At 48.7% G+C, this 56,640-nt stretch carries 55 protein-coding genes and 1 tRNA gene (1 of these 56 only partly in view); 27 read left to right on the top strand and 29 right to left on the bottom strand.

All coding sequences use genetic code 11. The features are described 5' to 3' along the window. Positions 1-3,096, bottom strand: partial view of a DUF1553 domain-containing protein gene (locus VGN67_RS07970; RefSeq protein ID WP_327486272.1) — the 5' portion only. The gene continues 105 nt to the left of window position 1, outside the view; only the first 3,096 of its 3,201 coding nucleotides appear in the window; its start codon is at positions 3,094-3,096; the stop codon falls past the left edge of the window. A gap of 402 nt (positions 3,097-3,498) precedes the next feature. On the opposite strand from VGN67_RS07970, the gene VGN67_RS07965 reads away from it, so the two are divergent. The 5 genes from VGN67_RS07965 (at position 3,499) to VGN67_RS07945 (ending at position 8,894) form a co-directional block, all read left to right on the top strand. Next, positions 3,499-3,939, top strand: coding sequence for a hypothetical protein (locus tag VGN67_RS07965; protein ID WP_327486271.1), 441 nt, complete (start codon positions 3,499-3,501; stop codon positions 3,937-3,939). A gap of 135 nt (positions 3,940-4,074) precedes the next feature. Next, positions 4,075-4,419 carry a hypothetical protein gene (locus VGN67_RS07960; RefSeq protein WP_327486270.1) on the top strand — a complete coding sequence of 115 codons (345 nt, stop codon included), beginning with the start codon at positions 4,075-4,077 and terminating at the stop codon, positions 4,417-4,419. Continuing rightward, positions 4,355-5,041, top strand: a complete 687-nt coding sequence (locus VGN67_RS07955; protein ID WP_327486269.1) for a hypothetical protein — start codon at positions 4,355-4,357, stop codon at positions 5,039-5,041. Before VGN67_RS07960 ends, VGN67_RS07955 begins: the two co-directional genes overlap by 65 nt. A 308-nt stretch (positions 5,042-5,349) precedes the next feature. Continuing rightward, a complete protein-coding gene (locus tag VGN67_RS07950; RefSeq protein ID WP_327486268.1) occupies positions 5,350-7,917 on the top strand; it encodes a TonB-dependent receptor in 2,568 nt (855 codons plus the stop codon). 221 nt (positions 7,918-8,138) lie between these two features. Next, positions 8,139-8,894, top strand: coding sequence for a DUF2490 domain-containing protein (locus tag VGN67_RS07945; protein ID WP_327486267.1), 756 nt, complete (start codon positions 8,139-8,141; stop codon positions 8,892-8,894). Positions 8,895-9,149: 255 nt separating this feature from the next. On the opposite strand, the gene VGN67_RS07940 is transcribed toward VGN67_RS07945, so the two are convergent. Together VGN67_RS07940 and VGN67_RS07935 are read right to left on the bottom strand one after the other, a co-directional pair. Continuing rightward, positions 9,150-9,782, bottom strand: a complete 633-nt coding sequence (locus VGN67_RS07940) for a tetratricopeptide repeat protein (protein ID WP_327486266.1) — start codon at positions 9,780-9,782, stop codon at positions 9,150-9,152. 373 nt (positions 9,783-10,155) lie between these two features. Beyond that, a complete protein-coding gene (locus tag VGN67_RS07935) occupies positions 10,156-11,472 on the bottom strand; it encodes an ATP-binding protein (protein ID WP_327486265.1) in 1,317 nt (438 codons plus the stop codon). A 227-nt stretch (positions 11,473-11,699) separates the two neighbouring features. Here VGN67_RS07935 and VGN67_RS07930 point away from each other — a divergent pair, with 227 nt between their 5' ends. The 3 genes from VGN67_RS07930 to VGN67_RS07920 all read left to right on the top strand — a co-directional run bounded on the left by VGN67_RS07930 (position 11,700) and on the right by VGN67_RS07920 (position 14,432). Then, positions 11,700-11,840 (top strand): hypothetical protein, encoded by a 141-nt coding sequence (locus VGN67_RS07930; protein WP_327486264.1) that lies wholly within the window; start codon positions 11,700-11,702, stop codon positions 11,838-11,840. A gap of 95 nt (positions 11,841-11,935) precedes the next feature. Then, positions 11,936-13,099 carry a methionine aminotransferase gene (locus VGN67_RS07925; protein ID WP_327486263.1) on the top strand — a complete coding sequence of 388 codons (1,164 nt, stop codon included), beginning with the start codon at positions 11,936-11,938 and terminating at the stop codon, positions 13,097-13,099. 304 nt (positions 13,100-13,403) lie between these two features. After that, positions 13,404-14,432 carry an MBL fold metallo-hydrolase gene (locus VGN67_RS07920; RefSeq protein ID WP_327486262.1) on the top strand — a complete coding sequence of 343 codons (1,029 nt, stop codon included), beginning with the start codon at positions 13,404-13,406 and terminating at the stop codon, positions 14,430-14,432. A gap of 111 nt (positions 14,433-14,543) precedes the next feature. Here the strand turns inward: VGN67_RS07920 and VGN67_RS07915 are convergent, their stop codons facing one another. The 3 genes from VGN67_RS07915 to VGN67_RS07905 form a co-directional block, all read right to left on the bottom strand. After that, the gene (locus tag VGN67_RS07915; RefSeq protein ID WP_327486261.1) at positions 14,544-14,987 is read right to left on the bottom strand and encodes a DUF4920 domain-containing protein; all 444 of its coding nucleotides are present in this window, start codon (positions 14,985-14,987) and stop codon (positions 14,544-14,546) included. 114 nt (positions 14,988-15,101) lie between these two features. Beyond that, on the bottom strand, positions 15,102-18,794 hold the full coding sequence (locus tag VGN67_RS07910) for a gliding motility-associated C-terminal domain-containing protein (protein WP_327486260.1): 3,693 nt from the start codon (positions 18,792-18,794) through the stop codon (positions 15,102-15,104). Between the two features lie 72 nt (positions 18,795-18,866). Then, positions 18,867-19,493: an ABC transporter ATP-binding protein gene (locus VGN67_RS07905; RefSeq protein WP_327486259.1), complete on the bottom strand. Its 627-nt coding sequence runs from the start codon at positions 19,491-19,493 to the stop codon at positions 18,867-18,869. Between the two features lie 101 nt (positions 19,494-19,594). Between VGN67_RS07905 and VGN67_RS07900 the strand changes: the two genes are divergently transcribed. Next, complete coding sequence (locus tag VGN67_RS07900) at positions 19,595-21,028, top strand: amidohydrolase (protein WP_327486258.1); 1,434 nt, start codon at positions 19,595-19,597, stop codon at positions 21,026-21,028. Positions 21,029-21,285: 257 nt separating this feature from the next. On the opposite strand, the gene lpxA is transcribed toward VGN67_RS07900, so the two are convergent. From lpxA to VGN67_RS07880, 4 genes are all read right to left on the bottom strand, one after another. Continuing rightward, a complete protein-coding gene (lpxA, locus tag VGN67_RS07895) occupies positions 21,286-22,089 on the bottom strand; it encodes an acyl-ACP--UDP-N-acetylglucosamine O-acyltransferase (RefSeq protein ID WP_327486257.1) in 804 nt (267 codons plus the stop codon). Then, on the bottom strand, positions 22,086-23,477 hold the full coding sequence (locus VGN67_RS07890; RefSeq protein ID WP_327486256.1) for a bifunctional UDP-3-O-[3-hydroxymyristoyl] N-acetylglucosamine deacetylase/3-hydroxyacyl-ACP dehydratase: 1,392 nt from the start codon (positions 23,475-23,477) through the stop codon (positions 22,086-22,088). The genes lpxA and VGN67_RS07890 overlap by 4 nt, the downstream gene beginning before the upstream one ends. A 50-nt stretch (positions 23,478-23,527) precedes the next feature. Next, the gene (gene lpxD / locus VGN67_RS07885) at positions 23,528-24,565 is read right to left on the bottom strand and encodes a UDP-3-O-(3-hydroxymyristoyl)glucosamine N-acyltransferase (RefSeq protein WP_327486255.1); all 1,038 of its coding nucleotides are present in this window, start codon (positions 24,563-24,565) and stop codon (positions 23,528-23,530) included. A 95-nt stretch (positions 24,566-24,660) separates the two neighbouring features. Beyond that, on the bottom strand, positions 24,661-25,893 hold the full coding sequence (locus VGN67_RS07880; RefSeq protein WP_327486254.1) for an HD domain-containing protein: 1,233 nt from the start codon (positions 25,891-25,893) through the stop codon (positions 24,661-24,663). A gap of 116 nt (positions 25,894-26,009) precedes the next feature. On the opposite strand from VGN67_RS07880, the gene VGN67_RS07875 reads away from it, so the two are divergent. The 5 genes from VGN67_RS07875 to VGN67_RS07855 all read left to right on the top strand — a co-directional run bounded on the left by VGN67_RS07875 (position 26,010) and on the right by VGN67_RS07855 (position 28,489). Beyond that, positions 26,010-26,083, top strand: a tRNA-Ile gene (locus VGN67_RS07875). 60 nt (positions 26,084-26,143) lie between these two features. Further along, the gene (locus VGN67_RS07870; protein WP_327486253.1) at positions 26,144-27,037 is read left to right on the top strand and encodes a DNA/RNA non-specific endonuclease; all 894 of its coding nucleotides are present in this window, start codon (positions 26,144-26,146) and stop codon (positions 27,035-27,037) included. 248 nt (positions 27,038-27,285) lie between these two features. Continuing rightward, entirely contained in the window at positions 27,286-27,621 is a 336-nt protein-coding gene (locus tag VGN67_RS07865; RefSeq protein WP_327486252.1) for a hypothetical protein, read from the top strand. Beyond that, complete coding sequence (locus VGN67_RS07860; RefSeq protein WP_327486251.1) at positions 27,618-28,193, top strand: hypothetical protein; 576 nt, start codon at positions 27,618-27,620, stop codon at positions 28,191-28,193. The genes VGN67_RS07865 and VGN67_RS07860 overlap by 4 nt, the downstream gene beginning before the upstream one ends. 35 nt (positions 28,194-28,228) lie before the next feature. After that, on the top strand, positions 28,229-28,489 hold the full coding sequence (locus VGN67_RS07855) for a hypothetical protein (protein WP_327486250.1): 261 nt from the start codon (positions 28,229-28,231) through the stop codon (positions 28,487-28,489). Positions 28,490-28,519: 30 nt separating this feature from the next. On the opposite strand, the gene VGN67_RS07850 is transcribed toward VGN67_RS07855, so the two are convergent. Then, positions 28,520-29,068, bottom strand: coding sequence for a hypothetical protein (locus tag VGN67_RS07850; RefSeq protein ID WP_327486249.1), 549 nt, complete (start codon positions 29,066-29,068; stop codon positions 28,520-28,522). Positions 29,069-29,073: 5 nt separating this feature from the next. After that, positions 29,074-29,325: a hypothetical protein gene (locus VGN67_RS07845; protein WP_327486248.1), complete on the bottom strand. Its 252-nt coding sequence runs from the start codon at positions 29,323-29,325 to the stop codon at positions 29,074-29,076. Positions 29,326-29,487: 162 nt separating this feature from the next. Between VGN67_RS07845 and VGN67_RS07840 the strand changes: the two genes are divergently transcribed. Continuing rightward, positions 29,488-32,034, top strand: a complete 2,547-nt coding sequence (locus tag VGN67_RS07840) for a hypothetical protein (protein WP_327486247.1) — start codon at positions 29,488-29,490, stop codon at positions 32,032-32,034. Between the two features lie 313 nt (positions 32,035-32,347). Here the strand turns inward: VGN67_RS07840 and VGN67_RS07835 are convergent, their stop codons facing one another. Together VGN67_RS07835 and VGN67_RS07830 are read right to left on the bottom strand one after the other, a co-directional pair. Beyond that, on the bottom strand, positions 32,348-33,709 hold the full coding sequence (locus tag VGN67_RS07835) for a hypothetical protein (RefSeq protein WP_327486246.1): 1,362 nt from the start codon (positions 33,707-33,709) through the stop codon (positions 32,348-32,350). Positions 33,710-33,736: 27 nt separating this feature from the next. Then, positions 33,737-34,027, bottom strand: coding sequence for a hypothetical protein (locus tag VGN67_RS07830; protein ID WP_327486245.1), 291 nt, complete (start codon positions 34,025-34,027; stop codon positions 33,737-33,739). 436 nt (positions 34,028-34,463) lie between these two features. On the opposite strand from VGN67_RS07830, the gene VGN67_RS07825 reads away from it, so the two are divergent. The 3 genes from VGN67_RS07825 to VGN67_RS07815 all read left to right on the top strand — a co-directional run bounded on the left by VGN67_RS07825 (position 34,464) and on the right by VGN67_RS07815 (position 36,952). After that, positions 34,464-34,973 carry a hypothetical protein gene (locus tag VGN67_RS07825; RefSeq protein ID WP_327486244.1) on the top strand — a complete coding sequence of 170 codons (510 nt, stop codon included), beginning with the start codon at positions 34,464-34,466 and terminating at the stop codon, positions 34,971-34,973. 153 nt (positions 34,974-35,126) lie between these two features. After that, positions 35,127-35,441, top strand: a complete 315-nt coding sequence (locus tag VGN67_RS07820; protein ID WP_327486243.1) for a hypothetical protein — start codon at positions 35,127-35,129, stop codon at positions 35,439-35,441. Between the two features lie 398 nt (positions 35,442-35,839). Then, a complete protein-coding gene (locus tag VGN67_RS07815; RefSeq protein WP_327486242.1) occupies positions 35,840-36,952 on the top strand; it encodes a type I restriction endonuclease in 1,113 nt (370 codons plus the stop codon). A 105-nt stretch (positions 36,953-37,057) separates the two neighbouring features. Here the strand turns inward: VGN67_RS07815 and VGN67_RS07810 are convergent, their stop codons facing one another. The 8 genes from VGN67_RS07810 to VGN67_RS07775 form a co-directional block, all read right to left on the bottom strand. Next, complete coding sequence (locus VGN67_RS07810; protein WP_327486241.1) at positions 37,058-38,236, bottom strand: DUF6371 domain-containing protein; 1,179 nt, start codon at positions 38,234-38,236, stop codon at positions 37,058-37,060. Positions 38,237-38,294: 58 nt separating this feature from the next. Continuing rightward, complete coding sequence (locus VGN67_RS07805) at positions 38,295-38,498, bottom strand: hypothetical protein (protein WP_327486240.1); 204 nt, start codon at positions 38,496-38,498, stop codon at positions 38,295-38,297. Positions 38,499-38,586: 88 nt separating this feature from the next. Next, positions 38,587-40,185, bottom strand: a complete 1,599-nt coding sequence (locus VGN67_RS07800) for a phage/plasmid primase, P4 family (protein WP_327486239.1) — start codon at positions 40,183-40,185, stop codon at positions 38,587-38,589. A 300-nt stretch (positions 40,186-40,485) separates the two neighbouring features. Continuing rightward, positions 40,486-40,791 (bottom strand): helix-turn-helix domain-containing protein, encoded by a 306-nt coding sequence (locus VGN67_RS07795; protein WP_327486238.1) that lies wholly within the window; start codon positions 40,789-40,791, stop codon positions 40,486-40,488. A 96-nt stretch (positions 40,792-40,887) separates the two neighbouring features. Next, positions 40,888-41,814, bottom strand: coding sequence for a hypothetical protein (locus tag VGN67_RS07790; RefSeq protein WP_327486237.1), 927 nt, complete (start codon positions 41,812-41,814; stop codon positions 40,888-40,890). 52 nt (positions 41,815-41,866) lie between these two features. Further along, the gene (locus VGN67_RS07785; protein WP_327486236.1) at positions 41,867-43,273 is read right to left on the bottom strand and encodes a tyrosine-type recombinase/integrase; all 1,407 of its coding nucleotides are present in this window, start codon (positions 43,271-43,273) and stop codon (positions 41,867-41,869) included. A 346-nt stretch (positions 43,274-43,619) separates the two neighbouring features. Beyond that, positions 43,620-43,838: a hypothetical protein gene (locus tag VGN67_RS07780; protein ID WP_327486235.1), complete on the bottom strand. Its 219-nt coding sequence runs from the start codon at positions 43,836-43,838 to the stop codon at positions 43,620-43,622. 237 nt (positions 43,839-44,075) lie between these two features. Beyond that, entirely contained in the window at positions 44,076-44,207 is a 132-nt protein-coding gene (locus tag VGN67_RS07775; protein WP_327486234.1) for a hypothetical protein, read from the bottom strand. A 318-nt stretch (positions 44,208-44,525) separates the two neighbouring features. On the opposite strand from VGN67_RS07775, the gene VGN67_RS07770 reads away from it, so the two are divergent. From VGN67_RS07770 to VGN67_RS07755, 4 genes are all read left to right on the top strand, one after another. Next, positions 44,526-45,326, top strand: coding sequence for a glycosyltransferase family 2 protein (locus VGN67_RS07770; RefSeq protein ID WP_327486233.1), 801 nt, complete (start codon positions 44,526-44,528; stop codon positions 45,324-45,326). Continuing rightward, positions 45,298-46,032, top strand: coding sequence for a polysaccharide deacetylase family protein (locus VGN67_RS07765; protein ID WP_327486232.1), 735 nt, complete (start codon positions 45,298-45,300; stop codon positions 46,030-46,032). The genes VGN67_RS07770 and VGN67_RS07765 overlap by 29 nt, the downstream gene beginning before the upstream one ends. A 63-nt stretch (positions 46,033-46,095) precedes the next feature. Continuing rightward, entirely contained in the window at positions 46,096-46,689 is a 594-nt protein-coding gene (locus VGN67_RS07760; protein ID WP_327486231.1) for a class I SAM-dependent methyltransferase, read from the top strand. Between the two features lie 167 nt (positions 46,690-46,856). Next, positions 46,857-47,189: an SH3 beta-barrel fold-containing protein gene (locus tag VGN67_RS07755; protein WP_327486230.1), complete on the top strand. Its 333-nt coding sequence runs from the start codon at positions 46,857-46,859 to the stop codon at positions 47,187-47,189. A gap of 144 nt (positions 47,190-47,333) precedes the next feature. Here the strand turns inward: VGN67_RS07755 and VGN67_RS07750 are convergent, their stop codons facing one another. Further along, complete coding sequence (locus VGN67_RS07750) at positions 47,334-47,657, bottom strand: hypothetical protein (protein ID WP_327486229.1); 324 nt, start codon at positions 47,655-47,657, stop codon at positions 47,334-47,336. A gap of 213 nt (positions 47,658-47,870) precedes the next feature. Between VGN67_RS07750 and VGN67_RS07745 the strand changes: the two genes are divergently transcribed. Continuing rightward, complete coding sequence (locus VGN67_RS07745) at positions 47,871-48,992, top strand: sensor histidine kinase (protein ID WP_327486228.1); 1,122 nt, start codon at positions 47,871-47,873, stop codon at positions 48,990-48,992. Beyond that, positions 48,979-49,710 carry a LytTR family DNA-binding domain-containing protein gene (locus VGN67_RS07740; protein ID WP_327486227.1) on the top strand — a complete coding sequence of 244 codons (732 nt, stop codon included), beginning with the start codon at positions 48,979-48,981 and terminating at the stop codon, positions 49,708-49,710. Before VGN67_RS07745 ends, VGN67_RS07740 begins: the two co-directional genes overlap by 14 nt. Positions 49,711-49,807: 97 nt before the next feature. Here VGN67_RS07740 and VGN67_RS07735 read toward each other — a convergent pair whose 3' ends face one another. The 6 genes from VGN67_RS07735 to VGN67_RS07710 all read right to left on the bottom strand — a co-directional run bounded on the left by VGN67_RS07735 (position 49,808) and on the right by VGN67_RS07710 (position 54,229). After that, on the bottom strand, positions 49,808-50,254 hold the full coding sequence (locus VGN67_RS07735) for a DinB family protein (protein WP_327486226.1): 447 nt from the start codon (positions 50,252-50,254) through the stop codon (positions 49,808-49,810). 335 nt (positions 50,255-50,589) lie between these two features. Continuing rightward, the gene (locus VGN67_RS07730; RefSeq protein ID WP_327486225.1) at positions 50,590-52,227 is read right to left on the bottom strand and encodes a S41 family peptidase; all 1,638 of its coding nucleotides are present in this window, start codon (positions 52,225-52,227) and stop codon (positions 50,590-50,592) included. A 21-nt stretch (positions 52,228-52,248) separates the two neighbouring features. After that, complete coding sequence (locus tag VGN67_RS07725; protein ID WP_327486224.1) at positions 52,249-52,680, bottom strand: hypothetical protein; 432 nt, start codon at positions 52,678-52,680, stop codon at positions 52,249-52,251. A gap of 63 nt (positions 52,681-52,743) precedes the next feature. Continuing rightward, on the bottom strand, positions 52,744-53,193 hold the full coding sequence (locus VGN67_RS07720) for a hypothetical protein (RefSeq protein ID WP_327486223.1): 450 nt from the start codon (positions 53,191-53,193) through the stop codon (positions 52,744-52,746). Beyond that, complete coding sequence (locus VGN67_RS07715; protein ID WP_327486222.1) at positions 53,190-53,801, bottom strand: RNA polymerase sigma factor; 612 nt, start codon at positions 53,799-53,801, stop codon at positions 53,190-53,192. The genes VGN67_RS07720 and VGN67_RS07715 overlap by 4 nt, the downstream gene beginning before the upstream one ends. Then, positions 53,756-54,229 carry a hypothetical protein gene (locus VGN67_RS07710; protein ID WP_327486221.1) on the bottom strand — a complete coding sequence of 158 codons (474 nt, stop codon included), beginning with the start codon at positions 54,227-54,229 and terminating at the stop codon, positions 53,756-53,758. Before VGN67_RS07710 ends, VGN67_RS07715 begins: the two co-directional genes overlap by 46 nt. 195 nt (positions 54,230-54,424) lie before the next feature. Between VGN67_RS07710 and VGN67_RS24620 the strand changes: the two genes are divergently transcribed. The 3 genes from VGN67_RS24620 (at position 54,425) to VGN67_RS07705 (ending at position 56,273) form a co-directional block, all read left to right on the top strand. Then, the gene (locus VGN67_RS24620; protein WP_422664346.1) at positions 54,425-54,703 is read left to right on the top strand and encodes an IS1/IS1595 family N-terminal zinc-binding domain-containing protein; all 279 of its coding nucleotides are present in this window, start codon (positions 54,425-54,427) and stop codon (positions 54,701-54,703) included. Between the two features lie 57 nt (positions 54,704-54,760). After that, on the top strand, positions 54,761-55,120 hold the full coding sequence (locus VGN67_RS24510; protein ID WP_414717302.1) for an IS1 family transposase: 360 nt from the start codon (positions 54,761-54,763) through the stop codon (positions 55,118-55,120). A 331-nt stretch (positions 55,121-55,451) separates the two neighbouring features. After that, complete coding sequence (locus tag VGN67_RS07705) at positions 55,452-56,273, top strand: oxidoreductase (RefSeq protein WP_327486220.1); 822 nt, start codon at positions 55,452-55,454, stop codon at positions 56,271-56,273. The last annotated feature ends 367 nt before the right edge of the window (positions 56,274-56,640 follow it).

Below are 56,640 nucleotides of genomic sequence, written 5' to 3'. Positions count from 1 at the left end.
CACTGCCAATTCCTGAAGTACCTTTTGCGGATTTTTGTTCAGTACCTCGTACTCTGCCTGGTACATCCGGTTGAGTACCTGTAGTTCTCTGACGTTGGGCACGCGGCCCGTTAATAATCGATAGCCGTGGCGCAAGCGTTCGTCGAGCGTGGGGCTACATTCCTGCTGCATCCGCAGCGCTACGAACCGCGCGGCCTCCACAAACTGCGGGTCGTTCAGCAGCACCAGCGCCTGCAGGGGCGAACTGGACCGGACGCGCTTCACGGTACAGAAGTTGCGGTCGGGCGCGTCAAAAATGAGCATGGAGGGCGGCGGCGAGGTACGTTTCCAGACGGTATAGATACTGCGACGGTACAGGCCTTCCCCCGGCGCCTCAAAGTACTGGTACCGCCAAGCTTTGTCACTGAGCGCATCCCAGAGGCCCGCGGGCTGGTAGGGATAGGTACTTTTACCACCAATTTTTTTGACCAGCAGTCCACTGGCGGCCAGCGCCTGGTCCCGGATCATCTCGGCCGGCATCCGGTACCGCGCCGCCCGGGCCAGCCACCTGTTCTGCGGGTCTTTGGTTAGGTGTTCGGGGGTGATGCGCGAGCTTTGCCGGTACGTAGCCGACAGCAGTATCTTTTTCTGCAGGGCTTTCATATCCCAGGCGGGTGAAGTACCTGAACCCTGTATAAATGAGACAGCGAGGTAGTCCAGTAGCTCCGGATGCGTGGGCAACTCGCCCTGATTACCAAAATCATCCGTCGTATTGACCAGCCCCCTTCCAAAATAAAACTCCCAGAAACGGTTCACCGCCACGCGGGCCGTCAGCGGGTGCTCGGGCAGGAAGAGCCATTGAGCCAGTCCCAGCCGGTTTTGGGGCAGGTTTTTGGGGAAGGGCAGGAGGGTAGCGGGGGTAGCCGGATTGACCCGTTCGCCGTAGCTGTCGTATACACCCCGCTTTAGCACATGGGTAGGCCGGGGCTGGGGCAGGTCACCCATCACCATCACTTCGGGGATAGAATCCAGTTCCGTAGCCAACTGCTGCCTTAGGGTAAATAATGGGGTTTCGCGTGCTTCGGCGTACTTCTTCCGTTGGGCGGGCGGGAGCGGTTTAGGCTCCATTTTGGCAAACAGGTACTCTACCTCCTGCGCCGATAGCTCCCCATCAAACAGCATAAATTCGTCCACTTCACCGCCGGGCAGGGAGCGATTCAGTTCGCGGTAGCCCATGCGCAGGCCATTGAACCGGCTCGATTTCTGAACGTGGGCCGTCTGACGGATATTCTTAACCAGGTGGTCGTACTCGGTGGTGGTTGCTGCTTTTTTTCCGTTGAGGTACAGGCTCATGCCCGCGGCCCGGCTCGATCCGTCGTAGCTGGCGGCTACGTGGTACCAGCGGTCGGGTTGCAGGGCCGTAGTACTGATGACACTGATGGCGTCGTGCGGGAAAGCGTGCATGAGCCGGAAGTTGACTTTATTGTCCTTCAGGATCATGTCATACCCTTGATTCCCATAGCGCCAGGTGTCGGTATGGTAAAAGAGCGTGGCCTTGTCGTATCGTTGAGGTACTTTCACCCAAAAAGAAACCGCGAAGGGTTCATACCGCTCAAAGTACCCTACTTTATTAGGCGGCAGATTCAGGCGGGTTTCGGCGTTTAGCTTAAACGATTTTCCCAGTACACCCTCTCCGGCTTCCATGAAACTGGCCTCAGCCGGAGTAGCCAGATCAGCCAGGTTCACAAACTGCTGTACTTCTTTGGTTTTGCCGTCCTTGCTAACCTTTTTCTGTACCAGCTGATCAAACGGGAGGTAGGCCACCAGCTTCTGGGCGAGGGTTGCCTCCGGCCGGGGTGTTTCTGGTTTTGGAGTACCTGAAAGTACCTTCTCTTCCCGGGCTATCAGGGCTTTCAGCTGCGCAATCCTGTGGTCGTTCTCCGGCTTCGTGAGCAGCAGGGTAGGGCCGGGTACTATATCATCGCCGCCGTAGTTGGAGCTACCGCTCTCGAAGGTACTGTTAAAAAACGCGAACAGCGAGTAGTAGTCTTTCTGGCTGATGGGGTCGTACTTGTGGTCGTGGCAGCGGGCGCACTCGACCGTCATACCCAGAAAAGCTTTGCCGAGGGTGTTGGTGCGGTCGGTGACGTATTCCACGCGGTACTCTTCCTCAATGATCCCCGCTTCCGTATTCTGCTTCTGATTCCGGTTAAAGCCCGTCGCCAGTACCTGCTCCTGCGTCGCGTTCGGCAACAGGTCGCCGGCCAGCTGCCAGCTAACGAATTTATCAAAGGGGAGGTTGCGGTTGAAGGCCGAGATCACCCAGTCGCGCCAGGGCGACATATTGCGGTGCTTGTCATCGAGATAGCCGTGGCTGTCGGCAAAGCGGGCCAGGTCCAGCCAGTAGGCGGCCATGCGTTCGCCGTAGTGGGGCGAAGCCAGGTACTTATCTACCATGCGCTCGTAGGCTTTGGGTGAGCGGTCCCGCACAAAAGCATCAATATCTTTAAGCGTAGGCGGCAGGCCCGTCAGGTCAAAGCTGACGCGACGGATAAGGGTTTCGCGATCGGCCTCGGGCGAAGGTTGCAATCCTTCCTTTTCCAGCCGGTTCAGCACAAAGTAGTCAATTTCATTCTTTGCCCACTCCTTGTTCTTTACCTTGGGTACCTCCGGCTTTTGGGGCGCCACAAACGCCCAGTGCGGCTTGTATTCGGCACCCTGCTCGATCCATTTTATGAGCGTAGCTTTTTCAACGGGAGTAAGCGTCAGGTGCGATTCGGGAGAGGGCATCAGCAACTCCGGATCGGTACTCAGGATGCGGTAGACCAGTTCGCTTCCAGCGGCTTTTCCGGGACTAATGGCCCTGCGGCCGCTTTCGGACCTTTTTTCGTAGGCAAAGTGGGCCGCATCCAGACGCAGGTCGCCTTTCTGCTTTTTCTGGTCGGGGCCGTGGCAGGCAAAGCACTTGTCCGACAGGATCGGCTTTACGTGCAGGTTGTAGTCTACCTCTTCGGGTGCTTCGACCATGGCCTGCTCTACCTCCGCGGGAAGATCCAGCGAGGAGCAGGCCGCCATCCAAAGGGCTATACTTACACCAAGTAAGGTACGTAACAGCATAGATTAAAATTTTTGGGCAGCGTCTCCGCTCCCTCCTCACAACCTGACGCACTTTTTTAATATAGATACGTAAAGCGGTGATTTCTACTCACGAAGCGAGCACTATATCCATCAGGTAAGTCTGCTTTGCAAACCACCAGTACCTTGCAGAACGGTGGAGTAGGCGACCAGGCAATATCTTCTTCCGGTGCTGAGGAGTTAACTGGATTGAGGCGCTCAATTGGGGCATGAAAGGTCTGTACAAATTCCTGTATTGCCCCTTATTTCGCCGCCTATTTCAAATTTAATCATCTTTTAATCCTTTTCTAACGTACTTCTAATATACTATATTGAACTTTGCTGTTACAAATCATTGTAGTAGTAGAGGTAGTATTTCAAATACCTTATTATTAAATGGTGAAGATGAAACGAAGAATTGGAATTAGTAAGGTAAGCATTTTAGGTTTAATGTTCCTTGTTTTGGGGCTTTCAGTACCGGCTACCGAGGCGGCCACTTCCGTTGACAATCTGGTAGGAGTATGGTACTTTCCCTACAAAAAGGCTTATATTGAAATCAGCCGGGGGCCTTCTTCGCAGTACACGGGCCGTATTATTGGCGTGACTGATAAAAGGTATATACCCTATCTTAATCAGGTAGTGATGGATGGGGTTCAGTACCAGAAAGGCAATTGGGAAGGAACTTTTGTACATCCCACCCAGCGTACCCGTTTTGAATTGTCCCTGAATATGGCAAAAAACGGTCAGATAGAAGCACTTATTTATAAAGGGCACCGCCTGATTGGAAAGACATTTGATATGCAGCGTAAAGATTTGCCCAAGGACATTTTCGTAATAAATCGTTGATTGGGCAGCCGATAAACGCCGATTACAACCAATATAATAGACTTTAATACCGTAAAACCTCCCCTAATCGTAAGGTACACTCTGGAACGTAAAGTTTTTGGGGTGTACCCTTTTTTTTTGCCCGGTCCTGGCTTCATGAAGAACTGTAAAAGCAACCTGGTGGTGCTGCTGCTCCTGCTCACGGGAGAAGTAACGGCCGAAGTACCTGATTCCACCATTCGCCGGGTGTTTCATCTGGACACCCGCATTTCATTTTCAGGAAAAGCCATTACACTCCCCCTTTCATGCCAGGAAAGGCGCTGCCCCCGCAGAACCCTCACCCTCCGAATAAACCAGCAGGAGCAGCCCCAGGCAGGCAGCCCCAAGCAAACATTTCCTGTTACCTACGGGTTAGATACGTCTACTAACCCGGAAAATGGTTCCCTTTACGTCCATACTTGTAAGTTTCCTGATTGCTGGTATCACTCAGGTACCAGCTGACTCCCTGAGAAAGGATACTTCCGGTAGATGGGCCGCACACCTGGATAACCGGTATTTGCTCGTCGGGCCGGACATAATCAATGCCTGGGGGGGAAGCATAGGCCGGATATGGGGGCCGAAGAAGCATGAGGTGACGCTGGGGTACTACTTCTTTAGTCCCAGGGGTATCCGCCATTACAACTACGGAATACGGGAGCAGGCCCTCCTGACCGGACAGACTACCTATTCCTATACCTATCCCCGTTATATCATAGCCGGGTACTGGCATAGTCTCATCAATGCTCGTCAGTGGAAAGTAAGCATTCCCATTGAGCTGGGAGTGGGGCAGGCGGTGATCCGGCAGTTTGCGCTGGATGCAAGTACTGCTAAGCTCCCGGATAGTCGCTATACGCTTTTGCCGGTGCGGGCAGGAGGCTATGTTGAATGGAAGGTTACCCGTTGGGTGGGACTCGGCCTGCAGACCGGCTACCATTGGGAGCTAAGGAAGCATCAGGCTGTACGCAATCTGGATGGTGTCTACTACCGCGTCCGGGTGTTGATCTATCCCGCTTTTTACTTCGAAGCCCGTGACTCTATCTTCAAAGGCAAGCGTCTGCGTTCGCCGTTCTGGCCCATAAAGTAGCTGTCCGGCTGCTTTGGTGGTACTTCAAAAAGACTTTCTGGTACCTGAATATGAATTTTTAAATTTCTTGAAATTTAATACTCTATAAATTTGGTAGATTTTATAGAGTAACTACATTTGTCCCATCATTTCTTACCATCTGAAATCAGCGTATGATCCCGGTTAAGTTGTTCCTAAGCCCCTGCTGTTGCTGCTGTCCATGAAGCCAGGCAAGTCAACGGACCAGAGAATCTCTCCTGACAGGCGAGTTTTCAGGCAAGAAGCGAAATGCAAATAATTCTATTCGGGCCATACAACAAGTCAATTATATGAAACTCATTACAACTCTTTCTATATTTTTGGGAACCCTCTTCATTCCCTTTTTTGCATCCGCCCAGGGTACCCCAATCATTAACGCCACGGTTTCGGGCAAAGTAGTGGATGCCCGCACCAGCGAAGCCCTGATGGGGGCCACCGTAGCTATTAAAGGTACCACCAACGGCGCTACCACCAATGTCAACGGGGAGTTTGCCCTGATTACCGGACAAAAGCTACCCTTTACGCTGGTTGTAACCTACGTTGGGTACCTAAAGAAGGAAGTAGTGATCAACGATAGCAAGGTAGAAATCAAACTGGACGAAAATACCAGCCAGCTCTCGGACGTAGTGATTACGTCGCGGCGGCGGCAGGAGTCGGCCCAGGACGTACCTATCCCGATTTCGGTGATACGCGGGGTCACGGCCGAAGACGCTGGCGCGTTCAATGTCAACCGCCTGAAGGAACTGGTACCTACGGTGCAGCTATACTCGTCCAATCCGCGCAATACGACCCTTAACATTCGGGGCCTGGGCTCCACCTTCGGCCTGACCAACGACGGAATTGATCCGGGTGTGGGTTTCTACGTAGACGGCGTGTACTTTGCCCGCCCCGCCGCCGCCGCCCTCGACTTCGTCGACATTGAGCAGGTGGAGGTACTGCGCGGACCACAAGGTACCCTCTTCGGAAAGAATACGACGGCCGGGGCTTTTAACATTACCACCCGCGCCCCGAGCTTTGATCCGGGGGCCAGCTTTGAGATCAGCTACGGTAATTTCGGGTACATACAGGCCAAGGCCTCCCTGACCGGACCTATCAGTAAGAAACTGGCCGCCCGGGCCTCTTTCTCCGGTACCCAGCGCGACGGCTTATTGTACAACGTCCGCACCCAGAACCACGTGAACGACCTGAACAACCTCGGCTTCCGGGGCCAGCTGCTGTATAACCCAACGGATTACATCAAAGTAACACTGATTGGCGATGCGTCGAGCCAGAAGCCTAACGGCTACGCCCAGGTAATTGCCGGGGTAGTACCTACCAAACGGGTCGCTTACCGGCAGTTCAATGCGATCACAGCTGACCTGGGCTATACGTTGCCGAGTTCCAATCCCTTCGATCGTATCATTGACCACGACACGCCCTGGCGGTCCAATAACCAGCTGGGCGGACTTTCCCTCAACGCCGAGATAAAACTGGGCTCGGGTACCCTGACCTCCACCTCGGCCTGGCGGTACTGGAACTGGGACCCTTCCAACGACCGCGACTACACCAGCTTACCGGTACTGAAGCTTTCCCAGGCTCCTTCGCGGCACGAGCAGTGGACGCAGGAGATTCGGTACGCGGGTCTCTTTTCCTCACGCCTTAGCGGGGTAGCAGGGATGTTTGCTATCGGTCAGGACCTCAAAACTGCTCCGTACCATACCGAGGAAGCGGGCGCGGCTCAGTGGCGGTTTGCGCAAAGTTCGACGAGCCCGCTCTGGCAGACACCGGGGCTGCTGGACGGCTACGGCATCCGGACTACCTCCCGGCTGCAGTCTTTCGGAGGGGCGGTATTTGGTCAATTGGACTGGGCCCTTACCGACAAACTTCACCTGCTGCCGGGTATACGCTTCAACTACGACCAGAAGGATGTGGATTACAAACGCGAAACCTACGGTGGCCTGCCAACCACCGATCCGGCCCTGCTGGCTATCAAGAACGCGGTGTATACCAACCAGGCTTTTAATGCCAACGTGAGGGAAAACAACTTCTCGGGCCAGTTGACCGTAGCCTACAAAGCTTCCGGTCAGTTCAATACCTTCGCCACCTACTCCAACAGCTACAAGCCGGTGGGGGTAAATCTGGGCGGACTGCCAACGGCCAACGGACAGGTACTAACAGACCTGGCGCGGGTCAAACCTGAGTACGTAACACACTTTGAGGCCGGTATCAAGACCCGCCCCTCGGCCCAGTCTACCCTGAACCTGGTGGTACACAACACGGATATAAAGGATTACCAGACGCAGGTGCAAACCGCCGAGGTGGGCGTTAACCGGGGGTACCTGGCCAACGCCGAGCGGGTGCGGGTACTTGGGGTGGAGCTGGACGGAAACATCCGGGTCAATTCTAATTTCTCCTTCAACGGAGCGCTGGCCTACACCGACGGCAAGTACCTCTCCTTCACCAACGCGCCGGTCCCTCTCGAGGAAGTGGGGGGCGAATCAGCCTACAAGGATATTTCGGGTAGCGCCCTGCCCGGTATTTCCAAATGGGCCGGTTCCCTGGGGGGTGAGGTGTCGGGAGCCGGAAAAATGATTAGCCTGAAAGGCCGGTACTTCCTGGCGCTGGATACCTACTACCGCTCCTCGTTTTCGTCGAGCGCCTCACCGTCCAAGTACCTGAACATAGACGGTTACGCGCTGGTGAACGGTCGGGTGGGGTTCCGGGCCTCCAATGGGGTGTCTATTCTGCTGTGGTCCCGTAATCTGCTGAATCAGGATTATTTTGAACAGCTCCTGCCGGCGGCCGGTAGTGCGGGTCACTACGCGGCGGTACTGGGCGACCAGCGGACCTTCGGTACTACCCTGCGGTACAATTTCTAACCCATTACCTACAAATTGTGACCAGGTACCTTTCTGACTCGGGTACTTACAGACTCTCCAACCGGGTGGCTGAGTGGCGAGGCGCAGGTCCGCAAGACTTGTCAGGAGGATTCGGGTCCCTCCCCTCTCCGGTCCCTATTTGGAAATAGCAGTAAAGTACCGCTAATTTGTCAGGTACTTAGCGGAAAGTAATCCGCGAAACCACGTAAAAACTAGATTTTATGAAGAAACAAGCACTTACTATCCTGTCCCTGCTACTTTTTTCGGTGGCCGTAATGGCCCAACCCGTAAAGCAAATCAACGAAAGCACCCAGCTCTGGACCGCGTACCTGGCCCAGGCCCGCCTCTCGGACCAGTGGGGACTCTGGACGGATGTACACCTGCGGACCAAAGAGGACCTGGTCAGTGGTCTATCGAGCAGCATTGTGCGGGTTGGGCTGATGTACTACCTCAACGACCACACCAAACTCACGGCGGGCTACGCCTTTATCAACCATTTTCCGGCCGAAGGCCACGCCCACATTTCCCAGCCCGAGCACCGGCCCTGGCAGCAGATCCAGTGGCACAACAACGGCCCCAAAAGCCGCCTCACGCAGTGGATTAGGCTAGAAGAACGCTACCGCCGTCGCATCCTGAACGACAGCGAACTGGCCGACGGCTATACCTACGGTACCCGCGTCCGCTACAACCTGCTGGCGGCTTTTCCCCTTACCAAAAAAGGCTTTACCCCCGGCGGCCTGTCGCTGGTACTCAACGACGAGGTCCACCTCAACATTGGCCGCAAGGTCGTCTACAACTACTTCGACCAGAACCGCTTCTTTGTCGGGCTGGGTTACCAGCTGGGGCGCCACACTACGCTACAGACGGGCTACATGAATGTATTTCAGCAGCTCTCCGCCGGTAACCGGTACCGCAACCTGCACACGGCGCGGGTGTTTCTGTTGCAGAATCTTGATTGGCGGAAGCCAAAGGGGTGAGGTACTTCGGACGCTGTGGTGGTGGTAAGAGAGGCGTTAGGGAAAATAGATGCCTATAACGTTAGGTATTTGCGATGGCAGGGGCTTCCGAGTTCCGTCCGCCGAAACAAATGCCGATTGAAAAACTAATGTACAAAATATGTTCAATAGCCAAATAGATTAAGTCCAGCCCGGATATGTGGCACAACAGCGAACGGCAGCCGAAGTTTACAACTTTCCGCCCTGCTATTGCAAATACCCTTGTTGGCAGTAGTTTTAGTCACCCTGAACTTGTTTGTCCAACCAATTGTCACGGTCTTTCACTACCCCCAAATACTTGTGGTATCGAAGTCCTGAAGTCTCGACATTTGCACTGTGTTCTGCTAAGTCAGCTAAACGCTTTGCTTCGTCGGAATTGTTTTTGTGCTTGCAAATGATTGATAGAAGCGAGTTCACTTTGTATTTCTCTATTGGAAACATTAGCCCTTCTTGTCGCTGTCGCAATATTTGTTCAACTTCATCAAATGATGCTATGTCACCCGTTTTGACGATTAACTCCGAATAGTTCAAGAAAGCTTGAGTTATCACGTTCGGATAAAATTTCTCAAAATCTACTGCTTGCTTATAGTAATCAATTGCCTTTTTATAATTGTCACGAAGCTTGTAAATGTCCCCCAAAGTATGCAGGGCGGAACCTTTATTGAAGTTGTCCTCGGGATATTCGGTCAACATTTTATTCAATAAATCTTCCGCAACTTTCAAAAGGTCTTTGTCTTCGGTTTGAACTAATTCAATAGCCTGGACTTTTAAGTATTGGGCTCGACCATCTTTCCTTGCCCTATTAAGTTTTTTGAAGAATTCTTCTTGGTCAGTTTGTGTCCATGATTTACGTCTATACCAATCTGTCATGAGGTTTGTGTCTATACTTTGAATTGGAAACGGCGTCACCAAAAAATTACTGCCAACTCATAAATATACGCAAGTTTTGCAGTAGTTTTTGTATTTATTTGAACTTTTACAATTAATTGTTGCACTTTTTATGTTATACTTTCTGCATAAATAAATTAGGTAAAAAGATGCTTGGGCTTTAAACAGGCATCATTTTCTTAAAGATCTGAACTCCCACAAGTAAGTACCAGCATTTTCTGGTTATCTTCAAACTGGCGGCGGATACAAGGGCGCTTGACCTTTCGCAGGGCTATCCTAGCTTCGACTGCTCGCCCGAGTTAGGTTGCTCTTTTGTGACCCCATTATGGCGCAATTGGCGCAATTATGGCGCAATTCAAAATTCATAAAAGGCACCTGCTCCTTTTATTTTAGGATGTTTGAAAACACCTTTTTCGACTAACTCTTTTAAATCCCTTGTTGCAGTACTTCTACCGACATCGAATAACCTCTGAAATTCAGCATTAGTAATCTTCTGATTCTCCTTTACAAACTGCACTGCCTTTATTTGCCGCTCATTCAAGCCGAGCTTTTTTAGTTGTTCCTCATTGAGGTGGTCCTTGTAAAGCGACACCAGCACACCCCCATCCATGGGTTGTATTGCGGGCTCGGGTAGACCTGCTTCCTTACAGGAGTTATAAATCTTTAGGGTACCCCGGCCCCATGTGTCAATATAACCCGCTTTGAAGCATGCATCGGCAATGATGAGGTTGCGGGGACGGGAGCTGTGGGTTCTTTTTAGGGCCTCAGCGTCCAGGCCTTCGGGCAGGCTGCCTTCATTCCAGAGGGTAAGCTTGTGGTCATATACACGTAGCTGAACGGAGCTTCCCATGTAGTTGCGGTGGACCAGCGCATTGAGTAACATCTCCCGAATGGCTGCTACCGGATATTCTCCCCGTTCGACGCGCTGCAAGCCCATAAAGTCAATCTGTCTGGTGAGAAACTTTCGGTTGAGCTGCTCCGGAATAGTCCGGAATAGCTGGATTAAGTTGCCTTCTTCGACTTCCTGAAACGTCAGATCTTCATCCTTGCCCGTGAAGCGGCCTATCTTGACCAGTACATTTGGGTAGAACCTATTCGGATCTTTGCCAAAGAGTATAATTGCTGCTCGTTTAATCTTATCGCCCTGGACAAGCCGCAGCTTATCCAGTATTTCCAAAGTTGATAAGCCGCTCACATCCGGCATCCGGCCACTTGTTCCGGCATCGTAAAGGAATTGTCTGATACTCGTTTCATCAATATCCGCCAGGGTGGCACTTTCTTCCACTACATCATCCCAGGTTTTGCCCGTTTTTCGGAGCAGGAAATCATTAAGTTCGTTTCCTGTCAACTCTACCTTAGTACTTCCGGAACGGTAGTAGTACCGGCCCCTCAGTGAGACCGGGACGGAATACGGTTTGGTAATGATTTCAATAAAATTCAATCCATTCTCACTTTGCAGGTTTACATCACAAACTATGCCCAGCACATCCCTGATCTTTGTAGGCAGGGTTTCCAAAAGTTCTCTTGCGTCAGGTAGGCCTACGGTCTGTCCCTCATCATTTTTACCGATATAGATCGTACCACCATGAGCATTGGCAAAGCCACATATCCATTTCAGGTAGTCATTGTGCCAGGAGCTCTTCCATTCGACGTTCTGGCTTTCTGCGGTCATTGTATGCTAGTTTGGGGGTAAGTACGGCCTAATTCAAGAGGTAAGATAGCAGTTTGGTTTTTCATAATAAATGCCTCCCACCAAAAATGTAATCTTGAGTATCTTTGCAGACTGACCAGGTACGAGCGGAGCTAAAGTGGCCTCAGGCTCTTCGGAGTAAAACAACCCCTGGTAGTACCTGCTTAAGCTATTATCAGCAAAGGCGTATACGCAACCCATGGTGTTTCATGAAAGTACTTTTAGTGGAAGACGAAGAGCGGATGGTATCTTTTATCCGCAAAGGGATATCGGCCGAGGGGTACGAAGTCGACTTCGCCTTTGATGGGCGCACCGGTCTGTTGCTGTTTCGGAAAGAGCCTTATCAATAAATCATGCTGTATTTGGTGGTGGATGGAGTAATCAATAATTGACTTTACTTTTCCCTATCTTCGCTTTCCGTACAAGTACCTTAATCAACCCGAACATGCCAACTCAGTCCGCGCTCCGGCTCCAGTCCAAACTCCCTAATGTAGGTACCACTATCTTTACGGTCATGTCCAAACTGGCGGCGGATGTGGGGGCGCTGAATCTATCACAGGGCTTTCCGAGCTTTGACTGCTCGCCGGAGCTGGTGGAGCTGGTGAACCAATACATGAAAAAGGGTTTCAACCAGTACGCGCCCATGAGCGGGGTACCGGCGTTGCGGGAGTCGCTGGCGCAGAAAACCTACGACCACTACGGCCTGGCCTACCACCCCGAGCAGGAGGTGACCATTGTGTCGGGGGCGACGGAGGCGATCTACGCGGCGGTGACGGCGGTGGTGCGGCCGGGCGACGAAGTACTAGTATTTGAACCGGCCTACGACAGCTACGTGCCGGCCATTGAGCTGAGCGGCGGCGTACCGGTATATATTACCCTCACGCCCGCCAATGGGTACCAGATCGACTGGGAGGAGGTACGGCAGAAAGTGACTGATAAGACCCGGTTGATCATGATTAATACGCCCCACAACCCCATCGGAAAGGTACTGACGCGGGAGGATTTGGACCAGTTGGAGGCCCTGGTGCGGGGAACGGATATACTGCTGGTGAGCGATGAGGTGTACGAGCATATTGTGTTTGACGGGCAGCGGCACCAGTCGCTCCTATCGCATCCGGTACTGCAGGAGCGGACGTTTATCTGCGGCTCGTTTGGCAAGACCTACCACGTGACGGGCTGGAAAATCGGGTACTGTCTGGCACCGAAGGAACTGTCGGCAGAGTTTCGGAAAATACACCAGTTCGTGACATTCAGTACCATGACGCCCATGCAGTACGCCCTGGCCGATTTTCTGAAAAAGCCGGAGTACTACCTCGAACTTTCCGATTTTTACCAGCGCAAGCGTGACCTTTTTCTGGAAGCCATCAAGGATTCCCGATTCCAGTTTACGCCTTCACAGGGTACCTTCTTCCAGACGGTATACTACGGCGATATGACGCAGGAATATGATTACGATCTGGCGGTGCGGTGGACGAAGGAGATTGGTGTAGCGTCCATACCGGTGTCGGTATTCTATAACCAGAAGAACGACTATAAGGTACTTCGTTTCTGTTTTGCCAAGGATGATGAAACGTTAAAGCGGGCGGGGGAGTTATTGAGTAGGTTGTAGGGAGCAAATAGGTGTTAGCTGTAAGCCGTTAGCTTTTAGCTTTCCTTTACTGTAGGCCTATGTTCCTTACCATGGCTAGTGTCCCCACGAGCCTTTGCTAGTAAAGGGCTTGGCGCCTATATACTAAGGCCATAGATGAGCTTAATTAAGTTAAGAGTAAGAGCAAAGGGGAGTACTCCGTTCATGTAATTCTATAAGCCTCTGTGGTTATAATTTATTAACCTTATCAATGCGTTTACTTATAAAAATTGTAGCAGGCCTTTTGGGCACTGCTCTTGTACTCACACTAGTTGTCCTCCTTTTCATGCAGCAGAAACAATTTGGAAAAGCGCCTTCCGGCGCGCGCCTCGAACGCATTCAAAAATCTCCCAACTACCGCGACGGCGCCTTCCAGAACCAAAGCCCCACGCCCGACCTGGCCGAAGGCGTTACTTACTGGGACATCCTGAAAAGCTACATGAAGAAAGTGGAGGGAAAAGAGCCGCTGGATTCACTACCCTCGGTTAGTACAAATCTAAAAAACATAGAGTCTGAGCAGCCGACAGTGGTGTGGCTGGGGCACTCGTCCTACTTTATCCGGCTGGCTGGTAAGAATATCCTGGTAGATCCGGTACTGAGCGGCTACGCTTCGCCGGTCCAATTCTTCGGCAAAAACTACCCCGGCAGCAATGTGTACTCGGTGGAAGACTTTCCGGACATAGACCTGCTGCTGCTGACCCACGACCACTATGACCACCTCGACCACTCTACACTAGTGAAGCTACTGTCTAAGGTAAAACAGGTAGTAACGGGACTGGGCGTGGGGGCGCACCTGGAGCACTGGGGGTACCCGGCTGAAAAACTAACCGAGCTGGACTGGAACGAGGAAAAGCAGCTGGATGATTCGCTATGGATTATTTCGGCACCAGCGCGGCACTTCTCCGGCCGAAAATTCAAGCGGAATCAAACGCTTTGGTCCTCCTTCATTCTGGAAGCTCCGCAGCATAAAATCTACGTCGGCGGCGACTCGGGCTATGATAAGCACTTTAAAGAGATAGGGGAGAAGCACGGTCCCTTTGACCTGGCCATCCTGGAAAACGGTCAGTACAACGCTTATTGGAAGTACATCCACATGATGCCCGAAGAAACGGTACAAGCCGCGCAGGAGCTACGGGCCAAGGTACTGCTACCGGTACACTGGGGGAAATTCACGCTGGCCCTGCACCCCTGGACGGAGCCCATTGAGCGGGTGACGAAGCGGGCGCATGAAGTAGGGCTCCCCATAGCTACTCCGCAGATTGGCGAACCGGTAGTACTGGGGCAGCCACTGCCGGATAAGGCGTGGTGGAGGTAACCTCATCCCCCGGCCCCTTCTCCTCAAAGGAGAAGGGGAGCCTGTACTTCTCTTATAGCCCTTCTCCTTGAAGGAGAAGGGTTGGGACGGTCCGCCGCCGCGATGAGGTAGTTACTTCACAATCACCCCATCGGCCACAAAAGCCAGTTCATTTTTGGGCTCGGTGATCTTGGCAATTTCTTCCTTGCTCTTGCCGGCGTCTTCGGCGTAGTGGCGTAGCTCCGAAACCGGCGTTACGCTCTTTTTGGCTTCTCCTTCAAATACCACTGTTTTACCAGCAATGTCTTTGGGTACAAAAAAACCGTAGTCTTTAAAGGTCACGCGCATGCTTTCGCCGTTGTCCATCTTTACCTTCATCCAGCAGCCCTTGGCCTGGCATACCGACTCAACAGTACCCGTTACTTTCGTTTTCATTGCTTCTTTAGTACCCATTTTAGTGGGTAAAGCAGCGGCCGTAACGGCTCCGCTGTCGCTGATTTTCTTGCCAAAGTGCTCCTGCGCCTGGGCGTAGCCGACCAGGGAGAGGCAGAGAAGTAGGGTAAGCAGGTTTTTCATAGGTATTAGCTGTTAGGTTGTTAGCTACTAGTTTGAAGCTATTTATTTTCAATAACACATATAATAGGAAAATAGCCCACGCAGCGGCGCAAAATTTTGCGTCTCTGCAAATAATTACTCAAGTACCTGTACCCAGCCCTTGCAACGGCTTCCCCCTGGGGTGGTGATTTCGTACAGGTAGGTACCATTGGTCACGTTGGCACCCCAGTCATTTTTATAGTCTTCCGAGCGCAGCAGGCGCTTGCCCCAGCGGTTATAGATTTCCAGCGCCGAGTTAGCCACCGGTACCACAAAGGTATCGTTTTTACCGTCGCCGTTGGGCGTAATGACGTTGGGTAAAATCAGCGGCGGCTCGGCCACCAGGTTTTTGGAAACGGACAAGGCGCAACCCGCCTTGTTATATACCGTCAGGGTGACGGTATAGGTACCAGCGGGGTCATACACCAGGCTCTCCACGTTTTGGGAATTGAAGCCGGTGCCGGTACCCACGTTCCACTCATAACGCTCGGCGTTGCTGGTCTGGTTCAGGAACTGGTAGGTGACAGGCTCGTTACAGGCCGCTCCCGAGCGACTGATCTCAAAGGCAGGTTCGTGGGTCCGGTCTACCTGTATGGTCACCATTTTTTTAGGATGGCAGCCGTCGGCGTATTCACCTTCAACGAGGTAGGTGGTCGTCTTGGTAGGATTTACGGTAATTGAGGAGCCCGGAGTAGGGGCGGAGGCATTCTCAACGAACCAGTTGTACTTCACGGCCTTACCTGACGCCTTTAGTACTACCGCCTGCCCCGCGCAAACCAGCGTATCGGGCGACACCGCGAAGTCAGGTTTGTCATCGTTGATGGTGACGGTAATCTTTTTCTGGGGACGGCAGCCGTCGGCGTACTGGCCTTCGACGGTATAGGTAACCGTTTGCCCCGGTTTGGCCGTAACCCGGGTACCTACGGTGTCGCTCAGGGTAGCGGGAGGCGACCAGCGGTACTTCTGGGCAGAGCCACCCACATTCAGTACTACCAACTGTCCGGCGCAGATGGTGGTATCCTGGCTGGCGGTAAAGTCGGACTTGCTGTCGTCGATGGTAACGGTAACCTTTTTGGTGACCACGCAGCCCGATTCGTCCTTTACCTCCACCTGAAACTCGGTGGTTTGGGCTACGGTCGCAATCGGGTTGGTACTTGTCGGGTTGTTAAGTACCAGGGCGGGCGTCCATTTGTACTGCGTACCACCCGACACCTTGAGCGGTACCGGCGTATTTTTACAAACTGTCGTGTCGCCATCTACCAGTACATTCAGGCTTGTTACTTTTATTTTCTTTGTGGCAATATCCACGCGCTTGCAGGTGAGGCGGTTAAAGGCCTGTAGCGTAATGGTATATTCCCCGGCTTTCTCAAAGGTAAAATCCGATTGTTTGGCATCCCTTGAAAAACCGTTGCCATTGACCTGCCAGATGTATTCTACTCCCCCGACGCTGGTATTGACGAAGTTAAGCGCCAGGGGCGCGCAGCCCTGCACCACGTCTTTTTTGGTACCTTCGTACACATCGAAGTCGGCTTTGAGTAGGTCAATGTCAATTTTGAAGGCGGCGTTGTTGCAGTTGGGGCTCAGGTTGGTCTTCGACCAGGCTTGCGGGGTAGTGGGAAAACGGGTACCTCCGCAGGCGCAGGTAGCGTGGTAAATGACACCGTTTTTATTAAAACGACTGGTACCCCCGTCTACGTGGTCGCCGCGGTCGAGGTCGGGATTGGCGTGACTTACGCTGCCGAAGTAGGTACCATACAGGAGCGACTTAGCGCCGGTTTCCAGAATGGCTACGTAGAAGTTACTGCCGTTGGTGGTCTTTTGGAGGGCATCGGGAGTAATGGGCATGCCGTTGGTGCTGCTGGACTGATTATGGTTGGTCAGCACGTTGACGGCTCCGCCCCAACCCGCTATATAAATATTGCCGCACTCATTGACCAGAAAAGCCGTCGGGGAAATGTCAGGTACCCCGCGACCGGAGCCAATGACCGTCGAGAATATGGTGCGCGAAAGGGTGGGGTCAAGCGCGTGTACAAACTGCCCGCCGCGGTCATTGCTGTACACCCCGGAAGAAACCGGGTACTCGCCGCGGGTGAGGCCCAGCACGTGTACGTTGCCGCTCGGGTCCAGGTCGAGGAGGTAAGCGCCGTCGGCAGCCTCGGTACCCAGGTAGCTGACCTGTACCAGTTTTTTATCTTTAAAGTGGGCCACAAAAGCATCTTCTGAGCCTTTCAGCTGCCCCTGGTAGGCTCCAGGGTTGACAGCCAGGTCGGGGCTTTTGGTAATACCGGTAATGTATAGGTCGCCCGCAGGAGTAGGTTTCAGGGAAAAAGATGCGTCAAAATTGCTGCCACCAAAGTAGGTGCTCCACTGCAGGGTACCCAGGTCGGGTGATAGCTGCAACAGCACGGCATCCTGAAGGCCTTTAAGCTGACTTTGCACGGGGTTTTTCAGGGGAAAGTTTTCAGAATTACTAGAAGAAACCACCAGTACATTATCATCCTTATCCACCACTATTTCTCCCCGGAAGCTGTCGCCGTAGTTGCGGATTTCAACCGTATTGACACTACTGAGTCCGTCGTTGCCCTTGCCGCCTACGTAGGTTGAGCCAAGCAACTGTTTGCCATCTGAACTAAACCGGGCTACAAAAATATCGCTTCCGTTGGGCAGTTCAAGTCCGCTGATGGGGATGATTCCGGCTCCTCCGCCGTAGATGCGCTGAAAAGCTGACTGCGTCGTGGGCAGGTTAATGGACGAGGTAGTACCGTACACCAGCAGTTCGCCCTTGCTGTTGACGATAAGGCTGTTGGGAATATCGGTACTGCCGCCCCCCAGGAAAGTACCATAAAGGAGTTTGGTCCCATCCGGACTGAATTTCATCAGGGCTACGTCAACCTGACCACCAAACTGTACCTGGAAAGCGCCCGTCATGACCGGAAAACCGGCTCCGAATACGGTACCTCCCGAGTACAGGTGCCCGTCGGCGTCGTAGGTGGCGGTATGCCCCCAGTTGTCGGACTGCGCCCCCGAGTAGCTAGAGAAAATCAGTTCCGGGTCAATGGTCAGGGGCTGCGTGTGGTCGTAGTCTTTGGGTAGGGAAAAGCGGAGTTTTTTGTCTTCCAGAATAAACCGGCTTTCTACTTCCTGCGTACGCTGCTTAATTTCCTGAAAAGAGTAGGGTTTGGCTTCCTTAAACTGTCCGACGCTGGTCTCTACCACTACCTGGCCGTACTCGTTGGTCGAAAGGCCGGTGGCTCCTTCGTACCGCATCCGGATGCGCGAAGCGTCCGCGCCGGGCTGCACGATAAATTCGTATTTAAGGGTAGCCTGGTAGGCAAATATTTTAAGGTCAACGCCCGGGTACAGATTCTTGTAAAGTACTTCTCCAAAGGCAGAAACCTCACCCGCCCAGCGGCTGGGGTCGTTGCCGAGGAAATAACTGTAGCGACCGGGGTGGGGGTGCTGGCTGCTGTGGGTAACCGTGGGGCTGCTGCCTTCAAAGTGGACTTCAACCCCGTGGGCCCGTATGGTGGCCCGAGCCGCCGGTTGGCTCTCTTCCGGCAGGGGCGTGCTGGCGTGCCGGGCCGCAACCTGCCGGGCGTCGTAAAGGACGTAAACGAGCGATTGTTTTTTCAGGAATAAAAATCCGCCGGGTAGCTCGGCTCGGTACAGGACATCCTTATCCCACTGCCCCCGGTTCTGGACAAAACGCAGGCCTTCGGCTACTACCCCACCTACCGTACACCAGATTATCAAGCCAATAAGACCGAAACGTTGTAAACTTTTTTTCATAGAAAGCTATATTACTCAAACCGTTCTGCCAATTTACACAAGTAGACTTAAAAGCGGGGGAAAAGGTTGGAACTACTTCTGTTTGAACCCGGAAACCGAAATGATATTTTTACAGAACTCGTATTCCTGCGGCTGGTTGGACCCAATGACCACCAATTGCCGCTCGGTGAGGGGAACCACGTGGTCGAGGTACCACTGTACGCCCTGGGCGTCGAGATTGGAGGTAGGTTCGTCCAGAAATACCACCGGTACATCCGACTGAAACGCCAGCCCCAGCCGTACCCGCTGCTTCATACCCGACGAAAAATGCCGGATAATCTTGTTTCTGGCGTGTGACAGCTGCACAAATTCCTCAAAGTCGGCCGCCGAAAGACCATTTTTGAAAGGCTTGAACTTTTTGTGAAATTCCACGAGTTCGCGCAGCGTAAATTCCTCAATAACTTCCAGGTAGGGGGCCGCCAGTACTATGTACCTGTACCAATGGTCAGCCTCCAGTTCTTTTCCCTCCGCGGTCAGGTACTGTATGGTACCTTCGGAAACGGGTACGCTGCCGGTCAGGAGCTGGATGAGCGTAGACTTGCCGCTGCCGTTGGGGCCCACCAGGGTGTAGCTCTGGCCGGTGTGCAGGTTCAGGTCTACCCGCCTGACAATCCATTCCGTCACAAATTTTTTTCCGGCTTCTTTTGCTATGATTTGCACTTTAGGGGAAGGCTATGGTCAAAGTTCTGGAAATATTGGCACGAAGTTACGGAGAATCCTTATTTTAGACCGGTAAACCTAAACTAAGAATAGAACCCGGTATGAAAAACGGAAAAGAATGGCTCCTGGGAGCCGCTTTATTTGCCTCCTTTGGTGCCCTGGGACAGGCCCCGACGGAAAGTGTGTTGAAAGAACTGCGCCAGAACGAAATGAAGTACGGTGACGCGGCCCAACAGATCTGGAATTTTGCGGAGGTCGGGTACCAGGAGGAAAAAAGCTCTGCCCTGCTACAGAATATGCTCCGTCAGGAAGGATTTACCGTACAAGCGGGTGTAGCCGGTATCCCCACGGCCTTTGTAGCCACTTTTGGTCAGGGCCAGCCCGTTATTGGTATATTGGCCGAATATGACGCGCTGCCGGGACTCTCGCAGGAAGCAAAACCGACCCAGAAAGCACTGAAAGAAGGAGCCGCCGGACACGCCTGCGGGCACCACCTGTTCGGAGTAGGCTCGGTAGCCTCGGCTGTTGCCACCAAAAACTGGCTCGTAGCCAATAAGCACCCCGGTACTATCAAATTGTACGGTACCCCGGCCGAAGAAGGGGGTTCGGGAAAAGTATACATGGTACGGGAGGGACTGTTTGATGGGGTAGATGCGGTGCTGCACTGGCATCCCGGCTCCGACAACAGCGCGGCGGCCAGTTCGTCGCTGGCCAATATCTCGGCCAAGTTTCGTTTTCGGGGTGTAGCGGCCCACGCCGCCGCCTCACCGGAGCGGGGGCGCTCGGCGCTGGACGGGGTAGAGGCTATGAATTTTATGATCAACATGATGCGGGAGCATATACCCGCCGACGGCCGTATTCATTACATCATTACCAGCGGAGGCAAAGCCCCCAACGTAGTACCCGACTACGCCGAAGTATACTACTACGCCCGGCACCCCAACCGGGAGGTAGTAAAGGATATGTGGGCCCGGATGGTGAAGGCCTCGGAAGGGGCAGCCCTGGGTACGGGTACTTCGGTGGAGCACGAAATAATTGGCGGTGTACACGAGCTGCTACCGCTGGACGCCCTGGCCAAGGTGATGGATGCCAATCTGAGAAAAGTGGGAGGGATAAAGTATGATGAATCTGAACTGGCTTTTGCGCGGCAAATTCATCCTTCCTTTGGTCCCAATGCCCCCGCCATTAGTTCGGCGGCTACGGTGCAACCCTACGCCCTGGAACGTACCGGTATGGGGTCGACGGATGTGGGAGACGTAAGCTGGACGGTACCTACCGTGGGGCTGCGTACCGCTACCTGGGTACCGGGTACCGCCGCGCACAGCTGGCAGGCCGTGGCCGCCGGAGGTACCAGTATTGGCCGCAAAGGGATGCTGGTGGCCGCCCAGACCCTGGCGCTCACCGCCATTGATTTATTCCAGAACCCTAAACTACTAAGCGAGGCCAAAGCGGAGTTTGAGCAGAAGCGGGGCAAAAATTTTAAATACGAAGCTTTGCTGGGAAACCGTCCCCCGGCTTTGGACTACCGGAAGTAGTTTTCAGTGACCAATGATCAGGTACCAGTGACCAGTAATCAATGAGCACTATCTAATTTTTCGCAGATTAGGTACTTCTTTGTAGGTAGGAGGGTACACCAATCCTTAGTCTTTCGGAGAATGGGCCTGGTATAAAAAATAAAGAATCCGCTAAGACTACAATCATAGTACTTAGCGGATTCTTCAATTAGTATCTATCACTGCCAGCTCACTGGTAATTGATCATTGGTTATTGGTCACTGGTCATTGGTCATTGGTCACTGTTCTTCTCCGCTGCCGTTGACCTGAAGGGGACTTTTCATGATACCCCGTTCGGAAGAACGGATAAAGTGAACAATCTCGTCACGTTCGTCGGAGGCGGGTAGTTCCAGCTCGATGAGGTTGAGGGCATCAGCATTGTTAAGACCTTTCATATAAATGTACCGGTACACGTTCTGGATCTCGGTAATCTTTTCGCTGCTGTATCCGCGGCGGCGCAATCCTACCGAGTTAATACCGGCGTAGGATATGGGTTCGCGGGCGGCTTTGGTAAAAGGGGGTACATCCTTGCGTACCAGCGAGCCTCCCGATATAAAGGCGTGGGTACCAATCTTAACAAACTGATGCACGGCACTGATGGCGCTCACAATGGCCCAGTTGTCCACGTGAACGTGACCGGCCATCTGTACGTTGTTTCCAATGATACAACTATCGCCTATTACACAATCGTGCGCAATGTGGGCATAGGCCATAATAAGACAGTTGCTGCCTATTTCGGTCTTCCAGTGCTGTTCGGTACCGCGGCTGATGGTAGCGTATTCCCGGATGGTAGTATTGTCCCCGATGAGCGTCAGAGTGTACTCGTCGTTGTATTTAAGATCCTGCGGAATGGCCGAAATAACCGCTCCGGGGAAAATCCGGCAGTTTTTGCCAATGCGGGCGCCTTCGTTTATTACCGCGTGCGACCCCACCCAGGTACCTTCGTCTATTTCCACATCTTTATGGATCATAGCGAATGGTTCCACCACCACATTGCGGGCGATTTTGGCTTCGGGATGGATATATGCTAAGGGCTGTATCATTTTTTCTTAACAAGACTTGCTATCATGTCCGCTTCGCATACCAGTTGGCCGCTTACGTAGCCACGTCCGCTCATTTTTACAATGCCGCGCTTCATGGGGGAGGTAAATATGCACTTAAAAATGACCGTATCACCCGGTACCACATTACGGCGGAAGCGGCAATTTTCGATGCCAATCAGGTAGGGCCAGTAGTTTTCGGGATCGGGTACTGTACTCAGTACCAGTATTCCTCCCGTTTGTGCCATGGCTTCCAGCTGAAGTACGCCCGGCATAACCGGATTTCCGGGGAAGTGCCCCAGGAAAAACTGCTCATTCATGGTTACGTTCTTGGTACCTACCACACTCATTTCGTCCAGCGCGATAATCTTGTCAATCAACTGGAAGGGGTAGCGGTGGGGCAAAAGCTGGGCTATCTGGTTAATATCCAGCACGGGTGCCTTGTTAGGATCGTACTGGGGCAGGTCACCCTTTCCGGACTTTATCAGTTTCTTGATTTTGCGGGCCAGTTCTACGTTGGCGGCGTGCCCCGAGCGGGCCGCCAGGATCTGGGCCTTGAGCGGCCGGCCTATCAGCGCCAGGTCACCAATCAGGTCCAGCAGCTTGTGCCGGGCCATTTCGTTGGGGTAGTGCAGGTCAACGTTGTTCAGGATACCCTTGGTTTCGTTGACGCTCACCTGGGGCTTGTTGAGTAGCTTGGCGAGATTGTTCAATTCATCTTCCTGGACATCCCGGTCAACTATGACAATCGCGTTGGTCAGGTCGCCGCCCTTGATCAGGTTCTGCTTGTGCAGCATTTCCAGCTCGTGCAAAAAGCAGAAGGTACGACTGCGGGCAATATCCTGCTTAAACAGCCGGATGTCGTTCAGAGAAGCATGCTGGCTGCTGATTACCTTTGAATTATAATCGACCATCACCGTCAGGCGGTAGTCAGACAGGGGCAGCGCGGCCAGTTCTATATCTTTTTCCTCGTTCTTGTAGTGGACGTACTCCGGTACTTCAAAGTAGTTGCGGTAGGCATTCTGCTCTTCAATACCTGCCTCTTCCAGCGCGTCCACAAATTTTATCGAACTCCCATCCATAATGGGAGGCTCGGGGCCATCCAACTGGATCAGCACATTATCAATTTCTAAACCTACCAGCGCAGCCAGGGTATGCTCTACGGTGTGAATCCGGGCTCCGTTCTGTTCCAGGGTAGTACCGCGTGAAATATCTACTACATTGTCAACGTCGGCGTCTACGATGGGCTGACCGGGCAGGTCGACGCGTTGAAACTTATACCCATGATTGGCCGCAGCCGGTACGAAGGTCATCGTGGCCGTTACGCCCGTGTGCAGGCCTACGCCCGACACCGACACGGCTTTCCTGATGGTCTGTTGTTTTTCGTTCATTCGTGTTGTATAAAACTACAATCTTTAACTATGGTAGAGGGTATCTAGCCCTATTTTTCGGAATGCTGATGAGATCGTTCGAGTTCCAGGAGGCGCTTTTCCAGGTCGGGCAGGCGTTTTAAAGCGGCCAGTGCGCGTAAGTGTGAGCTTAAGTCATAAGCGGGAGAGCCACTCAGGGACACCCCTTCGGTTTTTATAGTTTTTCCCAGACCCGACTGGGCACCTATTTTGGTTCGGTTGGCCAGCGTCAGGTGACCGGCTATGCCTACCTGCCCGCCTATGACGCACTGCTCCCCGATCCTGGTCGAGCCGGATACGCCGGCCTGCGCCGCAATGACAGTATTTTTGCCCACTTCCACGTTATGCGCTAACTGCACGTGGTTGTCGAGTTTTACACCCTGCCGGATAATGGTAGAACCCATGGTCGCGCAGTCAATGGTGGTGTTGGCTCCTACCCGTACGTCATCTTCCAGTACCACATTTCCCAGTTGCGGAATGGTCTTGTAAGAGCCGTCGGGCTGGGGGGCAAAACCAAATCCATCGCTCCCGATGACGGCATTGGCAAAGATAGTGCAATTCCGCCCGATTACCGTGCGGGCATAAATGCGTACGCCCGGATGAATCACCGTATTATCACCAATACTGACTCCATCCCCAATGTAAGTATTAGGGTAAATCTTGACGTTGTTACCTAACCGGCAGTTGTTTCCAATATAGGAAAAAGCGCCCCGGTAGCCTCCTTGGCCCATGCTGCTGCCTTCGCCCAGATGGCTGGGCTGCTCTACCCCCTGCTTTCCCTGAGCGGTCAGCTTCTGGTATTGTTCGAGCAGTTGGGTAAAGGCTAAGTAGGCGTTACCGACATAAATAAGGGACGAAGCCACCGCCTGGCGGGGCTCAAAGCCATTATTTACAATAACGGCGGTAGAGCGGGTACTATAGAGGTACTGTTCGTACTTTGGGTTGGCTAAAAAAGAGATACAACCGGGCTGCCCTTCCTCGATTTTAGCTGCCGAACGGATCAGGGCGTTTTCATCACCTACTACGGTTCCGTTAAGCATCCGGGCTATATCCCTGACAGTAAATTCCATACAATTCTTGCTGATTGTGGTGTTGCCGTTAAGTAGGATCTAATACAAAGCAAAAGAGGGGACTTCGGCTGCATAGCACTGATTGAACGGCATAGCTATTGCCGCAAAGATACATTTTTAGCCCAACATACGTAATACTTCCGGACAATCTTACTTAACGCTTTTATGGTAGGCAGGTCCGAAGCCTCGGTGATATTCACTACATTACCGTTTTTTAGTTTTATCTTAATTTGTTCACCTTCTTCCACATAGGCCGCGTTGGTGGTCTGGCCCTCCACCAGGAAGTACGAGAGCTGGTCTTCGGGTATGCCCTTCCGCAACAAGTCTTCGCGCAGGGGAGCTACCACGTTTTCTTCGGAAGGCTGCGTCAGGAACAGAACCTTGAACAGCCGCCGGTTGAGCAGCATGGTACACAGCACCGAAAGAACGGGGTCATTGTGCTGGGCCCACACTTTTACCGAAGTCCAGATGTCGTAGTCATCGAGCCGGATAAAGGCCAGCAGGTAGTCGGGTCGGCTCACAAAGTCATCAAATGTCAGCTTGTTTTTCAGGAAAAGAGCCAGGCTCGGCGTAGCAAATACCGTTTGTCCCTCCTGGGTCAGCTGGCGGGCGCGACGGATAATCTGCGAGAGCATGGCCTCGGCGCAAAGGGAGGTCTTGTGCAGGTATACCTGCCAGTACATCAGGCGGCGGGAGTTCAGGAAATTCTCAATACTAAGTACCCCTTTTTCTTCCACCACCAGCCGGTCATTGCTCAGGTCCAGCATTTTGATGAGGCGGTCGGCTCCGATGGCCCCCTCGGTAACGCCGGTATAGAAGCAGTCGCGGTTGAGGTAGTCCATGCGGTCCATGTCCAGCTGACTGGAAATCATCTGGTGAAAAAACGGACGCGGGTAGGTACCCTCGAACATCTGGATGGCCAGGTCGAGGCGGTCGCCCAACTGGCGGTTGAGGTCGTGCATCATCAGCAGCGAAACCTGCTCGTGCGCCACCTCCGACAGCAGGGTACTTTCCAGTACGTGGGAAAAAGGGCCGTGCCCAATGTCGTGCAGCAGTATCGCCGCCTGGGCGGCTTCGCATTCGGCCTCCCGGATCAGGTGGCCTTTGTTCTGGAGAGTACTCAGCGCCTGTCCCATCAGGTGCATGGCCCCCAGGGCGTGGTGAAAGCGGGTATGCAGCGCGCCCGGATACACATACTCCGCAATGCCCAGCTGCTTTATACGACGCAACCGCTGAAAGTACGGGTGCTCTACCAGGTCAAACAGTAAACCGGAGGGAATGGTGATAAAGCCGTAGACCGGATCGTTGACTATCTTTCGTTTATTCAAAGCAGTTTTTTTGCAAAAATAATAAACCAGGCGCTGACCCCGCTATTTATTATCCAAAGATGCTTTGCAGATTTAGAACGAATGCCTAATTTTGTACCTCAAACTCGTCAGGAGTTGGGCCTATAGCTCATTCGGTTAGAGCAACTGACTCATAATCAGTAGGTGCCTGGTTCGATCCCAGGTGGGCCCACGTTGAAAATCAAGCACTTAACAATTTATTGCTAAGTGCTTTTTTTCTTTGTGCATTACAATGTGCATTGCATCTACGCCGGATAAAGTAAAACAGGGCTATAATGAAGAATCCTTTAAGGTAATTTTTCTGCTGCGGATAACGGCAGCATGTAAGAAAGAGGGGAATGTTACGCCTGTCCCTGAGATTGAAAGTATCCACCTTAGCCTTGGCAACCCTACTGCCGCCAAAGCTGATACCACTACACCTGATAATTACCTGATGCTAAAAGAGGAGTACGCCCTTTCCTACAATCGTAGCAAGCGGCATGCGAATTGGGTAGCCTGGGAGCTTTCGAATGATTGGATTGGTAGTAGCGATAGGCAAGACAACTTTCGTCCGAACCCGGCGCTTCCTGCTGGCTGGTACCGGGTTGTGATAAGCGACTACACCAATAGCGGATTTGATGGGGGGCACCTCTGCCCATCAGCAGACCGAACCAATTCCGATCAGAGCAACGCTGCTACCTTCCTGATGACAAACATCATCCCGCAGGCTCCGCAGCTTAATAGAGAGGCGTGGGCGCGTTTGGAAGACTATTGCCGGGACTTAGTAGGCAAGGGGTATAGATTGTTTATTGTGGCGGGTGTATACGGCACAGGCGGGGAAGGGAGCGCCGGGAGTAAGAACACCATCCGGAATAGTATCAATGTTCCGGCTCGAAACTATAAGGTCATCGTGGCTATCCCTGGCGGTGGAGGTATAGAGCAAATCAATGCCTCTACCCCAGTTATTGCGGTGGATTTTCCTAACGTAGCTAGTGCGGTCAATAATAAGAGCTGGGGTAGCTTTGTGACTACGCCGGGAGCCATAGAGAAGGCGGCAGGGGTGGACTTCTTTACGTATCTGCCTGTTCAGGTAAGTAAGGCACTGGAGGCGGCCCGCTTTGATCCTACCTCAACAGTACTATTGTGAATATCATTCATGGCAGACTTTTATTTATTTCCTAGAAGTAGACAATAGAGTATAGAATCAAGAGCATCATCTTATTGACATAACTACCTATACCTAGCTCTCCTCAGATATTGATTGCCATTTAACCGCCTTTTATGGAGATTCATGTATTATTTATTGACAATTAAAATAGTTGTAGAGAAACTTGGAACATCTTTTGATGTTATCTAATAAGTAGATCATTAAAAAATCATTTGATTTTATAAACTATGCAACCCAAAAAGGCCAGGACCCAAAGGAATAGCAAACCTGAAAAGGAAAAAATATCTAACCTTGTGGCCGAATCATTTAAAAATCCTGACATACTAAAATTGTACATTAATGGGTTTATAAATGGGCATAGCCAGGCGGACATGTACATTCTCCTTATGCAGAATGGAGCCCCCCATAGTGTGCTTAATATGTCTTTTACAACCGCTAAATCGCTTCATGAGAGTTTAGGAGCATTGATTAGCGGTTTTGAGGCAAAAACCAATCATACAATAATGGTAATGCAGGATATCGCCAACTCGGCGCTTCCTGACGAAGAAACTTTTGAGATATGAACCCAATGGTTAAATTTATCGGTCCTAACAATGCTTTTGCATACATTGGGCCCTTGGAAAATAAGCCTGATTTAATACATAAGGCCATTGAAGATCTGAAAACACTTCAAGAGGGCTGGGATTATGGGCAAGGTGTTCCTGTGTCTGAGATGGTTGTTAATAAGGCAAAGCAAATATACTCTCTTGGCAAATTGCTAACACTTAAGGTGGAGGTAATGCCTAAAACGAATGGTGGGATTATACTGAACTTTTTTAAGTCAGTTGAATCTGATATTTTTTTAGAGGTGACTATAAATCCCGATTTATCACTTGACTATGTACTGGAAAGAGGAAAAGGACATGATTTTGAAACTCTTGAAGAAGACGAGAATGTCTTATTGCCATCATTGCATTCTAAACTAAATATGGTGTCTCGAGCCCAATGGAATTCATTAGAACCCTACACATTAGAAAATATTCAGTTTCAAAACAACGTTTTACTAGTGAATGCTTCACTAGCTATCACGGCGGGATATCCGTCTTCGATGCAAAATGCGCCGAGGAAACCTCATCAAGCATTTGCCAACACATAAAATGCTTCTATATCTCAACAGTTGCAACACCAATAATGTATTGGTTAATTGATGATGCGGAATTGAAGGCCGCAGAAGGCTTTGAGGGTGTAGAAATAGAACCGACCGAAAGTTCGTCAGGCGACAAGTGCCACTATGACATACGCAATGTTAAGGATAAAAAAGCGGGTAAATTCGCATCCGTATCCTTAAAAAAGAGTCTATTCATTTGTGATAAAGATTGTAAGGCTACACAAGTCACCGAAGAAGAGTATAGTAAAATAGGGGATATGTACGCCGATGGGGTTTCACCATAAGCCTACATATCCTAACACGTAGTCAATCCTCTATAGTAAATATTCGGTAGACTGATAACAACTCAGCTTTTCCTCATCCTCCTCAACCGGACAGCGCAATACAAATAACTCCTGATCAGCAAGCCCGAACGCCGCTGTAAACTGCTCTATAAAGCCATCGAACGTCCTGGCCACGATATGCACCCCGCCCGCCCTGGTTACGTGCGCAGCGGTCTTCTTTTGGGCTTCACTCATCCGGTCACGGCCGTACTTTACCTCTATCTGTAGGGAGCGTCCCTGGTACATACCCTGTACGTCGGTGGCGCCGGTCCGGGTAGTACCCGGTGTCCAGATTTCCCGGCCTTTTACCTTTCGCTTTACTCCCATGCTCTGTTGCCTGGTAGCGTACCCGCCGGTAAGGTTGAGGTAAGCCACGATTGCGGCCGTCAGAGCATTACTGGAGTTATCGCTGTACTTCTTAGCGTAGAAGCCCCGGGTTTGTGCCACGTTGGGGTATTTGGTCGCGTTGTACTGCTCTTTCAGGGTATTGAGCCGAGGCAGGTAGATAGAGGGAGCCTGGCGGGTTGTAAGTGTACCCATTGCCGTTACTTGTCTTCCAGGTATTTATCTAACAGCTCCGTCCACAGGTCCGGCCCGCTACTGCAATTATCCTCAATAGCTACCCTTAACGCTGTAACAGCGCAGAATACCTCTTCCGGGAAATCGGTTATACTTGTCCGCTGGCCCGTCCGGGAGTGGATGTAGCGGGCAATAAGCTCCTCGAGGCCCATGTCCCGAATAGCCAACAGGAGGTTTAGCTCGTTTAGCTCTAATTGGTCTCTGAATTTATCTGCCATAGTAGGTAGTGGTGTTTTACCTAAATATAGCAAATTCTACCTGATAATGGCCCATCATCGTAGATAATTTATCGCCAAAATATGGGTTTTCTTGGGTTTTTAAACTATCTTCCCTAAGGGTTTCGACCCTCTGTTAGCCCTCTGAACAAAACATGAAATACAATGGCTTTTGGTGTTAAGTATATCGCTACGTACAGGACCGTAATTGATGAAGAAAAAGAAATCCGCTTCTCAAAAGAGGGGTACGAAGGCGAGGTAATTGAGTGGAATACGGGTTCTACTCCGGTTTCGTATGAAAAGGGGGATAGTGACATGCTTTTTGAGAAGCCTATTGTGTCTTCGATTGTTACTATTCAGCTCAATGTACCTTACCAGCTGAACGTTACCGAGTTTCTTAGCGACCGTCAGGAGTGGCGGGTTGAGATTGTTAGCCGGGGGAGCGGGGTAACAGACTTCTCCGGATGGGTGGAACCCTATAATGGACATAAGCCTTATAATAAGCCACCCCATGAGGTAACACTTACTGCTTCCTGCGGCTTGTCCCACCTACGGAAGATCCGCTACAAGCCAACCATTACCAGCACGACCACCAAAAGCGCAATTGCCATTCTGCACGAGTGTCTGTTGCTGACGGGTCACGACTTCCCAATACTGGCCACCGTATTAACCCGGGAGAACTCTCTGGAACCCTCGGAGCGGGTACTTGATGAGGTAGGCTTTGACACTGACCGCTACTATAACGGGGAGCAACAACGCCTTTACGCCTATGATGTGTTAGAGGACATACTCAACCACTTTAACGCTGAGCTGTTCCAATACAATCAGGAGTGGCGGATCAGGTCCCTATCAGATTTAGCTCAGGGAGCGAGCGCCTACATTGCCTACGTAAACGGGGTATACAGCCACACACCGCTTCTTAACCCACCTATGGTTTACCAGGTGAACGGGGCCGCTCCTGTCGCTCTTTCTATGGATGGTGGCGTTATCGGAGTATTGCCTCCGGTGAAGCGATACAAGGCAGTGGCCAACCTGGCCCCCTACGCTAACATGATGCCGAACGGGGAGCTGCGTCACACATCCGCAGGGGCTTTTGTCGGATGGACTAATGTAGGGGAGGTACCCAGCGGGGTACAGATTAGCAGCAACCCAGCTCTATTACCTAACTTCCTGCGGTTGGACGGGAGTATAAAGTTTAGTGACGTAGTGTACGAGTTTAAGCACACCCTTTCCAATAAGACTACCTATACCTATCTATACCAGCCAACAAAGTACTTTAAATCCCCTCCCGTCTTCTTTGGGCGCTACACTAAGAAGCTGACCATAAAGGGCTCGTATTCTACCTCAGCGCCTATTGATGGCGATTTTATAGAGGTAATTATGGGCATTCGTGCGACTACTGCGGATGGTACACAAGAGCGTTGGTTAGATGTTGAGGGAGTTTGGCGCAAAGAGTGGCGCTGCGTTAAGTTTCCCCCTTCTGTACTTACTTCGAGCCGCGATGGGGTCAGCACTGAGCCGGGAACGATAGAGGTTGAGGTAGATACCGGTATTCTGAATATTGCTCATAACATCCGCCAGCTCCAGACTTTGGGGATAACTCCACCTTTATACACAAATCTGGAAATCAGGCTTTATCAGGTACTTAACAAGGTAGCCCGTGGTTCAGGTCCGTTTGTGAAGTGGTACGGTTTCAGAGCGCAGCCTGTCAGGGAGGCAGAGGATAACGAGTACGAGCTTACCCTACAGACTGAGAGCGTACTGGAAGACGAAGGGGAGTCGGTAGAGCTAATGACAGCTGACTATTTGCCTGGCTTTACGGGTACTATGGTGTTAACCGATACGGGAGCGCCTACCAGTAGTTGGAAGCGACACAACCGCACAGAAGCCAATGGTATCATGTGGCTGATGTTGGCTGACCGCCTGGCCATGCTACACCAACCTATGAAGATGGTAGAGTGTGACATCGTGGTAAAGAGCGGATTCAACCCTTCCTTTTTAAATCTGCTCCGGTTCGCTGATCAGGGAGAGGGTACGGACCTCTATAAGGTAACGCGGTGGGAGTGGACTGATCACCTGCGAAGGGCAAGGGTAACGGCGGTAGAGCTACGCTACCTTGAGACAACCCTAACGAAAGTAACGAAGGTACGCGACTCTACCCGGCCAAGCCGGAACGGCCGTATACTAATAGACGAAGAGGGAGGGGGCGGTGTAGTACTGCCATCGGAGGAACCGGACGCGGGTAGTGTCCCGTCAGGCAGGATGGGGGTTGAGGAGGTTGAAACACTTGAAGCGGCTACCCTTATTACACAGTATCCATGGTTTGAAGGACTACCCACCTTGGATCTTAGGGAGGACTCGCTGTTTAGGGAAACAATAGACCTTACCAGCTACCTGGCTACCACCAACCCACCGGAGCTTATTATTACCATAGAGGATATTCTTGATAAGCCTGATTGGTGTACGGTAACGACTAACGGGCTCGTAGTTACAATATCCTCCCGTAGCAGGGTGTTAAATGAGCTGCGCCTACCTAAACTGCTTTTATTCGGCACGATAGGTAACGTTCAAAGGTATCACATACTTTCCTTTCCTACCGATATTTTCCGTCGGGGACTCTCGGAGAGGGAGACGGAAATAAGAATGTTCCCTCACCTGATGACCCCCGCCGAAAAGATGCTTATTAGGAGATTTGGATGGCCCCGGGATTAGTAAGCATTGGTGTAGTGGAGGTGATTAAGGGGTGGGCCAAAAGGTTAACCCCTTATTTTACTGATCTGCGCTACATTGCGTACGGGTGTGTACCGTAAGGATAATGATAACCTCGTCCGGCTGTCTTACCCCACAGGTTAGAACGAGAGGTAAGTCTTTTTTACCTACCTCCCGTACCTACAATGATTGACACTGAAAACTAATTTTACCCGCCTTTGAATCCTTTTTTAGGAGTTTAGAAAACTTAGGGCGGTAGCGTAATTGCCTTTTACTAAGTTTTTAGTAAAAGGAGTAAACCCCCGCTTTTGGATGATCAGGAACCGGTTCTGTGAATGGTGAAGACTCCGTGGCGCTCTACTGCTTCTGTTCTTACCTGTGGCGGTGCCTGGGTGTTGCATGCACTTGTATCCTGCGGTAGCTGACTGGCCAGGGTTTCATCACTTACGCGGGTATAAGGGGCCGCCTCTTCAATCTTCTTCCAGCCCATTATTTCAATGGCGTAGTAAGGCTTGATACGAGCAACATTTATCAGGTAATTAGCAAACGTCTTCCTGGCCATGTGAAAGCTCATTTTCTTCTTTTTGACTCCAGCCGCCTTGGCGATCAGTTCCAGCAACTTGCCGGACGTGGGCAGATTAAAAGGGAGCATACCTAGTCCTCCATATTTTTCAATAACCTCCTCTACCTCCGCTCTCAGGGGTACCCGGTATTGTGTGCCGGTCTTCTTTCTCCTTCCCATCAGCATACGCCCCGCCCGTGTCTCTACTATTTCCCCGGGCTCAATAAAACGGGGGCTTCGTGCGTCTTCAATTTGCTTTTGCTGGGTTTTCGGATTTAGTAGTTCGTAATCTCCAATAGCAAGACCCGTAAAGCTACAGAAGTAAAAAGCATCCCTGATTTTCTCCGCCACGGGGTTGTCAGTCAAATCGAGTTCCCACCAGGCTTCCAGCTCGTGCGGCTCCAACCATATTGGATTAGGAGTTTTATCGATCCTTATCTTTTTCAGGTCTTCATAAGGGTTTTTGGCAGCGTACTTCTTTGCCACAGCATACTTGAGTGTCATATTGACTACCTGCATAACCCGGCCAACGAAACTCTTCTTTTTCCCCTCTTCCAGCATACATAACTGTATTTGCTCTATGTGGTCTGTCTCGTAATAGCTGATCGGCATGGCGCTATAATCGAGCTTTTCAAGCACCTTCTGTACGGTCTTAAGGTTACGACCCCTTAAATCGTAGGTACCTTTGCTGATAAGAGACCCTACCACCTTAGATTGCTCAACCATAAAGGATTGAAATACATCCGGTAGTGTCCTGAAATTATAGGGTAGACCTGGGTTGTTAATTTGAAAAGAGACCTCCTCTATCACGCTTTTCAGGTCGTCCATGGTGAAAGCCTTACGTGTAATCATGCGGTCTTCAAAGACCCTTACCACTCCGTCGCTTACTCCCTGAATTAGCTTCTTGACGTCATGGTAGTGCCGACTCCCTGGTTTTGGCTCCTTGGCCTTCATATCAAATTCTTCCGCATACATCTCTATTGCCCTAATTGAAGAGGTCATTGCCTGACACTTTCCATTTAAAGGGAATTTTACACGAACATAGAGGGTGCCGCGCTTACCCTCAATTGAGGATGGGCGTACATAGAAGTACGATTGTATTTTGTTCTGTATCATTTTGTTTTAGTTTTTAGGTGGCAAAAATTAGTTCTGGGTCAGGTCCGTAATGGTGTTTTCCTTGAACTTTTCCAGTTCTCGTACCAGGTCGAGTAGCATCCGGTAGAGAAAAGCCTGATTGCCATTTTGGGTGGAATCGGTAGGCATATCCGAATTAGAGATGCTACCTGAGAACATAGCCCAAAGGGTGTTTTCTACCTCGGCAGAGCCTCCATAGTAGCTAAAAAACTCATTGATTAGTGCTTGCACTGTCTCCGGGTCCAGGCGGACGGGAGAGGCCAACCCGGATAGGTTGACGCGTTGTTTGGGAGTTGACATAGAGTTATTTGGACAGTTAATTTCATGCAACAAAAAACGGTGCTGCACTTGCCGTATGTCCAACCCACTCTAAGGGCCAAGGTCTTCAAACCTTGTACGGTAGTTACAACACCGTTCATCGGTGTATAAACAAGAAAGTATAGGCACAAAAAATGCCGACAATAAGTATTGCGGCCTCGCGGCCTTAGAGTGAATTGGACACTACAAAACTAAGAATTCTACTCAATATTCCAAGCGTCCCGCTACTCCACTGCCGCATTTTTATTATTCCAAAGTTGATGTATTTGGGGGTTTATCCTTCACGGCAATACACGAAAGGCCGGAGGTGAGGGTATACGGCATCTACAGCTTACCGTTAGATAAAATTTTCTGCTTCCTACGCTGCTTTCTTTTACCATTGGACTGAAATTGTTTACCTCACCTTAACCCACTCGCTATGAATGACAATACCAGCTCCTTTCGCGGTATGGTAGCCCTGATCATCGCTATTTTTGCTTTCTTTACTCCCCGCCTGTTTCTGTCTTTTATTCTGATAGGTATTGCCATATTTGCTATCCTGGGATTAGCCAAGGATAAAGTAAAGATTTATGCTGTGGCCGCCCTACTAATTGGAGGTTTCATCCTATACGCCGAATCCGTACGTCACGCCAGCGGAAGTAAAGTTTATGAAATAACATATCAGGTCGAGTGTGATGGTTGCGATGTGCGCTACACCAATGCTACCGGCGGGGATGTGAAGCTCGATAATCATGGCAACCTCTTTAAAAAACTAAGGGCTACCGGGGATACTTATATCAACCTCTCCGCCATGAACAGCTACGACACTAAAGGGGAGGTAACGGCCAGCGTCTACGTGAACGGTGTTCTTCTGAAAACAGAGACCGGATCTGGCAAGGGAGCGTTAGCTTATGTAAGTGTATTCCCGAAAGAAGTAGACGGGTTCTAACCCCCATTTTCCTTGTACATGGGGCATGGAGGCTGAAAAAGGTTCGTTATTCTGTTTTGCTTACGCAACATGTGCCATGAATCCGGAACCGTTACAATAGGTTTTAGCTTGATAGGTTGTAGCTAATAACGGCTATAACTAAAATCTATTTTTATGAATAAGTCAGAGCAATTATCGGAGATACAGAGGAGGCTATCTCTGATAGATTTTTACAGCACCAATGACTACACCACAAGCAATGTGTTACGCCTGATCGATGAGGCACTTTTTGTTTTAAAGCCCTTCCAAGATGAGGAGGCGAAGGAGATAGTTATGGGACTTTCTGAATGCCGCAGGACCCTCGCACAATCACCACTACTAAACGAACCAAAGCATACCCGTAAACCAACAGAGGCAGAGGCAGATGCTTATTACGAAGCAATTAATTTGATTGATAGAGCTGACCGCTACCAGTTTAATCAAGAATAGGCGGTTGCATACCCCCTACCCTGAATTTTAGCACAATACGAGCGAGGTTGGAGCATCGGTATACAACCGTCAGGTCTTAGACTTTTCGGGTACCCCTCCCCGGGGGTGGGTCAAAACTTCACGGCGCATCTTCTGTATACCGCAGCCCTAACCCTACGCGTACCGTGTCAGAATAGAGTAGGGGGGGTATCAAATGCAACCGCCCGTTTACTACCCTCCAATAAAGCACGTATTGTGCTAAAATGTGCGGCGGGGGGGGGTATGCAACGAGGCTATTTTCGATCTGAGTATACCGTTAGATAAATTTTTGTCTTTTAAATCAGAGGATTTTGGCCTTTCCTAAGCTAATTCTTTACATTAGACCTCTACTATTTCTCATACACTCAAACACTTCTACTATGGATTTCAAGGATCAAGTGCGTAAACTAAGCGACCGCGTAACAAAGCTTAAGGATAATATACTTACCGAAGAAGCCACTAAAAACGCCTTTATTATGCCCTTCTTACAGGTATTAGGGTATGATGTATTTAACCCCCTTGAGGTAGTGCCAGAGTACATTTGTGATATAGGAACCAAAAAAGGGGAAAAGATTGATTATGCTATTTTCCAGGACAATAATCCAGTAATACTGGTAGAATGTAAGCATTGGAAACAGAAGTTGGATATACATGATGGGCAGCTGCTCAGATACTTCCATGTATCCAAAGCAAAGTTCGCCCTTCTTACTAATGGTCTTGTTTATAGGTTTTACACTGACTTGATAGAGCTAAACAAGATGGATGAAAAGCCTTTCTTTGAGTTCAATCTTGAAGAAATTAAGGATGGGCAGATCGAAAAGTTGAAAGAGTTTCACAGGGAGTACTTTAATATTGATAGCCTTTATCAGTCTGCCAGTGAGCTAAAGTATACCAACGAAATCAGGAAGCTTGTACAGCAGGAATTTCACGAACCCAATGATGAGTTTGTAAGATATTTTGTGAAGCAAGTCTATCCCTCGGTTGTTACTGCCAAAGTTTTAGAAGGATTTCGCCCCCTGGTAAAACGTACAATAGCCAATCTTATTAATGATACCATAAACGATAGGTTGAAGTCAGCTATAACTACCGAAGCCGTACCGGTTCCGGCAAGTGGTGGAGAGGATGCAAAGCCTTCGGTAGAGACAGTAATATTACCCGCAAGCTTCAACGCTGCTCCTGAAAGAGATATAGTGACTACAGGGGAGGAATTAGAAGGGTTTTATATTGTTCGTTCTATACTTCGCCCCAACGTCCCTGCACAGCGCATTACTCATAGGGATGCGCTCTCCTACTTTGCCATCTTTCTGGATGACAACAACCGCCGTCCAATCTGCCGCCTATACCTGAATGGCCAGACAAAGAAGTACATAGGTACATTCGATGAGGACAAGAAGGAGACTAAGTCTGAAATTTCATCATTGGACGACATTTACAAATTCAGTAAGGAATTAGAGGGAGTCGCAGCCTCTTACCTTGAACTTCAAAAAAAGTAGTTGTTTATTTATCTCCAAACCTATTATAAGAATCCTTCAATTGAGTAATACTTTCCGGCCCGAATTGTAAAATCTATAAGAGCTGAAAAGTAGACCGCTGTGGGCCTATTTCTCATCAAACAAGGTTGGGTAGCCGTTCTGATTTATCTCAATTTGGTAGCGGGCACCTAACCAGTTTGTAAGTGTGTGAACGCCCGGCGGGAGTGGTTCTGGTTCCTCTTCGGCTGGCTGAGGCAAGCACACTGCGGCCTGTGTTTGTCCGATTCGATCGGCTATGTAATCAGCCATGTCGTAGCCGCTTTCCCGTTGCTTGTCCGTAATGGTGTGATCTTCTTCCAGCAAGGTAGATACCCGGAAACGGGCTATTTCTGCATACTGTTGCGCCTTTGCGGTCCATGCAGCAAACGCCCCTCCATCGGCTGATAAGTCCGGGTAGAGTACCACGTTCCGGCCCCGTAATGCTTGTAGTCTTTCCTGCGTCAGGTAAGACAGACTGCCCGTAGCCAAACAGACATACTGCTCAAAGAAGGGAGTAGCCATTACAGCCGTTTTAGGAGCCTCAAATAAAGCTACTGGTCTATCTGGGTACCTGTTCAGCAAGTGTTCCCCAAATAAGCAATCTACCCGCCCAGGCTGCTCTATGTAAGCATTAAGCCAGTCCGGTAACGCGTCGCCCTTCTGCTGGCATCGGTATCGAAGTACACTATGAATCCAGGTGGTGCAGCTCTTGCGTTCCCCTTCCCGTCCGGTATACTTGCGGGTATGCCCTGAGCTGTCAAACTGCTTTACCTGTCCTGCTCTGATTCGGCCTTGCTGGCTGATAAACCAAAATAGCGTATCTCCTTCCCAGCGTCCGGCAGAACCTATGTAGTAGGCCTCTATAAGCTGTTTTACTACCTCATCCGGGTAGAGGGTCAGGAGATAGGAGATAAACTGGTTCTGCTCAAAACCCGTGAGGCTGTCTTTAAATACCTCAACGGGTATATCTACTTTGGGTTTGGGTTGGGGCTTTGTGTAAGTTATTGACTTTGGCTTCCAGCTTATGTTCTCTCCCCGTTCCTTAGTATAGATCATCCTGGCGTACCCGTCTTTATAAGGGTTCAGGTGGTAGCCGCATTGATCGGCTCTATTACATCGGCCGTACTGCTCTGGAAGGGTTTCGCCTGTCTGGGTATCAATATAAGGTGAGAAGGAACGTTTAGCCCCGCAGTGAGAGTTAGGGCAGGTACCCCGGTCGCTGGGTGTCTTATAGGGCTTAAGCTGGAAGCGGTAGTCAGTAGGCATGAAAAAAAATGTTTTTCCCGGTTTCACTAAATTCACCAAATTCACTTTGGCGGCTGGCTTAAAGCAAGTCCAATTCCTTTTTGAACCTGAGTTTGCCATTCTCAATAATGGCGTAGTTGTCTTGTCCTATTGCTACGGAAGCCTTTCGGATCGCCCCATTAGGCATTATGAACTCAATGCTCGTAAATTTGATGTTGATCCGGGCGGGGCTAATTTCCTCTTCAATGGTTTCGGTTCGTATGTACTTAACAGAGGTTTGCATGGTGGTAGTTGGTTTTATTGAGGTAAAAGATTTCAGCGCCCACCCGGTGAAAAAGGTGAATCAGGTGAGCGCGCAAAAAACATTTTTTTTACAGGAGGGAAGAATCCTGTTTAAGGTATACCCGATTAATACGACCATCAACCAAAATCCCGGAGTTAATAAGCCGCTTCTTGAAATTCGTCTTCTGTACGGGCTTAAATCCGTCCTCAATACAGAAGGCCCGGTAATCGGTGTAGAGTTCTTTAAGGGCTCTCCACTGCTCCGGGCAGGAAGTATACCCGTTATCGTGCAGGAACATCTTCACACTATCGGATTCCAGCCGATACTGTTCAAGTTGCTTTTGTGCGGCCTCGCAATCGGTGAAGTGCCCCTTTTGCTCCAGGTACCGTTCTAATCCCTGCATTATCCAGTTAAAGACGCCTGGTAGTTCAGAATTGATAATCTTTACAGCCAGTCCCTTATCCTGCTTCCCTTCAGAAATGATTACATCAAAAGGGATGATAATGAATCGTCTAAAAAAAGCATTGGTCTGCTCTGTGTCTTTGGGAAGCTGGTTGCAGTTGAACATGAGTTTCGCGTAGTCCTCCATCATGTACGGCTGCTGATAAAGCTGCCGGGCTTCTATGGGTTCTCCTGAAATAAGAGCCTTAGCCTGATTAGGGTCAATCCGGGTACTCAGCTCACTTCCGTAGTTTATTAGCTTGTGGTCGATATTGGCCCTGGCTGAGCCGCCCCGCTCTACACTTGAAAGCGTTTCGAGAGAATACCCGGAAACATTCTCACTACCCCCAAAAACAGCGTAAGTCACTTCGTAGCATACTGACTTTCCGTTAGCCCCTTCCCCTAGCAACAAAAGGGCTTTCTCGGGCTTTAAGCTGCGATCCTTTACAAAAACATGCCCCAGAAACTCAGCTAAAACCATTTGGCGGGTAACATCAGGAAGTACTTCGTTGAGAAAGGCACTCCACTTTGGCGCGGTGGCTTTTGGGTCATAGGCAAAAGGCAGCTGATGAGTAAGGAAATCAGTAGGGTTAAAGCCCCGAAATATGTGCTTCCCTTTGTTTATTTCAAGCGTACCGTTCTGGAAGTTAATAAGTACCTGACCGTTGGTTGGTATTGGCCTTGATAACTGAGCGTCGGAGAAGAATTGTTCAAGTAGCAGCCGCTTAAAGGTTGCCTCTTTGGCATCAATCCAGTTAACGCCCATCTTTCGGGCTACTTTTCCCAAAAAGGATTCCAGTTCATCTTTGTCCAGCCGCTTCCAATAACATCCATTGTAGAGGTATACAAAGCCGTGGTTCTGGCAGAGGTTCCAGCGGTTGCGCTTGGCTACCTTTTGCAGCTCATCCACTACAATAACCTTCATCTGCTTCTGGTTAACTGTAAGCTTCCTGTCGTTAAGCTCTTCCAGCCTTTCGGCCTGTTCTGGGGTAAATGCCGGATTGGGTATCAGTTGGCCATCAGGCCCGGTGGTGTGCCTGGCATCCCGTAGCTCTTCCCGTTCCAAGGCTTCCGGGCAGGCTATGCGCAAAAAGTCAACCCGTGTTACCTCTTCCAGTAGGAGTTCCAGTATCTCGGCATGGCTTAAACTTCCTACTGCAAAGGCTTCCTGGTGTTTGGCGGCGTCTTCCTGAATCGTCTGACCAATACCGTCCATATCGAATTTAAATGAGGGTCTTAATTCCATATCAGAAGAGGGCGGTTTGAGTTGGCTTTGGGAACTTCGTTTGGTCGGTAGTCAAAAACTCCACCCATTCTCCTGTTATTCTACACTTACCCATTTTGGCAATGGCTACGTTATTATGGTCGGCTAAGGTCTTTACATACCGACATACATTTTGGATAGGTATTCCGGTATCAACGGCAACCATAAAGCGAGACGCGGTATTTGCCTTCAAATGGTCTCTTACCTTTTTTAATTGTGAGGCAGATTGTGTATCTTTATTAGGTCCTTGTCCGGGGGTAGGCTGTTGGTGATTGGGCGTCATCATTGCTTACCTCCTTTCTTATTTAAAGCGGCTCCATCTTCCAGGTAAGCAATAAGGTCCGACCGCTTAAAGTACAGCTTACCAAACCGCTTTACGTGCGGTATCTTCCGGATGTTCTGGTAAACAGTCTGCTGTGATACGTTGAGAGTCAACGCGGCATCCTTAATGCCCATGTACTCATCAGAAGCGGTGGCGTTAGTAGAAGGCGCCGAAAGGTAGGTGGCGAGCAACTGCTCGATTCCAGCCAGCCGTTCACCGAGGTTTTGAACGGCGCGGGGGAGTTGGTCAAATGTAGGTTGGTGCATCGTCTTTGCTTGTTAAATAGTGATAAGCAAAGGTGCAGTAGCCGAAAAAGGCTATCCGGTTAAATCCGGATTTAACCGGTTTCTTTCTATATTTCTTTATTCATCACCTCTTTCATGGTTTTCTAAATAGACTGAATAATCCTCTTTTGCTTTTTGAGTGCGGCATCCATCACCTCTTTCACATAGCAGTTGAATTAGGTTCTCAAAATCCTTAATCCGGGCTTTATGCTTCTTCCTGCCATTTACTCCAGTCCTATTTGACGGGTAATGATAGTATTCAATTACTTGCATTTGCTTATCTGTTAGGGGCATTTCATATTGACTTGCCAATTCTTTATAATCAATTTCATCTTTCAGGTAGTGGCAGAGTAGAGCAAAGACGTCTTGGTTTTTAATCTGCTGCTTTCCTATGCTATTGTCTGGACTTGGCTGTTTACTATCTTTCGGGTCCTGCTCATCCTCTTCATGGGGTATACCCATCTGCTCTTTCAAATACCACAATACCCATTTTACTGCCCCCTGCTTATACATCATAGCATCATGTAGATCCCAAAAAAAACTATCGGTGGTCTTTCCTTTGTCGAAGTTAGGGTCTTCTCCTACCCCAGTAGAGCGGGTAATAGGAATATTGAACAAGTGGAAGAACTTCCACTCAAAATCAAAAGAACTAAAATTGTCATTATTCCACTTCTCCCAGTACTCGAAAAGAACTTTCCACGCGTCATTGATATGTTTGTCAATCTGTTGTAGGCGCTTGATAATACGTAGTACTACCTCATCGGGAAGTAAGATTAATTCACTTAGTGTATGCTGTGCAATTTCATTGATGTAAACATCGTAGTCGCTGCTGTTTCCATTTTTTTTTGAACTATACTTACTGGCTCTGATAAGCATCTCAAGTGCATACTCCTCCCTCTTTTCATCGTATATTGGATTACCCCATCGATCATTCATCTGGTAATCTACTTCAATCGTTGTCGCTTCTTTTGTTAGCTGTTCAAAGTAGGAGGTTTTGTAGTTCATTTCGCCCTTATTTTTTCCGTGTTGTTAGTAGGTAATCTTTTCATTATGGCCCTTATAGCAGTGCTTCCAGGTACTTCCGGGTCTTCTCATCATCGAAGCTCCCCAGGTACGATTCAGTTGTTTTGATGTTAGTATGACCCAGGGACTGCGATATAAAAGCAAGTGGGGCCTCTGACTGGAGCAGGATCGTAGCAAAGGAGTGTCGGGCGGCATAGGTTGTTACCTCAGCAGTAATACCGACAGCTTTGGCAATCCGCTTGATATGGATATTGGTCACTTTCGTAACATTCTGAACCACCTTTAACTGACGGTCGGGAGTCATATCATTACTAAGGAACGGGAACACATAAGCGGTGCCAGAACGGGGCGTAGTTCCCCACCGTTCCAGGATAGCCATTGTTTCGACATTGAGTACTACTTTTACCTTTGTCTGGTTTCCCTTACGACTTCGTGAAGTCTTCTGACGTATAAAGGTTAATGTTTGCTCTTTCAGGTCAATATCCTTCCAGCGTAGTGTACAGATGTCGGCCATGTTCATCCCATTGCTGAGGTAGGAGAAAACCCATAGGTCACGGCCCCGCTGCTCCAAAGTTTCAGGCTTACATTCGTAGTTGATAATCTTTCGGACCTCCTCTTTACTTAAAGCTTTCTTGGTATTCTTTCCGGCAGGTATGACATACCGGTTCTTTCCGAACGGGTATTCGTCCCGGGAAACTACACCTGCTTCCATTGCATCGTTAAATACGGAACGGAGGTGACGGCAATAAATACCGACGGTGGTAGGGGTGGTACCTGTTGAGGCTTTTTTAGGGTCCTGTGCAGACTTGCCATGTGAAAGCATCCACTGTTCATACAAGGTCAGAAACTCATTTGTAACGTGCTTAAATTGTAGGGGTGGGGTAGGTGCAGGTTCTGCCCTTCTGGACCGTAGGGGGATTACGGGAAGCCCTAGTTCTTTACGGTCTTCATTGGTAAGAGATTCAATGAACCGGTTAAGAGATTTAGCTACCAGGCCGTAGTTAATGCCATTACTAACACGCCCCTGCCTCTTCATGTCCTCAGCTTTAAAATTAAGTGCTGCTATGAGGTCGCTGGCGTCCGTAGCCTGCTCCTCCTTACCGTAGCTGTCGAGTAGTTCTTTAAACCGATCAAAAGTAAAGTTGGCTCCAAGTTGCGCGGCAATGTTCCTGGCGACATGAACAACACCTAATGGCTTTCGGTCGTCGTACTTATCGGGCCGGTTCCATAGTGCTGACCACAGGCTTAGAAACTCCTCATCCTTAATCTTGCCGTCTGGCTTATCCCTTTCCGCGTTGTTCTTTAACCGCTCCCAGGTATCGGACTCAATTTTGAAGCCTGTGGCATAAAGACGCTGCTTACGCTCAAAAGTCAGATACAGCTTAATGGAATTATCGCCCCGCCTCTTGTCATGGAATAAAGTTACCGTTGCCGTCTTCATAATTAACCTTTGTGCATTACAATGTGCATTACAAAGTTAATGATTCAGCGCATAAAAGCAATAAAGATCAATAAATAGATTGGGTATAAATAGCTAATAGTCAGTAGATATACAAAGTATCAATAAAGGGATGATGAGAATCGAAAAAGCTATACCTACGACTCATAATCAGTAGGTGCCTGGTTCGATCCCAGGTGGGCCCACGTTGAAAAAGCCACTTACGCTTCGGTAGTAAGTGGCTTTTGTGTTTTTATATCTTCAATTTTGAAAGGTACCTGGAAAAATAATATATCCAGCCGCTAAACAGAAAAAGGCTTGTGAACCAGCACCTCAGTACCCTAAAATCCTACTTTTTGGAAATCCGGGGAATAAATCCAAAGTAGTCGTCAATGTAGTGGGCGAGCAGCAGACCGACAACAAAAAGGATGTAGCCGTCGACCAGAGGGGCCAGTGCATGTAGTGAAATATTCTGAAACCAGCACAGCAGCCGGAGTACCAGAAAAAGACCCGCCAGGAATAAGATAAACCTGATGGGTAAATGTAGAGAGGAGTGGTATTCGTTCATGAGGGTAACTAGCAAATCAATTACCCGATAAAATTACTAACCGGAAAGTAAACTTGGTTACTTCCCCCAATGATTTTTTTTCTTCCCCGCCCGGCGGTACCCCAAAAAGTTAAAACAGAAACAGGTACCTGTTTAGGTACCTGCTAATATATATTTTCTTCCCGTACCAGTGATCCATTGTAAAGAGCCTTGGGAAGCGGCTGCCTGAGTGGTACTTCGGTGGAGACGGGCGCGATCTTAGCTCAACGTTTTCACGTAGTAGTACTTCTTGGTGAGGTTTTCGAAAGGTTCAGCGGTATAGATAGTCTCCTTCTTCCCCGACCTGGTTTTCTGTACACTGTACTGACGAATAATGGCTATCGAGTTCATGGCTGTATCAATTTTGTATACCGATTAGACACATTCTATAAGCTATGGTTTAATACGGAATGGCTACTTCTCCGGGTTTTCTTACTAGTACAATTACCCTACCAAATAGGATATACCTATTAAATTTAATTTTTTTCTAAGCTGCTTTTAAGGCTATTCTAATGTCAGTATCTGAATTTTGTAATTCAGATACAAATGCCATGCTGTCATTTGATACCGGAAGAGAGAGCGAAGGCGTGGTTGTCGGGTAGCGTATTTATAATACAGCAGTTTACGAAACATAATTTGACTTATTCCTAAACCCCAAGTAGTACGCGTATGACTCCAATCAGCGTTGTTATTATTACTTACAACGAGGCTCATGTGCTGGCTCAAACGCTAAAGTCGGTTAGTTGGGCCGATGAAATTGTGGTAGTGGACTCAGGTAGTACCGACGGTACCATAAAGGTAGCTGAAGATGCGGGCGCGCGGGCTTACTACCGGGCTTTTGATGGGTACGGGAGTCAGAAATGCTACGCGGTAGCGAAGGCATCCCACGACTGGATTCTTTCAATTGATGCCGATGAAGTAGTATCTGCCGAATTGGCGGATGAAATACAAAGCCTGTTTCGGCAAGTACCCGACTGCCAGGGCTATACCTTCCCGATTTCGCTGGTTTACCTGGGGCGGTTACTTCGGTATTCGGGCGAATACAACAAACGGTTTCTTCGCTTATTTAACCGGCAGGCAGGTACCTTTACCAGAGACAGTGTTCACGAAAAAGTGCAGGTGAAGGGAAAAGTAAGTACCCTGTCTAACCGGGTGTATCATTATAGCTTTGAGAGCCTGGCGGAGCATCTTTTTAAGATAGACCGGTACTCTACCGCAGCGGCCGCGGGTTTGTATGCCCAGGGAAAGCGAGCCACCCGGCTCAAAGCCCTGCTGCGATTCCCGTTAACCTTTTTCAAGATTTACTTCCTGCGCCTGGGCATTCTGGATGGCTATGAAGGCTTTTTGTGGGCTTTCTATGTCTCTATATATACCATGACCAAATACACCAAGCTGGTTGAGCTGCATCAGCAGGCTTCCGTTGCTACTTCCCAACCACCCTATGTTCTGGAACTGGCTTTGGGGAAGTAGGGTACGGGTACTGATGTACCACAAGCTGGATGAGGGACGGTCCGACTTCCTGACCGTTACTACCGGGCAGTTTCGGAATCAGCTGAGCCTGCTGGCCGGGCGCGGTTACCAGTTTATTTCGCTGCAGGACTGGCTGGACCACATCCATCACGGCCTCATTCTGCCGGCTCGTCCGGTGTTGCTGACCTTTGATGACGCTTACGCGTCGGTACTATCGCACGCCTACCCACTGCTGAAAGAGTTTGGTGCCAAAGCGGCCATTTTTGTACCCACGGCCTACGTCGGGGCTTCCTCAAGCTGGGACAATCCGGCCGAACCTCTGCTATCGGCCGAGCAGTTACGAAATCTGGACCCACGGATTTTTCAGTTGGGCCTGCATACGCACCGGCACCTTAACTACCAGTACCTACGGCCCGACGAAATAGCGCAGGATCTTGACGCCAGCCTCCAATTTTTTAGAGCACATAATCTTTTGTTTGTCAGGGCGCTGGCGTACCCGTACGGGCGGCGTCCTGCCGACCCGAAAGTATACCAGCAGATGCTCCACCTGTTCAGGGAACACGCCATAGAAGCCGCCTTCCGGATTGGCAACCGGATCAATCCGGCTGTACCCCGTAACCTGTTTGAAATAAACCGGATTGATATCCGGGGTACTGATTCCCTGAGAACTTTTGCCAGAAAAGTCACTTACGGACGCCTGTTTTAAAACTTTCCTTTTTGTAAAGAGGAAGAAAATATTTCGTAGTACCTGTTAAACCTGAAGTATACCATGAGTCAATTTTTTCAAACCGCCGAAGACCTTTTCAAGCGGAAAGTATTACGCCAGGACCGCGACCGCTGGAACTACCAGTATAGCCAGGGGAAATGGACAACCCTGGGCGACATAAATGAGCTGGCGCGGTTCAGTGTCATTGCAGGTTACGCGCAGTACCTGAAGCCCAACGGGAAAATCCTGGAGATAGGGGCGGGGGAAGGGTACCTGCAGCAGCGATTCGATAAAACCAAGTATAGCCTGTACTACTCGACGGATGTATCGGATGTGGCCATTGAAAGGGGGAAGAAAAACGAGGATGAGAAAACGAAGTACCTGGTGGCGGACATGAATCTCTACGAGCCGGATACTACCTTCGACTGCATTATCATTAACGAAGCCATTTACTACGCCAAGTCGGTGGAGGCGGTTCTGGATCGTTTCAACCTCTACCTGGTCGAAGGCGGGATTTTTATTGTAAGTATAAACGGGGACGAGCGTAACGCCAACTGGCACCGGATGATGGACCAATGCACCTATCCAAAATTAGACAAAACCACCGTTAGCGCTACTCGGAATACCTTCACAATTACTGTATTGGGAAAGAAGTGAAAAGGCATTGACTGATTATATAAATGGGGATTAACCCATTGAAAGTTAGTTGATTAATTGTGTTACATAGTATCGATATACCCTGGATTTTTGAAATTATTCCAGGGTATATTTTGTTTTTTATATAGACAAAAACCGACCACTAAGTCGTATTAATACAACCAGCTATGAAAGATAAAATGCCAGTAAACAGAACAGAATTATTTACAACGGCCTGGGCCATCCGGCCGGAATGTACCAGTTTTGCGGAAGCCCTTCGTAAAGCCTGGGCGTCGCACAAATTGCGGGTGGCCATGAACGAAGGCATAGTAGCCTTTTTGTACAAAAAGAAAGACGGCTCGTTTCGGCCAGCGGCAGGTACCCTTCAGCTGAACCTGCTATCGAAGGAGTATACGCCCAAAAGCGAACGGGAGCCTCAGCCAACGGTACTTACCTACTTTGACGCCCAGCGTCTGGACTGGCGGTCGTGTAAGGTAGCTAATCTGCTGCTGGCGGCTTAGGACCAATGATTTTTATGGAATAGAGAATAGTCTACGATACGAAAAAGCCTCCCTTCTACCTGAGGGGAGGCTTTTTTTACTATTAAATCCCAAAATTCAATTACCATTGGCCTGCCAGTAGGCTAGGTGCCAGTAGGAGGTACCTTAGCGAACCGCCAGCGATTGCAGCAGATTTTTCTGGTTGAGCCGGGCCAGCTGCCGGGCCGAAGCAACGTAGGTACGCAGGGCTTTGTCCAGCTTACGGCGGGTACTCCGTTTACGAATGTCCAGGTTTTGGTCTTTTAGAGTCTCTTCGTAGACGAGCTGGTGCTGCTGGTGATAAATGCGGAAGGTGGAAGCCGGTACACCGGAAGTACTTACCTCCACAACCCAGTGGTAGTTGCTGGAGGTGGGCCGGGCCTGGCCGTTGGTACCGCCGAACCCCAATAGCAGGCTCAGGCAAAAAAAGGTTCTGATTAAATTTTTCATGGCTTTGATGGTTTTAAAGTATGGTTCAAAGCTAGTTGTAATCAATAAGCCGCGCACAGGAAGTAGACCGTCCGGTGGTGCAGGTAGCTACTCGTCCGGCTGGCAGCTACGAATGCCTTTCGTCGTCCAAAAACTTCCATTTGTCGATAAAGTAGGTAAAGGAGTATTTCGAGTGGCGGATAGTTGTATTTTTGGTTAACAAAGGGTCAAAATATGCTCGAAACACTTATTTTCTCCAACCAGCGGAAGTACGTCCTGACCCGGCACGGGCTGTTCTGGCTGTCCTGGCTCTTATTCTTTACGTACATCTACGCCCAGAAATTTGTCAGTATTGGCCCCGAAGTAGCCTACGTAAGCTCTTTTTGGGAAGCGCTTATTTATATGCCCATTCATATCGGCATGGGCTACGCCCTTATCTACTGGATCATCCCGCATTACCTGCTGCGTTCGCGCTACCTGATGGCGGTTTTACTAATGGTAGTCAGTATTTTGCTGGCGGCTCTGGTATCTCACTTTTTTACGGCCTGGTTTGTGGAACCGCTCCGCGTCAGCATGGGGCTCCCCAATCCGATGTCAAATATGTTTTATGGGCTCATGGCCGGCCTGCGCGGAACCAACACCACCACCGGCTTTACGGGTACTATCAAGCTGCTGAAGTTCTGGTACCAGAAGAAAATAGAGAACGAAACCCTGAAGCGCGAAAAGCTAAACGCCGAGCTTACCATGCTGAAAGGCCAGCTCCACCCGCATTTTCTCTTCAATACCCTCAACAACCTCTACGGCCACATTGTAAGCGGCTCCGGGCAAAGCGGCGATATAGTACTTAAGCTGTCGGGCCTGCTGCGGTACATGCTTTACGAATGCAGTGGTACGCAGGTACCGCTGTCGAAGGAAGTACTTATGCTGGAATCGTACGTAGAGCTGGAAAAGCTGCGGTACGGCCAGCGGCTGGATGTTTCTTTTACGGTAACCGGCGTGCAGGATACCCATAGGGTGGCTCCCCTTGTTCTGCTGCCCTTTGTCGAAAATGCTTTCAAACACGGTACCAGTCAGCTACTGGACCAGGCCTGGATTTCTATTTCGGCCAGCGTGACCGGTAATGAGCTGGCTTTTAAAGTAATAAATCCGGTCTGGACGGAAAGTACCCGGCCTGCCGATTCGGGAATAGGCCTGGCCAATGTACAGAAACGGCTGGAATTGCTGTACCCCAACCGCTTTACCCTGAAAATAACCGAAGGGGAAGATACCTTTGTGGTATTTTTGAAAATTGCGTTGGATGAAGCTGCCGAGGTACCTGCCGACGAGCGTAAACCTGATAGTTATGAATTTGCATGAACCAGTCCGCTGTCTGATTGTGGACGATGAGCCGCCCGCGCGGGAGGTAATCAAGACCTACCTGCGGGCCGTACCTTCGCTGCGGCTGGTGGGGGAGTGCTCGCACGCGCTGGAGGCGTTTCATCAGATTCAGCAGCAGAGCGTTGACCTCCTGTTTCTCGACATCCAGATGCCCCAGCTACGGGGTACCGACCTGATGCGCTCGCTGAAAAATCCGCCGAAGGTTATTTTTACCACGGCATTCAGCGAATACGCCATCGAAGGCTTTGACCTGGACGCGGTCGACTACCTCCTGAAGCCTTTTTCCTTTGACCGTTTTCTGAAAGCCGTCGATAAAGTCTACTACGGCAAAGAGGTACCTCAATCCGCGCCTGCGGCCCGGCCGGTACCCGACAAAAGTACCCGCTCCGAATTCCTGTACTTTCGGGTCGACCGCAAGATGGTCAAGGTGTACCTGGATGATATCTGCTATGTTGAAAGCCTCAAAGACTACGTAAGGATTGTAACAACCGACGGACAACTCATTACCAAACAACCCATTTCTTCGGTCGAAGACATGCTGCCCGAGCGTTCGTTCCGGCGTATTCACCGTAGCTTCCTGGTTTCGCTCGACAAGGTTACCAGCTTTACCGCCACGCACGTAGAGCTGGGCAAGAAAGAGCTTCCTATTGGCAAGCTATACAAGCACGAAGTAGAAAACGCGCTGATTCGGGGGTAGGGGAGAGGTTGATTTCACTTCCTTTTACTTAGTAGTATTCCAAATGTGAAATCAGAGTAGGAACCGGTATCTTGCAGATACTGTGTTGTAAGCGTCCTTATATATCAATTAGCCTCCTATGATAGTTTACCTGTCCTAGGTGATAGGTTAGGTGAGTAGCCAAATGCACCAACAAGTATTCAGTAGATGTTTTCTGTTCAAATACTACTACAGGATACTCATTTGCCAGAGCCCCTTCATCCAGGCTATCCAGTGAATAGTTAACTACCTCAATGGTGTTGTCAATCATGTTGAGCAATTCCTCCCGGGGAACATCTTTTAAGGAAAACTCTAATTCTCTGTTTCTTATATAGTCAGTTTTCCCGAGCTCCTTTCCTATGTACGTATTGAGGTTGCCCACTAAATGCAGGCAAAGGTTTCCCGCTGAGTTAGCAATGGATCCTTCAATCTTCCACAGGTGTTCTTCCTTCTTGTACAGTTCTACTTCGGTTTGTAACTTTTTTAAGTCTCTGGTGAACAGTGCTTTTAAGGTTTCTATTAACATATGTATTATTCCTTACTTAAATATTGAAATGCTGGTATAGCTTTTTGTGGTCAAGCTGTGCCTGGATGATGTCTGTCGGCAGCCTCTTTTGTTAGGGTTACAGCTAACGTTTGTGTTTATGACGGCTTGGGTTTACGAAGTGCGTCTTTGTCCCTCGTTGCTGAACGAAATTAAGAAAACAAAACTTGATACCAACACTGAACCCCAAGCTGGCATAAATATTTTGTTATGCACTGTGCCGCACTTGGACAATCTTAACCACACGGATGCCAGTGCGTTGGATGTGTGTCAGCATGCGCGGCACTAGCATTGGTGTGGTTGTTCGAAGGATGATCTTATTTCTTTGTCAGCCCCAGAGCGTATTCAAGCTGAACGTCCTTACCATTAATTATGTCACTAATACTTGGAATCACAACGTAATCCGGGATTATTCCTCTGTCCGGATACTTGGCTTTCTTAACTGCATTACTATATTTATACTTAGGAATGGAAATATTAACTTTACTGTTTGGTAGGGTCGTTCTAAAAGTCTCTCCGGATGTATTGCCATAGTAGCCACCTCCTGTCTCCTCACCTACAAATTTTCCTCTATTGTCACTTTTTGCAATGGCGCAAATATCCGATGCTGTTGAAAAAGACAAACCATTAATAATGAAAAGAACTTTTCCTTTAAAATTATCCATGCTGGGTTGTTGTACATCCAGGCCAGGATGGTCACTTATCGCAAGCTTTTTAGTATTGGACTCAATAGAAGCGAAGTAATTGAATGGCCTATTTGTTAAGTAGGAATAAAGCAAAGCGCCATATTGGTCATCACCGCCACTATTATTGCGCAAATCAATAATCAATTTATTTACTTTTTTATTTTGAATCTCTTTAAAACTCATTTGTAAGAACCTCACAAGATCCTCATTCGTCTGTCTGAGTCGTTCGCTACTAAAAGTTTTGATGGTAAGAACAGCAATGTTCCCTGATTTGTAGTCCAGTTGCAGGTATTTGCCATCATTGTGTCTATTTGGGACACATGATTCCTTGATGAAATCAGCATTAAGATGCGTGTTTTCCACTAACCCCGTTTGGGTCTTGTATGTGATGGTATGGCCGGATTTTATCCCGAAAATCCAACTATAAAGAAAAGGGAAAGCGTCCCTGTTCAGTGTCCAATATTTTTTCGTTTCAATCTTTCCATCCGATGATAAGTAGCGAAACAACTCCTTACGAATGTCATTGATTGGTTTGCCGTCAATCGAGAGCAACTTTGTTCCAGAAGGTAGTTCATCGAATTCACTGCAAAGCACAAATGCCCTTTCATCCATAAAGTAGAGTTGAATCGGGAACATTCTAACATGCCTAGCATAATATTGCATTAATTCGGAAGGCAAACTGCTTCCGGTATGTCCATCTTTAACAAAACTCAGGAAAAATCTGATCAATGTTCCAAATTCAAATTGGTTCATTGGATGATCAAGAGTGCGAAACAAGCTGTCAGACAATTGGGTAAACTCATTCCTGTTTTGGTATCGGAGCAAACCACCATGTTCTTGCAGTAAGGCTTCCTTAAGAAAAGTAAAGTCTTTTTTCAGCAGTTCCGGATCAATAGTAGCAACTTCAATTTTCTCCTTTGGTACAGAATTTATCTGTGTGTAGCAGGTATCTTTGTTATTTAGCAGAATAATGAAATCATAAGTGAAACCAGATTTTACATCAAAAGAAATGGAGTCTATATCTGTATAGAACGTTATCTTCCTTTCTTTTTCAGGCAAAAGTGCATAATAGATGTCAGGCTTAGCTTCAGGTGTCAGATTCCATATACCCTTTTGAAAAACGGCCCCGTCCCTTATGTCAACAGTTTTGGTGTGCGCCCTTATCATTGGTAAAGTTTGTTGTGCATTCGTAGATTGGCATACCACGATGACAAAGAATAAGACAATACGTTTCCATGCCCAGATTTGGGTAATTATTGGTTGTTTCATTTTTGATTAAAGTTTAGTGATCTATTTAGTGGATTGTTTCAGGTAATAATGATAGCCCAGAAAACTCAGAGCAATACTAAACGACATGACGGCCAAAGAGTGGATACCCAATGGTAATGTATAATTGATAATAGTTAATCCGATACCGATACCAGCTAGAATGGAAAACCATTTAATATTGATGGCACCATCTTCTTTTGTATCCGATTGCAGTATGGATGAAGCTATATTTTCGGATACCCCTTTATCAGCAATCTTGTTCTTAAGACGATAATCCAGCATTCGCTTCAGAATGGAAAGAATAAAAATCATTACGAGAATGACTACAAAAATGGTAGCACTAATATTGAATATATCCTCACTAACACTCATTCCTTGGGTAGGATTGTTTTCTTGGGCAATTGCCATAAATGAAATTGTTGCCATGGTTACGATACATAGTGTCTTTTTCATGTTTGTCGCTTTATTTTCTGTTTTTTAATTAGACTGGTTCAGGTGTTTAATGTTGCAGTGTAATCAACCGAAATCCAGTTTGTTTATTTTCTTTTTATATTTTGTGATCATTTCAATGCCCTGAAAGCACATCAATGTAATTGCTGCTGTAAACACCAAATACATTGATATGGAAGGAATGCTTAAAAACATGTTAATCAAATGTTGACCAAATAGATAGCCGATAGCACAAATGGAACAGACTCCAAAAAATGCAAAAGGCCAGACAAGAGAAGTAGCCTTGGAGTTTGCTGGCTTATGATTCGTTATACAAGACAAAACCAAACCAGCCAAATCGAATTCAAAGATTGGTTTTGATTGATGCTTAATTGCTGAAAACAATAACTGGTATATATGAGCTTTTGCCTTGCAACTGGGGCATATATCCACATGTTCAATGATAGCATTCGTACAGTTAGGTTTATCCAAAACGTACTGTTGAATATCGTTATCGGAAATGTGTTCATCTGTCATAGATCGCCCCTTTTATATTTTCGAAGTATTTGTTTCTTTAAATATTTCCTTGCTCTGAAAAGATAATTTTTTGCTGTTCCTTCCGGTAGCCCCGTGATCTGGATTATTTCTTCATAGCTCAATTCTTCATTATGATACAGTGTAATTAAGGTTTTGTAAACTGGCGGCAGCTTTTCGATTTCAAGTTTGAATATCTCTGAAACCTCTTTTTCAAAAAATCGAGACTCTGTCTCACTGATTGATTCCAAATTGAACTTATTACTGAATACATCCAATACTTCATCATGCGCATCATTGTCGCTAATATCAAGAAGAACCAATTTTTTCTTTTCGAGATAGTTTAAGCAGGTGTTGTATGTAATCTGCCCAATCCAAGTTGATAGTTTAGAACGAAATCTGAAGTTGGGCAAGTCCTTAAATGCTTTCAGATATACTTCCTGTGCAATATCCCTTCGATCTTCGTCATTGCTTATCATTTTGAATGCAATTTGGGCAACCAGACCCTTTGTGTTGTTTATAATAATCTCAAAAGTTTTGGTGTTTCCACTCAAAATCTTTTCAATCAAGTATTGGTCTGTTGGATTATTTGTTTCTGCTTTGTCCACCATAGGAGATTAGACAGGTATGTATTTAAAATGTTGCATGAATTGGCTAGGTTAATATATTTATTATTAAGCGTGATCTGGAATTGCTGTCCCTCTATTTTTCTCTTCAGTAAGCTGTCACCTATGTTCATATCCAGATTGCTTGTGCGGGCAGGAAGAATTAGCTCTTTTGCTTGCTTTGGTGTCGCGATGGAAGGTGTGGCAAGCAAATGTGCCAATGCGCGGTGGCCACTACTCTGTCCGCGCGGCATTGCGGCTAACGCTCGGCAAATTGGCGAAGTTGCGGAGCGTAAATGAAGTTGAAAGCGAGGCAATTTCGCCAATTTGCCAGTTGTACAAAGTAGGGAGGGTAGAAAAAGCTGCCAGCCTCTCTCTTTGGCCAGAATGATAAAATATTTTGCAAATCCTCGATTTGCGAAGACTTTTATCATGGTTTTTGACTAACTTCGCTACCTCCGTGGAACCAATCGCCTGCGAAGATTAGTCAAAAACTGGCCGTCTGCATTCCCCCTCCCTATTGCGTCGCAACGGAGAACATATTTGCGAAGAAGCGGTATTATATGTTCTGCTGCTTCATTAACTTTGTGGTAGTGATAATTTAAGGGGTGATTTGTTATATTTGGCTTATGATAAGTGAAACCACCCATTGTAAGTGCCAGCGCTGCGGCAGCTTGAACTTACGGAAGAATGGCCATTCCACTTCCGGCAAGGCTAAATACCACTGCAAGGACTGCAATAAGTATGGTACCATCAGTAACGTAGCTCAACAGCGAGCCGAACGCTATGAGCAGGTGGAAAAGCTCTTGTTAGAACGGACCTCTCTACGTGGTATTCAACGCGTGACGGGTGTAAGTCGCCCTACAATTATAAAGCTAGCGAAAAAAAAGCGGCCGCCGCTGCGGTAGGTCACTCCCTTTATGTCCAAGTAGATACCGCCGTTGCCGTACCTGTTATTGAAGTGGATGAAATGTACCGGTCCGCCGTCGCGGTCCTTCGTTGGCAGTAAGCAGATTAAAACCTGGATTTGGCTAGCTTTCGAGCGTAGAAGCGGCCAAATAGTTGGCCTTGCTACTGGTGATCGCAGTGAGTACTGTGGACAGTTACTTTGGGAGAGCTTACCATTTTATTACCAACAAAATGCTATCTTCTTTACAGATCTGTATCCTGTTTACAAAAGCGTTATTCCTGCTCAGAGGCATCACCAGAAAGCAGGTGGTACCGCTCACATCGAAAGATTCAACCGCGGCGGCGGACCGCAATACTCTCAGGCAACGCCAGCCGCATCTGACTCGGAAAACATTAGCATTTGCCAAAACGGATGACAGTCATTTTGCTCGAACTCTTAACTTCATCAATTACTACAATAAATCTAAATCACCTTAGTATTTACCACTACCAACTTTCTACTGCCAAATTCATTTTTTTACTTAAAGATAGCTATGTAGCCGTTTTTTTGCAAATACGCTGTTGGTTGCAGTTTTAATCATACAGGCTGAATCCAAACAGTCGGACATTTATTTATTTCTAAAAAAAGGCTCAAACAAAAAATTGAGTTCAAATTTTATTAATCCCCTCACCTAAACAAAATTGAATCTTACAAAAAACTTATAATTTTATAACGGTGTGGCCTTTGCTTCATAAAATGAAATGAGAATGAACAAAGTAATATTAATAACCGGTGCATCTGCCGGTATCGGTAAAGAAGCAGCAAAACAATTGTTGCAAGCTGGGAATGTAGTGTATGGTGCAGCGCGCAGGTTTGATAAAATGAGTGACATAGAGGCATCAGGAGTAAGGGTGCTTCAGATGGATGTTACCAATGAACAATCAATGGTAGCCGGTGTAAATAGTATTTTAAAAGCAGAAGGCAGAATTGATGTATTGATTAACAATGCGGGCTTTGGTGCTTACGGTGCTGTTGAAGAGGTTCCTATGTCAGAGGCAAAATACCAGATGGAAGTTAATGTGTTCGGTGCAGCAAGACTAATACAATTAGTTCTGCCGTCCATGATTGACCATCATTTTGGTAAAATTGTTAACATTTCTTCTATCAGTGGTAAATTCGCCTTACCATTAGGAGCATGGTATCATGCGAGTAAATTTGCTTTTGAAGCGTTAAGTGATAGCTTACGTAATGAAGTAAAGCAATTTGGTGTAGATGTAATTGTGATAGAACCAGGCGCCATCAAAACAGAATGGGCTAATATAGCAACTGAAAATTTGCTGAAAGTGTCGGGACAAGGAAGATATAAGCAAATGACGGAAGACTTTGCCAAAATGATTAAATCGATGGATGACAGTACAGCCGGAGAACCTAAACTGATAGCTAACCTAATAAAAGAAGTGATTACCACGGAGCAGCCGGAAACAAGATATGCAGCTGGGTATATGGCAGAAGAATTACTCTCCATGCGAAAAACCATGACTGACCGTGAATTTGATGATATGCTAAGCAGCCTACTGAACAGAAAATAAGAGGAATGCAAAAGGGGGATCAACGTATACAGATAGTTTCGAGCATCAAAAGTTGCAACGTTAAAGTGTTTATGAAGTTGTGGCAATTGAAAACCTTCCGTTTCAATTAACCACAAAAGCAAAATAGCGATTTTAAGCTGAATGCTTAATGTCCAGCCACAATGTTAGTGGCAGGCTTGGTACGTTGGTAATTAGGACTTAGATTTTATTGAGCCCAATAGACCTTTTAGAACCTGTTTAAAAATAAGGTATAAAGGGTCAAAAAAGGCAGAATCAGCCTATCTTGTGGGTTAATCCGACCAAAGATGTACCCCACAGACCTGACTGATTCCGCCTGGCAAGTTATCCAGGAAATCCTTGCTGACAA

The organism is Telluribacter sp. (genome assembly GCF_035998675.1).
Taxonomy (GTDB): domain Bacteria; phylum Bacteroidota; class Bacteroidia; order Cytophagales; family Spirosomataceae; genus Telluribacter.
Note: the sequence above shows the minus strand (reverse complement) of the source record. Positions and strands in the feature narration are given on the sequence as shown.

Bases quoted from the DNA above. Each gene is read 5' to 3' on its own strand.
- VGN67_RS07965 (WP_327486271.1), top strand. From the start codon at position 3,499: ATGAAACGAAGAATTGGAATTAGTAAGGTAAGCATTTTAGGTTTAATG.
- VGN67_RS07960 (WP_327486270.1), top strand. From the start codon at position 4,075: ATGAAGAACTGTAAAAGCAACCTGGTGGTGCTGCTGCTCCTGCTCACG.
- VGN67_RS07955 (WP_327486269.1), top strand. From the start codon at position 4,355: ATGGTTCCCTTTACGTCCATACTTGTAAGTTTCCTGATTGCTGGTATC.
- VGN67_RS07950 (WP_327486268.1), top strand. From the start codon at position 5,350: ATGAAACTCATTACAACTCTTTCTATATTTTTGGGAACCCTCTTCATT.
- VGN67_RS07945 (WP_327486267.1), top strand. From the start codon at position 8,139: ATGAAGAAACAAGCACTTACTATCCTGTCCCTGCTACTTTTTTCGGTG.
- VGN67_RS07940 (WP_327486266.1), bottom strand. From the start codon at position 9,782: ATGACAGATTGGTATAGACGTAAATCATGGACACAAACTGACCAAGAA.
- VGN67_RS07935 (WP_327486265.1), bottom strand. From the start codon at position 11,472: ATGACCGCAGAAAGCCAGAACGTCGAATGGAAGAGCTCCTGGCACAAT.
- VGN67_RS07930 (WP_327486264.1), top strand. From the start codon at position 11,700: ATGAAAGTACTTTTAGTGGAAGACGAAGAGCGGATGGTATCTTTTATC.
- VGN67_RS07925 (WP_327486263.1), top strand. From the start codon at position 11,936: ATGCCAACTCAGTCCGCGCTCCGGCTCCAGTCCAAACTCCCTAATGTA.
- VGN67_RS07920 (WP_327486262.1), top strand. From the start codon at position 13,404: ATGCAGCAGAAACAATTTGGAAAAGCGCCTTCCGGCGCGCGCCTCGAA.
- VGN67_RS07915 (WP_327486261.1), bottom strand. From the start codon at position 14,987: ATGAAAAACCTGCTTACCCTACTTCTCTGCCTCTCCCTGGTCGGCTAC.
- VGN67_RS07910 (WP_327486260.1), bottom strand. From the start codon at position 18,794: ATGAAAAAAAGTTTACAACGTTTCGGTCTTATTGGCTTGATAATCTGG.
- VGN67_RS07900 (WP_327486258.1), top strand. From the start codon at position 19,595: ATGAAAAACGGAAAAGAATGGCTCCTGGGAGCCGCTTTATTTGCCTCC.
- lpxA (WP_327486257.1), bottom strand. From the start codon at position 22,089: ATGATACAGCCCTTAGCATATATCCATCCCGAAGCCAAAATCGCCCGC.
- VGN67_RS07890 (WP_327486256.1), bottom strand. From the start codon at position 23,477: ATGAACGAAAAACAACAGACCATCAGGAAAGCCGTGTCGGTGTCGGGC.
- lpxD (WP_327486255.1), bottom strand. From the start codon at position 24,565: ATGGAATTTACTGTCAGGGATATAGCCCGGATGCTTAACGGAACCGTA.
- VGN67_RS07870 (WP_327486253.1), top strand. From the start codon at position 26,144: ATGTGCATTGCATCTACGCCGGATAAAGTAAAACAGGGCTATAATGAA.
- VGN67_RS07865 (WP_327486252.1), top strand. From the start codon at position 27,286: ATGCAACCCAAAAAGGCCAGGACCCAAAGGAATAGCAAACCTGAAAAG.
- VGN67_RS07860 (WP_327486251.1), top strand. From the start codon at position 27,618: ATGAACCCAATGGTTAAATTTATCGGTCCTAACAATGCTTTTGCATAC.
- VGN67_RS07855 (WP_327486250.1), top strand. From the start codon at position 28,229: ATGTATTGGTTAATTGATGATGCGGAATTGAAGGCCGCAGAAGGCTTT.
- VGN67_RS07850 (WP_327486249.1), bottom strand. From the start codon at position 29,068: ATGGGTACACTTACAACCCGCCAGGCTCCCTCTATCTACCTGCCTCGG.
- VGN67_RS07845 (WP_327486248.1), bottom strand. From the start codon at position 29,325: ATGGCAGATAAATTCAGAGACCAATTAGAGCTAAACGAGCTAAACCTC.
- VGN67_RS07840 (WP_327486247.1), top strand. From the start codon at position 29,488: ATGGCTTTTGGTGTTAAGTATATCGCTACGTACAGGACCGTAATTGAT.
- VGN67_RS07835 (WP_327486246.1), bottom strand. From the start codon at position 33,709: ATGATACAGAACAAAATACAATCGTACTTCTATGTACGCCCATCCTCA.
- VGN67_RS07830 (WP_327486245.1), bottom strand. From the start codon at position 34,027: ATGTCAACTCCCAAACAACGCGTCAACCTATCCGGGTTGGCCTCTCCC.
- VGN67_RS07825 (WP_327486244.1), top strand. From the start codon at position 34,464: ATGAATGACAATACCAGCTCCTTTCGCGGTATGGTAGCCCTGATCATC.
- VGN67_RS07820 (WP_327486243.1), top strand. From the start codon at position 35,127: ATGAATAAGTCAGAGCAATTATCGGAGATACAGAGGAGGCTATCTCTG.
- VGN67_RS07815 (WP_327486242.1), top strand. From the start codon at position 35,840: ATGGATTTCAAGGATCAAGTGCGTAAACTAAGCGACCGCGTAACAAAG.
- VGN67_RS07810 (WP_327486241.1), bottom strand. From the start codon at position 38,236: ATGCCTACTGACTACCGCTTCCAGCTTAAGCCCTATAAGACACCCAGC.
- VGN67_RS07805 (WP_327486240.1), bottom strand. From the start codon at position 38,498: ATGCAAACCTCTGTTAAGTACATACGAACCGAAACCATTGAAGAGGAA.
- VGN67_RS07800 (WP_327486239.1), bottom strand. From the start codon at position 40,185: ATGGAATTAAGACCCTCATTTAAATTCGATATGGACGGTATTGGTCAG.
- VGN67_RS07795 (WP_327486238.1), bottom strand. From the start codon at position 40,791: ATGCACCAACCTACATTTGACCAACTCCCCCGCGCCGTTCAAAACCTC.
- VGN67_RS07790 (WP_327486237.1), bottom strand. From the start codon at position 41,814: ATGAACTACAAAACCTCCTACTTTGAACAGCTAACAAAAGAAGCGACA.
- VGN67_RS07785 (WP_327486236.1), bottom strand. From the start codon at position 43,273: ATGAAGACGGCAACGGTAACTTTATTCCATGACAAGAGGCGGGGCGAT.
- VGN67_RS07780 (WP_327486235.1), bottom strand. From the start codon at position 43,838: ATGAACGAATACCACTCCTCTCTACATTTACCCATCAGGTTTATCTTA.
- VGN67_RS07775 (WP_327486234.1), bottom strand. From the start codon at position 44,207: ATGAACTCGATAGCCATTATTCGTCAGTACAGTGTACAGAAAACCAGG.
- VGN67_RS07770 (WP_327486233.1), top strand. From the start codon at position 44,526: ATGACTCCAATCAGCGTTGTTATTATTACTTACAACGAGGCTCATGTG.
- VGN67_RS07765 (WP_327486232.1), top strand. From the start codon at position 45,298: ATGTTCTGGAACTGGCTTTGGGGAAGTAGGGTACGGGTACTGATGTAC.
- VGN67_RS07760 (WP_327486231.1), top strand. From the start codon at position 46,096: ATGAGTCAATTTTTTCAAACCGCCGAAGACCTTTTCAAGCGGAAAGTA.
- VGN67_RS07755 (WP_327486230.1), top strand. From the start codon at position 46,857: ATGAAAGATAAAATGCCAGTAAACAGAACAGAATTATTTACAACGGCC.
- VGN67_RS07750 (WP_327486229.1), bottom strand. From the start codon at position 47,657: ATGAAAAATTTAATCAGAACCTTTTTTTGCCTGAGCCTGCTATTGGGG.
- VGN67_RS07745 (WP_327486228.1), top strand. From the start codon at position 47,871: ATGCTCGAAACACTTATTTTCTCCAACCAGCGGAAGTACGTCCTGACC.
- VGN67_RS07740 (WP_327486227.1), top strand. From the start codon at position 48,979: ATGAATTTGCATGAACCAGTCCGCTGTCTGATTGTGGACGATGAGCCG.
- VGN67_RS07735 (WP_327486226.1), bottom strand. From the start codon at position 50,254: ATGTTAATAGAAACCTTAAAAGCACTGTTCACCAGAGACTTAAAAAAG.
- VGN67_RS07730 (WP_327486225.1), bottom strand. From the start codon at position 52,227: ATGAAACAACCAATAATTACCCAAATCTGGGCATGGAAACGTATTGTC.
- VGN67_RS07725 (WP_327486224.1), bottom strand. From the start codon at position 52,680: ATGAAAAAGACACTATGTATCGTAACCATGGCAACAATTTCATTTATG.
- VGN67_RS07720 (WP_327486223.1), bottom strand. From the start codon at position 53,193: ATGACAGATGAACACATTTCCGATAACGATATTCAACAGTACGTTTTG.
- VGN67_RS07715 (WP_327486222.1), bottom strand. From the start codon at position 53,801: ATGGTGGACAAAGCAGAAACAAATAATCCAACAGACCAATACTTGATT.
- VGN67_RS07710 (WP_327486221.1), bottom strand. From the start codon at position 54,229: ATGATAAAAGTCTTCGCAAATCGAGGATTTGCAAAATATTTTATCATT.
- VGN67_RS24620 (WP_422664346.1), top strand. From the start codon at position 54,425: ATGATAAGTGAAACCACCCATTGTAAGTGCCAGCGCTGCGGCAGCTTG.
- VGN67_RS24510 (WP_414717302.1), top strand. From the start codon at position 54,761: ATGAAATGTACCGGTCCGCCGTCGCGGTCCTTCGTTGGCAGTAAGCAG.
- VGN67_RS07705 (WP_327486220.1), top strand. From the start codon at position 55,452: ATGAACAAAGTAATATTAATAACCGGTGCATCTGCCGGTATCGGTAAA.